Origin of the sequence: Kaistella haifensis DSM 19056, assembly GCF_000735695.2 — a bacterium.
Taxonomy (GTDB): Bacteria; Bacteroidota; Bacteroidia; order Flavobacteriales; family Weeksellaceae; genus Kaistella; species Kaistella haifensis.
In genome coordinates this window covers 1-44,721 of the sequence record NZ_JASZ02000021.1, presented here as the reverse complement: position 1 = coordinate 44,721, position 44,721 = coordinate 1, and the positions used below count along the sequence as shown (strand labels likewise).

General features: G+C 36.2%; 37 protein-coding genes and 1 tRNA gene. 9 read left to right on the top strand and 29 right to left on the bottom strand.

The annotated features are described in order from the left end of the window. From AP75_RS09780 to AP75_RS09745, 8 genes are all read right to left on the bottom strand, one after another. Window positions 1–293 (bottom strand): AAA family ATPase (locus tag AP75_RS09780; RefSeq protein ID WP_158212074.1); only part of this gene is annotated, 293 nt, incomplete at its 3' end. Beyond that, window positions 265–801: a hypothetical protein gene (locus tag AP75_RS09775; protein WP_088264495.1), complete on the bottom strand. Its 537-nt coding sequence runs from the start codon at window positions 799–801 to the stop codon at window positions 265–267. The genes AP75_RS09780 and AP75_RS09775, both read right to left, overlap by 29 nt. Next, complete coding sequence (locus tag AP75_RS09770; RefSeq protein WP_088264493.1) at window positions 794–2,002, bottom strand: AAA family ATPase; 1,209 nt, start codon at window positions 2,000–2,002, stop codon at window positions 794–796. Before AP75_RS09770 ends, AP75_RS09775 begins: the two co-directional genes overlap by 8 nt. Window positions 2,003–2,038: 36 nt before the next feature. Beyond that, on the bottom strand, window positions 2,039–2,848 hold the full coding sequence (gene map / locus AP75_RS09765; RefSeq protein ID WP_031502476.1) for a type I methionyl aminopeptidase: 810 nt from the start codon (window positions 2,846–2,848) through the stop codon (window positions 2,039–2,041). 12 nt (window positions 2,849–2,860) lie between these two features. Beyond that, window positions 2,861–3,292, bottom strand: coding sequence for a BT0820 family HAD-type phosphatase (locus AP75_RS09760; protein WP_031502478.1), 432 nt, complete (start codon window positions 3,290–3,292; stop codon window positions 2,861–2,863). A 94-nt stretch (window positions 3,293–3,386) separates the two neighbouring features. After that, complete coding sequence (locus tag AP75_RS09755; protein WP_088264491.1) at window positions 3,387–4,364, bottom strand: acyl-ACP desaturase; 978 nt, start codon at window positions 4,362–4,364, stop codon at window positions 3,387–3,389. A 237-nt stretch (window positions 4,365–4,601) separates the two neighbouring features. Further along, window positions 4,602–6,938 (bottom strand): translocation and assembly module lipoprotein TamL, encoded by a 2,337-nt coding sequence (gene tamL / locus AP75_RS09750; RefSeq protein ID WP_031502481.1) that lies wholly within the window; start codon window positions 6,936–6,938, stop codon window positions 4,602–4,604. A 15-nt stretch (window positions 6,939–6,953) separates the two neighbouring features. Then, on the bottom strand, window positions 6,954–11,951 hold the full coding sequence (locus AP75_RS09745) for a translocation/assembly module TamB domain-containing protein (protein WP_088264489.1): 4,998 nt from the start codon (window positions 11,949–11,951) through the stop codon (window positions 6,954–6,956). A gap of 200 nt (window positions 11,952–12,151) precedes the next feature. Between AP75_RS09745 and AP75_RS09740 the strand changes: the two genes are divergently transcribed. Beyond that, window positions 12,152–13,720 (top strand): glycoside hydrolase family 10 protein, encoded by a 1,569-nt coding sequence (locus AP75_RS09740; protein ID WP_088264487.1) that lies wholly within the window; start codon window positions 12,152–12,154, stop codon window positions 13,718–13,720. Here the strand turns inward: AP75_RS09740 and AP75_RS09735 are convergent. Further along, window positions 13,717–14,430: a class I SAM-dependent methyltransferase gene (locus AP75_RS09735; protein ID WP_242589797.1), complete on the bottom strand. Its 714-nt coding sequence runs from the start codon at window positions 14,428–14,430 to the stop codon at window positions 13,717–13,719. The genes AP75_RS09740 and AP75_RS09735 overlap by 4 nt on opposite strands. 42 nt (window positions 14,431–14,472) lie before the next feature. On the opposite strand from AP75_RS09735, the gene AP75_RS09730 reads away from it, so the two are divergent. Together AP75_RS09730 and AP75_RS09725 are read left to right on the top strand one after the other, a co-directional pair. Then, complete coding sequence (locus tag AP75_RS09730) at window positions 14,473–14,835, top strand: ISAon1 family transposase N-terminal region protein (protein WP_031504482.1); 363 nt, start codon at window positions 14,473–14,475, stop codon at window positions 14,833–14,835. A 19-nt stretch (window positions 14,836–14,854) separates the two neighbouring features. Next, on the top strand, window positions 14,855–15,799 hold the full coding sequence (locus AP75_RS09725) for an ISAon1 family transposase (protein WP_088264485.1): 945 nt from the start codon (window positions 14,855–14,857) through the stop codon (window positions 15,797–15,799). A gap of 88 nt (window positions 15,800–15,887) precedes the next feature. On the opposite strand, the gene AP75_RS09720 is transcribed toward AP75_RS09725, so the two are convergent. Continuing rightward, a tRNA-Met gene (locus AP75_RS09720) sits at window positions 15,888–15,960 on the bottom strand. Window positions 15,961–16,047: 87 nt separating this feature from the next. Here AP75_RS09720 and AP75_RS09715 point away from each other — a divergent pair. The 4 genes from AP75_RS09715 to AP75_RS09700 all read left to right on the top strand — a co-directional run bounded on the left by AP75_RS09715 (window position 16,048) and on the right by AP75_RS09700 (window position 20,613). After that, a complete protein-coding gene (locus tag AP75_RS09715) occupies window positions 16,048–16,659 on the top strand; it encodes an L-threonylcarbamoyladenylate synthase (RefSeq protein ID WP_031502135.1) in 612 nt (203 codons plus the stop codon). A gap of 50 nt (window positions 16,660–16,709) precedes the next feature. Next, on the top strand, window positions 16,710–17,468 hold the full coding sequence (gene yaaA / locus AP75_RS09710; RefSeq protein ID WP_031502134.1) for a peroxide stress protein YaaA: 759 nt from the start codon (window positions 16,710–16,712) through the stop codon (window positions 17,466–17,468). 35 nt (window positions 17,469–17,503) lie between these two features. Then, complete coding sequence (locus AP75_RS09705) at window positions 17,504–17,908, top strand: acyl-CoA thioesterase (protein ID WP_031502133.1); 405 nt, start codon at window positions 17,504–17,506, stop codon at window positions 17,906–17,908. Window positions 17,909–17,991: 83 nt separating this feature from the next. After that, window positions 17,992–20,613 (top strand): copper-transporting P-type ATPase, encoded by a 2,622-nt coding sequence (locus tag AP75_RS09700; RefSeq protein ID WP_034766696.1) that lies wholly within the window; start codon window positions 17,992–17,994, stop codon window positions 20,611–20,613. A 40-nt stretch (window positions 20,614–20,653) separates the two neighbouring features. Here the strand turns inward: AP75_RS09700 and AP75_RS09695 are convergent, their stop codons facing one another. The 3 genes from AP75_RS09695 to rlmN all read right to left on the bottom strand — a co-directional run bounded on the left by AP75_RS09695 (window position 20,654) and on the right by rlmN (window position 23,778). Beyond that, window positions 20,654–21,631, bottom strand: coding sequence for a polyprenyl synthetase family protein (locus AP75_RS09695; RefSeq protein ID WP_031502131.1), 978 nt, complete (start codon window positions 21,629–21,631; stop codon window positions 20,654–20,656). 91 nt (window positions 21,632–21,722) lie between these two features. Continuing rightward, a complete protein-coding gene (locus AP75_RS09690) occupies window positions 21,723–22,613 on the bottom strand; it encodes a hypothetical protein (protein WP_185116478.1) in 891 nt (296 codons plus the stop codon). A 130-nt stretch (window positions 22,614–22,743) separates the two neighbouring features. Further along, window positions 22,744–23,778: a 23S rRNA (adenine(2503)-C(2))-methyltransferase RlmN gene (gene rlmN, locus AP75_RS09685; protein ID WP_031502072.1), complete on the bottom strand. Its 1,035-nt coding sequence runs from the start codon at window positions 23,776–23,778 to the stop codon at window positions 22,744–22,746. 305 nt (window positions 23,779–24,083) lie between these two features. Here rlmN and AP75_RS09680 point away from each other — a divergent pair, with 305 nt between their 5' ends. Then, the gene (locus AP75_RS09680) at window positions 24,084–27,758 is read left to right on the top strand and encodes a metallophosphoesterase (protein WP_088264483.1); all 3,675 of its coding nucleotides are present in this window, start codon (window positions 24,084–24,086) and stop codon (window positions 27,756–27,758) included. A gap of 1 nt (window position 27,759) precedes the next feature. Here the strand turns inward: AP75_RS09680 and AP75_RS09675 are convergent, their stop codons facing one another. The 4 genes from AP75_RS09675 to AP75_RS09660 all read right to left on the bottom strand — a co-directional run bounded on the left by AP75_RS09675 (window position 27,760) and on the right by AP75_RS09660 (window position 31,017). Further along, window positions 27,760–28,620, bottom strand: coding sequence for a hypothetical protein (locus tag AP75_RS09675; RefSeq protein ID WP_031501678.1), 861 nt, complete (start codon window positions 28,618–28,620; stop codon window positions 27,760–27,762). A 92-nt stretch (window positions 28,621–28,712) separates the two neighbouring features. Then, complete coding sequence (gene queA, locus AP75_RS09670) at window positions 28,713–29,762, bottom strand: tRNA preQ1(34) S-adenosylmethionine ribosyltransferase-isomerase QueA (protein ID WP_031501677.1); 1,050 nt, start codon at window positions 29,760–29,762, stop codon at window positions 28,713–28,715. Between the two features lie 122 nt (window positions 29,763–29,884). After that, on the bottom strand, window positions 29,885–30,517 hold the full coding sequence (locus AP75_RS09665) for a hypothetical protein (RefSeq protein WP_088264481.1): 633 nt from the start codon (window positions 30,515–30,517) through the stop codon (window positions 29,885–29,887). Continuing rightward, the gene (locus AP75_RS09660) at window positions 30,514–31,017 is read right to left on the bottom strand and encodes a DNA-deoxyinosine glycosylase (protein WP_088264479.1); all 504 of its coding nucleotides are present in this window, start codon (window positions 31,015–31,017) and stop codon (window positions 30,514–30,516) included. Before AP75_RS09660 ends, AP75_RS09665 begins: the two co-directional genes overlap by 4 nt. 71 nt (window positions 31,018–31,088) lie before the next feature. Between AP75_RS09660 and AP75_RS09655 the strand changes: the two genes are divergently transcribed. Continuing rightward, complete coding sequence (locus AP75_RS09655) at window positions 31,089–31,637, top strand: hypothetical protein (protein WP_031502063.1); 549 nt, start codon at window positions 31,089–31,091, stop codon at window positions 31,635–31,637. 73 nt (window positions 31,638–31,710) lie between these two features. Here the strand turns inward: AP75_RS09655 and AP75_RS09650 are convergent, their stop codons facing one another. The 12 genes from AP75_RS09650 to pdhA all read right to left on the bottom strand — a co-directional run bounded on the left by AP75_RS09650 (window position 31,711) and on the right by pdhA (window position 44,508). Continuing rightward, complete coding sequence (locus AP75_RS09650; protein WP_031502064.1) at window positions 31,711–33,705, bottom strand: S9 family peptidase; 1,995 nt, start codon at window positions 33,703–33,705, stop codon at window positions 31,711–31,713. Window positions 33,706–33,782: 77 nt separating this feature from the next. Beyond that, the gene (locus tag AP75_RS09645; RefSeq protein ID WP_031502065.1) at window positions 33,783–34,262 is read right to left on the bottom strand and encodes a PH domain-containing protein; all 480 of its coding nucleotides are present in this window, start codon (window positions 34,260–34,262) and stop codon (window positions 33,783–33,785) included. 34 nt (window positions 34,263–34,296) lie between these two features. Continuing rightward, on the bottom strand, window positions 34,297–34,644 hold the full coding sequence (locus AP75_RS09640) for a phage holin family protein (protein WP_031503213.1): 348 nt from the start codon (window positions 34,642–34,644) through the stop codon (window positions 34,297–34,299). Window positions 34,645–34,649: 5 nt separating this feature from the next. Further along, the gene (locus AP75_RS09635) at window positions 34,650–35,114 is read right to left on the bottom strand and encodes a DUF2147 domain-containing protein (RefSeq protein WP_034767205.1); all 465 of its coding nucleotides are present in this window, start codon (window positions 35,112–35,114) and stop codon (window positions 34,650–34,652) included. A gap of 136 nt (window positions 35,115–35,250) precedes the next feature. After that, window positions 35,251–37,992, bottom strand: a complete 2,742-nt coding sequence (locus AP75_RS09630; RefSeq protein ID WP_031503208.1) for a sodium-translocating pyrophosphatase — start codon at window positions 37,990–37,992, stop codon at window positions 35,251–35,253. Between the two features lie 156 nt (window positions 37,993–38,148). Continuing rightward, on the bottom strand, window positions 38,149–38,760 hold the full coding sequence (locus tag AP75_RS09625; RefSeq protein ID WP_031503206.1) for an inorganic pyrophosphatase: 612 nt from the start codon (window positions 38,758–38,760) through the stop codon (window positions 38,149–38,151). A gap of 9 nt (window positions 38,761–38,769) precedes the next feature. Next, window positions 38,770–39,279, bottom strand: coding sequence for a DUF7935 family protein (locus AP75_RS09620; protein ID WP_088264477.1), 510 nt, complete (start codon window positions 39,277–39,279; stop codon window positions 38,770–38,772). A 120-nt stretch (window positions 39,280–39,399) separates the two neighbouring features. After that, window positions 39,400–40,296, bottom strand: a complete 897-nt coding sequence (locus tag AP75_RS09615; RefSeq protein WP_031503203.1) for a hypothetical protein — start codon at window positions 40,294–40,296, stop codon at window positions 39,400–39,402. Beyond that, entirely contained in the window at window positions 40,293–40,970 is a 678-nt protein-coding gene (radC, locus tag AP75_RS09610; protein ID WP_088264475.1) for a RadC family protein, read from the bottom strand. Before radC ends, AP75_RS09615 begins: the two co-directional genes overlap by 4 nt. Before the next feature lie 78 nt (window positions 40,971–41,048). Beyond that, window positions 41,049–41,717 carry an ABC transporter ATP-binding protein gene (locus tag AP75_RS09605; protein WP_031503200.1) on the bottom strand — a complete coding sequence of 223 codons (669 nt, stop codon included), beginning with the start codon at window positions 41,715–41,717 and terminating at the stop codon, window positions 41,049–41,051. Window positions 41,718–41,810: 93 nt separating this feature from the next. Beyond that, on the bottom strand, window positions 41,811–43,436 hold the full coding sequence (locus AP75_RS09600) for a pyruvate dehydrogenase complex dihydrolipoamide acetyltransferase (RefSeq protein WP_088264473.1): 1,626 nt from the start codon (window positions 43,434–43,436) through the stop codon (window positions 41,811–41,813). 67 nt (window positions 43,437–43,503) lie between these two features. Beyond that, window positions 43,504–44,508, bottom strand: coding sequence for a pyruvate dehydrogenase (acetyl-transferring) E1 component subunit alpha (pdhA, locus tag AP75_RS09595; protein WP_031503198.1), 1,005 nt, complete (start codon window positions 44,506–44,508; stop codon window positions 43,504–43,506). Window positions 44,509–44,721: the final 213 nt, after the last annotated feature.

Genomic DNA, 44,721 nt, shown 5'->3' with positions numbered 1-44,721 from the left:
GCTTCTGAAATAGACATTAATATTGGACTAATATCATTTGAAACGTCTATTATTTTTGCTGTTAAATTATCTTTAGACTTCTGTGAAAAATAGAAGTTTGTTTTTTCTTCATATTCATATTTTTCAGAAAACACTTTTAGTGCTTCTATGAAATAAGGACTGTGCGAAGTCAACAAAATAGGCATTTCTAATTTTTTGCTTATTAAAACTAAAATTTCTGCATATAAAACTTGCCAATTTGGGTGTAGATGAATTTCTGGTTCGTCAATAATTAATAATGTTCTTGAATTCAACTGATGATTTTTTAATAAAAGTATCATTGTCAATAAATGAAATCTTATTATAAAATCTATTATAATGTTTTGTCCATTTTAATTGTAAAGCAGAAAACGTATTCAATAATGTAGGTTTATTAATAAATTTTTCTTTATTAAAAACAAAAACATAATTCAATCTTAAATCAGAAACTTCATCTTTGGATATTAAATAAGAATTTTCATTCAAAAAATTATAAAAAGTAACAAAACTTTCAACTGCCTTTAATCTCAATTGACTTGTGAATTTTCTATCTTTAAATCGTGCTTGATTAACATCTTTAAATTCAACAAAATCAATATTTTCACCAAAAATAAAAAGAGTATCACTGGTTTTTAAATCTTTACAAACATCATCATAATTGAAATTTTCTTTAGAAGAAATAATCATAGAGGTTCTTTCATTTTCTTCAAAGCAAAGTTTTGTATAAGTTTCTTTTTTTACTCTTTCTTCAAAAAATTGTTTGATTTCTTCGTGCTTACTCATTTTCGATATCAGATATTTTAAAATGTGCTTCTGAAATAGACATTAATATTGGACTAATATCATTTGAAACGTCTATTATTTTTGCTGTTAAATTATCTTTAGACTTCTGTGAAAAATAGAAGTTTGTTTTTTCTTCATATTCATATTTTTCAGAAAACACTTTTAGTGCTTCTATGAAATAAGGACTGTGCGAAGTCAACAAAATAGGCATTTCTAATTTTTTGCTTATTAAAACTAAAATTTCTGCATATAAAACTTGCCAATTTGGGTGTAGATGAATTTCTGGTTCGTCAATAATTAATAATGTTCTTGAATTCAACTGATGATTTTTTAATAAAAGCTGGATTAAACCAAATCCTTTAATTCCCAATGCAACATTATCAATATTTATTTCTTGACCATTTTTTTCATATAAAACACCTTGAAAAACATCTACTACTATCCTTCCATTTATTATTTCAGATATAATTTTAATTATTTTATTAATTTGATTTTCATCATCTAATATGAAATTTGATTCATTGGCCAAAGCAAATTTTAAATGACTTTTCTTATCTCTGGAAAATCTTTTCTCATAAAGGATGGAATCTTGCAAACTTTTATCAATTAATGATGGAGATTCTATAAAAAAAGAATTATTAAAAAAAATATTTATATTCTTATTAAGTTCAGAATTAAAATTATATTGCAAAGTCGCTGTACCTTCAAGATCCTCAATAAATATACTTGTTATTTTTTCTTCATTAAAAATAGGTTGTATGTCATCATTAAATTCAATTAGAAAATAATCATCAATTTCAAAATTTTTATTTTCAATAGAATTAAATTCAAGATCATTTTGATATTTAATAAACTTACAATATCTAATAAGTTGTTTTTTTTGAGTTCCTACAAAATTTTCGGCTAAACTTTCAATTTTAGAAATCCATTCATAATTAATTCTACTTGTTTGATAAATGGAAATATCAATATCTTTATTATCTCTTAAAATTTTAAGAATATTTTGATATAATCTTCTTATACTATCATTCTTTTCAGATATAAATATATCTTCATCAGGATTTAAACCTCTAATTAAAGAATAGAAAATTTTACCTATTGTACTCTTTCCAGAGTCATTTGGTCCTGCAATTAAAGAAATCCCCTTAATTTCAATAGCAGCATCAGAAATAATTCCAAAATTTTGAACAGAAATTTTCATTAGAAATGTTTTGTTTCGTAAAGTTATAAAAAAAATCTAAAAATCTAATGTAAATGGTGCTTCTTCATCACTCACAATTCCTAATGCATCGTAAATATACTGATAGGTTGAAAGTAAAACAGGTTTTCCATTGATGATGGTCACATCATGTTCGAAATGCGCTGATGGTGAGTTATCGAGTGAAGTCACTGTCCATCCGTCGCTATGAAATTTTACTTTTTCAGTTCCTAGATTAATCATCGGTTCGATGGCGAGTACGATTCCGTCTTTCAACACTTTTCCACTACCTTTTCTACCATAATTGGGAACTTGCGGATCTTCGTGCATTTTTCTACCCAAACCATGTCCTACCAATTCACGAACCACGCCGTAACCGTGTTTTTCACAATATTCTTGAATCGCGTGTGAGATATCTCCTACTCTTTTTCCACGAACGCATTGCTCAATTCCTTTGTATAGAGATTCTTTGGTTACTTTCAGTAATTTTTTGGTTTCTGGAGCCACTTCCCCTACTTCGAAAGAATAAGCGTGATCACCATAAAAACCATTCATATAAACTCCACAATCCACAGAAAGAATGTCTCCTTCAACCAAAGGTTTATCGTTTGGAATTCCGTGTACAACCTCTTCATTGGGAGAAATACACAAATTTTTTGGGAAGCCGTACATTCCTAAAAATGCAGGTTCACCACCATGATCGCGTATAAATTCGCCACCAAGTTTATCCAAATGATTGGTCGTCACACCTGGCTTTATCTCTTTGGCGAGCATGCCTAAAGTTTTGGAAACCAATTGTGCGCTTTCCTTCATAAGTCGCAGTTCGTCGAGTGTTTTTAAAATAATCATAACTAATAATTCTTACCAAAAGAGCCCTTTTTTCTTCTCTTTCTTCATTTTGGAATAAGGTAAAACTTCTTTACCTTCGACTCTGAATTCTATCCTTTCATTGATGATATTATAGATTTCACCCCAACCCGGAAAACCTCCTAAATTACGGTCGTCGATAAATAAATCTGCATCGATTTTTCTGGAAGCGGCATTAGAATCAAAAACTTCCCCTTCAAAACTTGAATTTACGGCATAAAATTCTACACCATTTTTTTTACAAAATTCTACGGCTTCATCTAAAGATTGCCCGTGTCTATACGTCCAAAGAATAAGTCTATACCCTTCAGACTGAAGTTTTTTGAGCGTTTCGAATGCGAAAGTTTTGGGTTTACCAATTCCCGGATATGCATCTTCTACAATAGTTCCGTCGAAATCAATGGCCAATTTTTTATTGCTTTTCATGTGAATAAAATTTCAGATTGCAAAGATACGAAAATAAAAGAGCGATTGAAATACTCAACCGCTGGTGTTAAAAGAAAATTAGCAAAATAAGGGATTAAGATTTCACCCATTTGAATTGATATTGCAAATCGGGAGTAGCAATTCGGTCGGTAATTTTTTGTAATCTTCCTGGAAGTTTCATCAGATATTCCTGTGCTTTTTCGGCTTTTTCGTTAAGTCCGGAGATGTGTTCTATCTTCCAATCATTCAGTAAATCACTTAAAATATTGATATAATCTTGTCCAGTATAGACCATGGCTCTTTGTGCCGCATCCGAAAAATGGTCCCAAAGTTCTCCAGCTTTTTGGCCGGATTCGCGCATCAAATGTGCGGGCATCACGATTTTTTTTCGCATCATATCTTCGAAAGCAAGCATCATTTCGGATGGATCTAATTCGAAAATTCGGGTTACAAAATGTTTGTAAGCTTTTGCGTGTCGTGCTTCGTCCGCAGCAATTACACCACACATTCTAGAAAGTTTGGTGTTCCCAGTTTGTTTGGCTAAGGAACCTACTCGTCGGTGCGAGATATTGGTTGCCGTTTCCTGAAAACTGGTGTAAACAAAGTTTCGGTAAGGATCCATGGAGGTTCCGATATCGAAACCATCCTGAATTAAATATTGTGTGGTAATCTCTACTTCGCGCATATTTACACGACCACAGAGATACAGGTATTTGTTGAGTAAATCACCGTGACGGTTTTCCTCGGCAGTCCAACTTCTAACCCATTGCGACCAGCCGGAACTATTTTCGGGTTCCACCCCATCAATTCCCATAATCCAAGATTCGTAGCTAGGTAGCGCTTCTTCGGTAATACAATCTCCAATTAAAGTTACGAAGAGATCATAATCCATTTCCTGAGCGTAAGTTTGTAGCTCTTCCACATCGTATTTGAAGGTTTCAGCGGAAGGATCCGGAAGGAAATCTGTGGGTTGCCATATTTTTTCAACGGGAGTTAGATAGGAATTGATGAAATCGTTCACTTCTTTGCCCAAATTCCTCATCACTTCCAATCTTACTAATTTATTGTACATCTTTTTTTTACTTTTTATAAAGGACAAATATAACCTAAAAATATTATTTTAAGCATAATATTTAAAAAAACGGAGATTAAATAATTTTTTGGCTTATACGAAAAATGAACACCCTTGTGGTCAAAGAATAAATTGTATAAGAGTTCGGAAATTAAAATTCAGGGCACTTAGAAGGTTTTTTTAGTTCTCCAAAGCAATTTTCTTTAATTACAATCGAATTAATAAAATTTAAACTGATTAAAAAGGATAACCAATCGCAATATTCAAAACTAAATTTTGTCGACGCCAATCTTTATTTCCAAAATCGATTTTATCGAACATCCAACGATCATTTTTCTCGTAGTAAGGTACCCGCAACGGCATTGCCAAATCAAGTCGAAGAAGCAGAATAGAAAAATCCAAACGCAGTCCAACGCCCGCTCCTACGGCCATTTCGCTCAGCCAATCTTTGGAAAATTTCGCTCCTGGGCGCGTTGCATCTTCATTGACCAGCCAAACATTTCCTGCATCTGCAAAAACACCTACATTCAAGAATTTATAAATATTGGCGCGATATTCCAGATTGGTTTCCAACTTAATGTCGCCGGCTTGATCGAAAAACAATTGGCCGGTTTGCGTCCGCGGATCATAACTACCAGGACCTAAAGTTCTCGCCCGAAATGCGCGAATACTATTGCTACCTCCGGAAAAAAATTGTCGGGAAAATGGAACCGTGAGCGAATTTCCGTACGGATACGCAATTCCAGCAATTACTCGCGCGGCAACACTTTGTTTAGTGGAAAGTTGATGGTAAAATCTAAAATCGTTTTCCATTTTGGCATACTGACTGAAAGGCACCCCAAAAATCTGCTTTTCTTTGCCTTCTTTAGCATTAGCTCCTGAGATTAAGCCTGTGAGATTTCCCGCCAAATCAACGTAACCGCGATAGTACATCGTGTTGGTTTTAGGCAACATAGTATTAGTATAGGTGTAAGAATAAGTAGGCCCGTAAATTAATTGCTTCTGAATTGCCTGCTGCAAATATGGTTTGTCCTGAATATAATTTTGGTAAACTTCCGTCACATTTTCAGGTGCTACCAAGGTAACATCTAGCAGTTTCAATTCATGCTCCTTTCGGATATTTTCTTTCCACATATATCCAAACGACGCATTGAAATTGTGCAAAGTGTACCATTTGCTGCGGCTTACATATTCATAACCGATTTCGGCATTGGTACGCGGCACAAATGCGCTTGAGGATTGAAAATTAAAAGGTGTTAACAATCTTGGAACAGACAATTGAACATTCGCGCCCGCTCGATAGATATTGCCTTCCCCCCGTTCGTAAGCGGAAGATCTCCCACCCATCTGCATATCAAAAGAACCGAAAACAGATGCCTTCAATTGTTCCGCACCTCGGAAAATATTTCGATGGGTCCAATTGAGATTGAGTTCTGAACCTGCATAATTTGCCGAATTGGTTTTACCCAAAGCTTCCACTCTTAAAGACTGAAATTCCTTAGGAGTCAGCAAGTAATAGGCATCAAATTTATTTTTTAAACTATCAGAAATTACGAATTCATTTTTTACGAATTTGAAAACTCCAAGACTGATCAATCGGTTCAAAGTCAAATTATGGTCCGCACGATTGTAGATGTCGCCTTTTCTAAAATATAGCGCCCTTTCAAACATGACCGGACGAAATTTTTTCTTGGGATCAACATAATAAAAATCCTTGTAAGCTTCTATGGAATCTATATTTACAGGGATTTTATATACATTTTCTTTCACATCGCGTAAGTTGTAATCGGCATAGACAATTACATTATTGATGCTGAATTGCTTTTTGGCCAATTCTGGCGTTTCTTCTTTCAATTTTACAGCAAGTTCGACCTCCGGCTTGTTGGTGACGGTACTGTCGGCTTGAACAATGATATTATCCGGATGAAAGTAATAAAAACCATTTTCCTTCATCCGATTATCAATTCTCTCACGCTCAGCTTTGATGACATCGAGGTCGAAAGGTTTCCCTTTTTTCAGTAATGTTTGATCTTTTACCAATTGAATTTCACGGTTAATTTTGGTGCTATCTTCCGGGAATTTCACATCGCTGATGAGATATCTTGCGCCGGTTTTCACATCATAAACTACTTTTGCAGTTTTCCCATTGATAATAGTATCGTACTGTGCTTTCGCATTGAAATACCCTTTATTTTCAGAGTAATTTTCAATGATATCTTTGTTAAATTCGCGGTCTACATCGCCCAAAAGAACAGGTTTCTGCCCCACTTTATTTTTCAGCCAGTTGGTAATTCCTTTGTCTTTTTTGGGTTCCGGAGTAATATTGTAAATCCAAACACGTGGACGCAAACCCAAAATCGAAGAATTCGGTTTTGGCGTAAGATTATCCTCCAAACCATCTTTTAATGAGGATTTTTCTTTCTTGGAAATCGTGTCATTAATGATATTAATTTTCGCTCCAGTGTAAAGTTTTTCGTTGGGTTGTAATCTTTCGGTTCCGCATGAAAAAAGAAGTGCTGCGACAGAAAAACCTGTAGCTATTTTAATATTTTTAAACTGAATTGTATTTCCCATAAATTTCATCATCAATTATTTGAATTCAACTGCGCTATTTTTCTGCAATGCTTTTTTGGTTCGTCGGATCTCACGGTTTTGTTTCGCTCTTTGGAAAATATCTTTGAAATCAGTATAATCTAAAGTGATGACAAACCCAACTCCAGTTTCGATAATTTGGCCTTGCAAAGCTACTTGATACTGATTTTTCCGATATGCACGGAGGGTATATCTGCCATCTTTCGATAAAGCGTAATCTGCAGTAATATTACCCGCAATATTGGTCATTTCTTCGTTTTGTCGCGCTTCTCCTTCGATTCCGAAATTGCTTCCAACGGTGATTTTCAAGCGATCATTTAATAGTTTTTTACTTAAATTAACATTCAAATCAGTTCTTGTATTTTTATTTCCCGAAGAATATTCTTCATAACTATCAAAATCGAAGGTCAGATCTACACCAGCTATTAAATCCTGTGCAATATTATTGAGTTGCTGGGACAAGATTTGGCTCACACTCTGCCTCGCCATCGTACCGGCAGAAATTCCGCTTTGACTTTGGAAAGGGTTATCGCCAATGAAACGATTCAAAATCAAGAGTGCAAAAACCTGTTTGTTGAGTTCCGATTCATCGCGACGGAGCTGGGTCAGCTTAGTTTCAACATTATCGATAACTTCCTGATTAACAGCGTTGTTATTTTCGTCCGTTTGAATATCGAAAGAAATCACCGGTTTCAGCAATTCTCCTTTTAAAACCAATAAAGTATTGAAAGGAATCCTCTGTTTATAATAATTCAGCTGATCTTCGGAAAGTTGCTGCTGCACCAAATCAATTGGCGCTGCATTCGTTTTGTAAATCGCAGTAAGATCCAGGTTTGCGGTGGTTGGTTCGCCGGTCCAAGTGATGGTACTACCCTTTTGGATATCGAATTTTCTTTTAATCATGTTAAAAGACATTTCGTACGCTCCACTTTCTACCTGATAAACACCTACCAACGTTGTTTTTCCCGATGGATCCACACCTCCCGTCAATTCAGCTTCACCTTGAAGTTTTACGAAATCTCCGCTGGCTTTATCGATTAATAATGAAATTTTAGCTTCTTTGGTTAAAGAAATATTCACATTCACGTCCATTCCTTTGATGCCGGTTTTCGCATCGATACTGTCGGCTTCTATGGTTTCATTGAGAACAATTTGGTCCTGATCGATAAATTCCACAATACCTTCTCGATCTTTTAACGTAGGCGATGATTGCGGGATCACAAAGGTAAAATCGGTTTTGTCGGTGACTGCTAATTTACCATCTACCTGTGGCAAATCCAAATCTCCGGTAATACCAAGGTCGGCATCAATTGCCAAAATTCCGAACATCATCTTATCGTTATCCGGTTGTGAATCTACGGCCATGAAATCTCTTGCCCTAAGTTTTAAATCAAAAGCGAAATCCTGATAATTTTGGGTTAAAATATCGCCATCAAAGGTCAATGCATTTCCTTGTGAATCCTTCACTTTAAAATCATCAAACACAATTCCTCTCGGTGCAAATCTTATTTCATCATCAAGATGTCTGAAATTGCTTCCCGTTTTCACAATTTCTAATCCAACATCGTTGAATTTCAACTTCCCTAATATTTTAGGACTTTCGGTTTTCCCCGTGATATCGAAATTTCCGGAGAGGTAACCTTCAGTATTTTCAATGGCATTTAGCGTAAAACCTTGAACCGATTTCATTTGCAGTCGATTAATATTCGCTTCTAAATCGAGCAATTGCGATTCTATATTATAATCTCCCGTAATTTGCATATCGTTTTCAAAACCAGTAAGTGCAACATCGGCATACAAAAGTTTTGAAGTTTTAGTGTTCACTTTTGCCGCGATATTTCCGACTGGATTTCCATACATTACCAAATCTGTAACATTTACATCCGAAGTGAAATTGAGGTTTTTATAATCCTTTAACCTTACGTTTCCATCGATTGTTCCTTTTGCCAAAAGAGAATCCTTTTTCAGCATTTCGGTGATGGTTTCTATTTTAAAATTTTTCAAATCCACATTCAACGGGCTATTCGCGGTTTCATTTTCAGAATTAATTGCAAGGCTGCTTTCCCCATTGCTGAGGACAAAATTGCGAGCGAAAATTCCATTATTCCCAAAACGTAGCACATTATCTGGCGCGACATTCCAATTACTGTAATTTAATTTTAAACCATCCGGATTCAAAGAGATTTGTGTTGCATTTTTCAGCGATTGCGCATTTCCGGCAATCAAAAATTGTTCAACATTTTTCTCGTCTTTTGTAGAAACTCGGTATTCAATGACATTGTTTGCAACATTTCCGGTTGCAGCAAATTGATTCAGCGCCAATTTTTCACTTGAAATTTTCTGAGCTTCAAGTTGATATTGCAATGCATCATTTTCATTATAAATTCTAAACGAAGCATTTTCAATTAAATTTTCGCCATATTTTAAATTCGGAATTTGCGCATTAACAGTGATGTTTTGGGAATCTGCGTTGTAATTTCCGTTCATGGTAATCGTTTCAAAACTTTTGAGTTCCGGAACGAATTTTCGGATCAAATTGTCATCTTTCAAAGTAGCTGTAAAATCAAAATATTGATGCGGATCGATTCGCTGTTTTTTCTTGCCCAAATCATAGTAATTGCTCACTGTATTTTGCAACGCGCCGAAAATTTGCGATAGTTTGTATTTTCCGGTCATGGTAAAATCCGCAACATGAGAATTGAAATACAAAGCGTTTGAATTCGCCGTAGTTTCAGCTTTCAGACGCATCTGCTGAATTGGGAAAACTTCTTTAGTATCTGAAATTGCAAACTGATCCAAATTCAAATAACCATTCAAGAAATCAGGATTTAAATTGCTGAATTCACCATCAATGTTTCCTGCCAAAATCAGCGGGTTTTGATAAAAACCTAATTTATAAAGATCGAGTTTGGTGATCGTTCCACCCAATTTTACGCTTGAATTTTTATCATCCAATTTTCCGGAAGCCAATAAATTAAGATTTGCATTAGGATCACGTGAGAGTAGATGAACATTATATCTGCCAGAATTCAATTTCCCGGAAACATCAACATTTTGATAGCGGTACTTTTGATAATCAAATGCTGCCAAATTTCCTTTAAAATCTAAAGTTCCGTTTTTAAAATCAAAGCTTCTTCCTTTTGCACTCAAAGTTCCTCGAACAATCCCTAGGTCTTTATTTTGGATAATTTTTCCGATCTGCAAATTCATTAAATTCGCATTGACAACATACGTTTCAGCATTTTTTTTACGCATATCAACCACTGCATTCAGCGCTACATTTCCCAAAGTTGACACCATTTTCAGTTTCGTATCGACCACTTTTGTTGTTCCGCGGGCAACTCCCGAAATCGCAAAATAAGAAGGCAGAGAAATATTGGAAGGAAGGGTATTTTTCGGCAAAATCTTCAGAATAGTTTTTGCAGAGGAGCCTAAATTTCGAATTTTCAAATCATAAAATAACTTTTCGGGATCGGTTGCATTTCTTACCACGCCAGATAGTGCCAACTTTAAATCACCCAATCCGGAGGCTTGTAGATTGGCAATTTGCATCTCATTCATCGTTCCTTTTATCCTTGCGTCCAAATTGATAATACCATTAGGATAAGTATTGAAAGGTGGTGTATTTCGCAAATCCGGAGCGAAATTTAGCAAATCTGCCAAGCCAATTTTTGAATTATAGATATTTGCTGAAACACTTACTGCACCAGGATTTGCGGATAGTTGTTCTATGGAATTATAATTCAATACGATTTCGTCACGCAATACGGTTCTTGAAGTTTCTAAATAAAGGTTTTTCAGGTAAGCTTGCCTTTCGCCATACACAAAGTCGGTATTGAATTTTCGTATTTCTAAGTTGTTCTTCTCCTTAATTTCAGCTTTTTTTACTGTTCCTGCGAACGTTCCATTCTGCATTTTAAAATCTCTCAAATCAAAATTTATTTGAGAAAAATCGAGATGGTTGAAATCCATTCCCCGCGATTTTTTGGGCATCGCGGTATTGTTGTATGAAACCTTTACATCATCTAAAATAGCTTTACCCAGAAGCAGATCCAGCGATTTTTCGGCAGGTGATGGAAGATCAGAGTCTGTCGCTTCTTTTTGAGCTGCCGAGAACATTTTCGCATCAATATTTGCACCTTTCAAAAGAAATTGATCGACCTCATAACTCTGGTTTTCAATATCGATTTTATTAATTTTTGTGGTAAGTTCATTAAAAAGAATTTTTGCATACGTTTTTGAATTATCGTCGCCATAATCTACATTAAAATTGGTGAATTTTATTCCATTTAATGCTAATTTCATTGGTTTTTTTGCTCGAAGCGAATCCGCCTTTTCATCAACAGTTTCGGCAACTTCTTCCAATAAATCTTGCTTCAATCTTAACTTCAATCCATCCAAAACAATATTTCCCACGGCATACGAATTGCGATCAAGATCGAAGGTTTTCACCCGAGTATCGAAATATTTAAATTTAAGACTAATATCATTCCTGGCTTGATTGTCTATAAAGGAAACATTGATATTCTGCAACTTAATTTTATCTAAAGAAATGACGAATGGCTTGCTCTCGCTTTCCTGAGAATCTTTTCGGGCAAAAGCATCGATAAAATAATCGAAATTAAAAGAACCATCTTTGTTTCTTACAACATTAGCTTTCACCCCGTCCAAATCGATAGAGGTAAGATCGATGGTGTTTTTAAAAATCTTGGGAATGTTTAAACCGACATCAAATTTTTTGGCATACAGCAATGTATCCACGGTTTGGCCTTGCAGATACAGATTTTCCATCACCAAACTATTCGGAAATGTAACATAGAACCGGTCGAGAGAAACTTTGGTTTTGACCTTCTTCTCTAAATATATTACCAACCGATCTTTTAAAAAATTTTGAATTACGGGTAATTGTAAACTCAGAACACCTGCGCATAAAATTGCTACAAATATTCCGAAACCGATGAGAATTTTTTTGAAGTATTTTTTTGTGTTTGCCAAACCTTTTTTTTTACAAAAATATTTAATCTTAAATGAAATATGGTCAACTTTTGCTAAATTAATTGCACCATTTTTAAAATAAAGCTATTTACTAATTTTCAGCCACTTCCAATTAATTATACAAGATAGTTATGATGTAAATAAAATAAAATACCATATTGAAGATTTTACAGTTCTATTAATAATAGTATTTTTGTTTTATGAAACTGCGAAATCTCAAATATCCTTTGATCATTGCATCAGCGATTTTCATTAATTCCTGTTCCACACAGCAACCAGCAAAATCTGTTCCTAAAACTAGAACTGGACCAACTAAACCTATTGCAACTAAACCAAATCCTCCAGTTTCAGATTCGGAGAAAAAAATCACGGTAAATCTGCCGGAAATTAACAGAGAATTTCGTGCAGCATGGATTGCTACGGTTGCGAACATCAACTGGCCGACAAAAAACACCCTTACTACACAGCAACAAAAAGATGAGGCAATACAACTTCTCGATCTGCTAAAGGATGCCAATTTCAATGCTGTTATTTTTCAAGCTAGACCTTCTTCCGATGCCTTATATAAAAGTGATTTGGAACCTTGGTCCTATTTTTTAACAGGACAAACCGGAAAAGCTCCTTCTCCGCTTTACGATCCGCTGGAGTTTTGGATTTCCGAAGCCCATAAAAGAGGAATGGAACTTCATGTGTGGATGAATCCTTATCGGGCACATCATACCACAGGTGGAAGCGTAACATCTTCAAGTATGGCAGCAAAAATGTCCGAAAGTACCTACCGCTTGAAAAACGGAATGTATTGGATGGATCCTTCGGATGAGCGCGTTCAGAACCATGTTTCCGCGGTAATAAAAGATTTAGTAAAAAGATATGATATCGATGCGGTGCATATCGATGATTATTTCTATCCTTATAAAGAATATCATGGTGGAAAAGACTTTCCGGATGACCGAACCTGGAATGCCTACAAAAAAGCAGGAGGAAACCTTTCTAAAGCGGATTGGAGAAGAGCAAACGTGAACAAAATTATAAAAAGACTCCACGATGAAATTCATCAGGAAAAGCCAACCGTAAAATTCGGAATCTCACCGTTCGGAATCTGGAAACCTGGTTTCCCAGCAGGCGTAACCGGTTCTTCACAATATGATGAACTTTATGCTGATGCAAAACTATGGCTCAATGAGGGCTGGTGCGATTATTACTCTCCACAACTATATTGGAAAGAAGGCGGTGCACAAAGTTTTTCCGCATTGCTGAAATGGTGGAAAGATGAAAACATTAAAAACATCCATCTTTGGCCAGGACTGAATACAGTCGCTGTAAAATCAGACAACAAACCGGCGGAAATTATCGGACAAATGAGTACCATCCGCAGAATGATGCCAAAAAATACCGCCGGCGAAATACATTACAGCATCGATGGACTGAAGAAAAATCCGGAAATGTTGAGAGAGATAAAAAAACTTTACAAAGAAGATGCATTGGTTCCGGTAAGCCCTTGGATCAAAGCAACAAAACCTGCAACGCCAAATATTAAGGTTGAAAAATCTTCGGAATCTTACAAAATCAGTTGGAATTCAAAAGAAAAGGTTTTTCGATGGGTTCTTTTCGCTAAGTATGGAGATATCTGGATTACCGATGTACTTAACCCTGATCAGTTAAGTAAAAGTATACCTGCAAACCAATTTGGGAAAAAGCTCAATACTATTGCAATTATAGCGATTGACCGCTTGAGCAACGAAAGCGATTATGCTGCGGAAAAATTCTAAATATTTTTGGTAAGTATTGCCAAATACTGGTTGCTATCGTCTTCGAAAATAATTTTTACGTCGAAACCGTATTCCTCGGCAATTTCCTGCATGGTAAACTGATCGATATAGAGCCAGCCAAACCAATCTGTTAACAGCTCGTGATATTCGTAGCGGCACTTTACTTCTCCGTAATAACGATCGGAAGGCATTTGAAATTCTTCATACATATAATCGATATCGCAGGAATCGAATATGATTTGCCCATTTGGAAGAAGCAGTTCATCTGCTTTTTCGAAGAATTTTCTAAGACCATCAACCGTTGAAGAAATTCCGATTCCGTTCATCAGCAAAAGCAAAGTATCAAATTTTTGTCCGGAGAACTTAAAGAAATCTTCGCAGATTACATTTACCACGCCTCTTTCGTTCATTACCTTGCAAGCATTTTGCGAAATTTCGAGGGCAGTAACAGGAATTCCTTTTCGTTGTAATTCGATCGCATGCGAACCTGCAGCTGCTCCAATATCAAGGGTTTTCCCTCTACAGTTTTCTATGGCAACTTGTTCCAGTTCGGGCATGGTATCCAAATTTCTAAAATAATACGAAACCGGCATTTCTACCTTAGGACCAAATTGATCGTGAACAAAAAGTTGATATCTGTGGGGAGTAAAATAGAAATCGTAAATTGCTTTTCCCGGAAGATCTGGATCAATCTCAAAAGTTGTGTGCAAATTGAAATAAGTTTTCGATTTTTGCAGTAAACTTTAAGAACATTGGATCATTATCTGGAACTGCTGAAACATATTCTGCCTGAATTTTTAATTGAACATTTTGATTTAACGAAGCAAACCACCGAGGGTGAAGTGATGCACCTTTATTTTGAGGAGAAAAATAACCCACCCAAAGAAGTTTCAAATCGAATTTTAACAGCACACGGATTCCATAAGGAGATTACTATTCAAGATTTTCCCCTGCGTGGAAACGCCGTTTACCTGCATATTAAAAGACGCAGATGGCTGGATAAGAACACAAAGCAAATCGTGCAGAGAGACTGGAACTTAGTGGCAGAAGGCACCCGTTTAACCAAGGGGTTTGCCGATTTTTTAAAAGAAATCTGTCGATACCCGACCTCTTGATTGTAAAACCATTGCTGAAATGTACGGTGTGGCGGGTAAAAAATTCCAGCGCCAATACAAAAACAGAATTAGTGATTATAAAACCTGGAAAGAGAAATCCCATGCACAGGAATGGCTCATTTATCCCGAAAACATGTCACAATCCTTGTCGATAGATGAAGTAGCCTTGTCCAGCGGTGAACTTTATACTGTGGTCACGTCTAAAAAAGCGAAAGGTAAAAAAGGCTGCCTGGTTGCCATTATCAAAGAAACCCGCGCAGAAACCGTCATAGAACATTTACTGAAAATCGACCGTAAATTAAGGTTAAGCGTAAAAGAAATCACTCTAGACATGGCCGGTTCCATGAAACTCATTGCCAAGAGATGCTTCTCCAATGCCAAACGGACCATTGACCGATTCCATGTACAGCAACTAGCCTCAGAAGCCCTGCAGGAAATCCGTATCAAACACCGATGGAAAGCTATAGAGCAGGAAAGCGATGGCATCCTGAATGCCAGGAAAAATAAAGAAATCTACCAACCGGAACTGTGTTCAAATGGAGACACCAGAAAACAGCTCCTGGCACGAAGCAGGCATTTGCTGTATAAGAGTTCCTTCCACTGGACCGAATCCCAGAAAGAACGCGCCCAAATCCTATTCAGTGAATATCCGGATATCCACAACGCTTACCAACTAACAGAAGATTTAAGAAACGTCTACCACAAGAAAAACACCAAAGAAATCGCTATGTTAAAATTAGCAAGATGGTATCACCAGGTAGAAGTCTCCGGCTTTAAATCTTTTGCTATCCTGTTAAAAACGTTTACCATCCACTATAACGATATCCTAAACTACTTCAATCATAGAAGTACGAATGCATCCGCAGAATCTTTCAATGCAAAAATTAAAAAATTTAGAAGCAACTTCAGAGGAGTTAGGGATCGGGCGTTTTTTCTATTCAGACTACAAAACATTTTTGCTTAAACACAAGTTTTGGTACTGATCCGAAGATCTTGCATACCTTTGAAATAAATATAAAAAAAAGACTGTTCCAAAGAACAGTCTTGCTTAGTAGCGGGGACACGACTCGAACGTGCGACCTCCGGGTTATGAGCCCGACGAGCTACCTACTGCTCTACCCCGCGTTATTGTGGTGCAAATATACAACTTTTTTGTAATGTTCCAAATTTTTAGCAAAAAAAATTATAAATCAATTTTTCTTAAATTTGTATATGGCAAAAATTCTGAAAATATACCCCGAAAATCCTCAGGAAAACCTTATTGCTGAGGTCATTAAAACTTTGAATGATGGAGGCATTATTATTTATCCATCCGATACTGTCTATGCATTAGGTTGCAATATTTTCGACATCCGAGCGATGGAAAAGCTGGCGCAAATCAAAAAAGTAAAACTTGAAAAAGCACAGTTTTCGATTATTTGCAATGATTTAAGCCATCTTTCCAGTTTCACACGTCCCATTGAAACCTCAGTATTCAGATTTTTGAAAAGTAAAATTCCGGGACCTTTTACATTTATTCTAGATGCCAATAAAAATCTACCTCTCGCGTATAAGGGAAATAAGACGGTGGGAATTCGCGTTCCCGACCACCCTATTCCTCAACGGATCGTAGAAAAACTAGGACATCCAATTGCTTCAACATCGATTAAAGATGATGATGAAGTTATTGAGTATTCCACCAATCCGGAATTAATTGCTGAAAAATACGACCATATTGTAGACATTGTGATTGATAGCGGATACGGCGATAATGTTGCATCCACCATCGTAGATCTTACCAGTGGCGAGCCAGAAATATTAAGACAAGGAAAAGGAGAAATTTGAATGTAAAAAAAGAATTCAACAAAAAAGACTTCAAAGCTAAATTACCATTAATGAAAATCATTACTTCACCTGCGAAGCTCATGAATATTGAAAATTCCACAGAGCTTTTCAAAACTACAACTCCAAAATTTATTGAAGAAGCCGCTTTTATTCAAACCTTTTTGAAAGAGAAAACACCTAAATATTTATCCGAGCTGATGGAAATATCCTCCAAACTCGCTGATGAAAACTGGGAACGAAACCAAAAATGGAAAGCTAAACCCACCGCGAAAGAATCTGCTCCAGCAATGTTTGCCTTTACCGGCGAGGTTTGCCGAGGTTTGGATGCGAAAACTTTAGATAAAAAAGCAATTGATTATCTTCAAAAAAATTATCGAATGCTCTCTGGGCTTTATGGATTGCTGAAACCTTCGGATAAAGTGATGCTTTACCGCCTAGAAATGGGAAGAAATTTCGAATTTGATCATTATAAAAATCTTTATGAATTTTGGCGAGAAAAAGTAACTGATCAACTGAATAGTGAATTGAAAACCAATGATTTAGTTTTGAATTTGGCGAGTTCAGAATACATCAAAGTCATCGACAAAAAGAAACTGAATGCACCGGTTATCGATTTTGATTTTTATGAAATAAAAGATGGAAAACCGAAAACCATCGTGGTTTATACCAAGCATGCAAGAGGTCTCATGGTTCGATATTGCGCTGAAAATCAAGTAAAAACATTAGACGAAGTGAAAGGTTTTAATTTGGAAAGATATCGAATTGACGAAAAACTATCAACCGATAAAAAATTGGTTTTCACGCGATAAACAAAATAAATTTTTAATTATTTTTAAGACGAAAAATGAATTATCATACAAGAAAATGGATCAAACCTGAAGATTTAAACCCCAATCATACGCTTTTCGGAGGTAGATTACTTCAGTGGATTGACGAAGAAGCTGCTCTTTACGCTATTGTTCAGTTGGAAACTCCTCGTTGCGTGACCAAATATATTTCCGAAATCAATTTCATCAGCTCAGCAAGGCAGGGCGACATTATCGAAATAGGAATTGAAGCAACTGATTTTGGAAAAACTTCGATTACTTTAACTTGCGAAGTACGAAACATGATGACTCGGCAAACGATTATTACCATTGATAAATTGATTTTTGTAGGTGTAGATGAAGCTGGGAAACCTACCAAACATGGGAAAACAAAAATTGAATTTATCGCAGATCGGTTGAAAGACCAGGGACATAATTCATGAAAAATTTAATCGCTTTTTTAAAATAAGGTGAAATATATTTTACCTTAAAAAAAACTTGTAACAAACAAAAGAGTATTGAGATTATGGAAAATCATCATCCACATCCCACCGAAAAAATTTCCCCGAGTTCTGTGTACTTTTGCCCGATGGAATGCGAAGGCGAAAAAGTATATTTTACTCCCGGAAAACGCTGTCCGGTTTGCAACATGTTCCTAGTTCCGATCGAAGAAAGGGCTGATTACCAAAATAAACCTGCCACTTTCTCCAAAACAAATCTCCCGGAAAATTTCAAAGAAAAAATCGGTGAATATTTTTGTCCGATGTTCTGCGAACGCGATAAAACCTACAATTCCGACATTGGTTGCCCGGTTTGTCACATGCATTTGGAGGAAATTACCCCGGAATTATTGGCGGGAAGTTCTATACAAGAAAACCATCAACATGCTCATTCAAAACCAGCTCAAAATCAGGAAAATGCAGGAAAATATTACTGTCCTATGTTTTGTGAAGGCGATAAAGTGTATGATTCCAACGTAGGATGCCCTGTTTGCGGAATGGATTTGGTAAAAATTCCCGAAAAAAAGAAATCAAAATATACTTGTCCAATGCATCCCGAAATTGTAAAAGATGAACCGGGAGATTGTCCGATTTGCGGGATGGATTTGGTACAAATTCCGGGAAAATCCGATGAATTTGCAGAAGATAATACTGTAAAAATTTTATCACGAAAATTGTGGATTGCTGTAGCTTTCACCATTCCGGTTTTTATTCTTTCGATGGGTGGAATGTGGATTAAATGGCCGTTTTCGCATCAAGTTCAGGGAATTTTGGAATTGATTTTAACGCTTCCGGTTTTGTTTTATGCAGGTTGGTTTCTCATCGTTCGTGGCTACCGTTCCTTCAAAACTTGGAACCTAAATATGTTTTCGTTGATTGCTTTGGGAGTTGCTGCAGCTTTTCTTTTCAGTATTGTTGCCTTACTTTTTCCTAATATTTTTCCACACGAAATATCGCACGAAGGAAAAGTTCCGCTTTATTTTGAGGCTGTTTCTGTAATTCTTACTTTGGTTATTTTGGGACAATTGATGGAAGCAAAAGCACACCAAAGAACAGGAAAAGCTATAGAAGAACTCATGAATCTGTCTCCCGATGAAGCCAACTTAATGATTAACGGAGAAGAAAAAAGAGTTCCGCTTTCCGATGTAAAAGTTGGAGATATTTTGCGTGTAAAACCAGGGGAAAAAATTCCTGTTGATGGGAAAATTTCAGAAGGAAATTCTACGGTTGATGAAAGTATGATTACCGGAGAACCGATTCCTATAGAAAAAAAACAGAATGATCGTGTAACTTCCGGAACCATCAACGGGAATGGAGTTTTCCTCATGAAAGCTGAAAAAGTGGGCGACGAAACGTTGCTTTCGCAAATCATTAAGATGGTGAACGAAGCCAGCCGAAGCAAAGCGCCGATTCAGAAATTAGTTGATCAAGTATCAAAAATTTTTGTTCCGACCGTTATTGCGATTTCGGTTCTTACTTTTTTTGCGTGGTATATTTTCGGTAATGAAAACAGGTTAATTTATGCATTTGTAAATGCCGTTGCAGTACTTATCGTGGCTTGCCCATGTGCTTTAGGTTTGGCAACGCCGATGAGTTTGATGGTAGGAATTGGAAAAGGTGCGAAAAACGGAATTCTCATTAAAAATGCTGAAGCTTTGGAGCAAATGGAAAAGGTAAATATTTTAATTACCGATAAAACAGGAACATTGACCGAAGGAAAACCTAGTTTGGATGAGATTTTTGTTTCGGAAACTTCCAATAAAAATTTAATTTTAAAATTAGCTGCATCTCTCAATCAAAATTCCGAACATCCTTTATCCAATGCTGTTTTGGTAGAATTTATAAAAGAACATCAGGATTTTGAAAAAGTTGAAAACTTCGAAAATATTGCAGGAAAAGGAATCAAAGGAACGATTCATTCCGAAATTATTTTGCTTGGAAATGAAGCTTTATTGAAACAATTTAATATTACAATTCCGGAAAACATTAAGCAGAAAGTAATTGAGAAACAGAACCTTGCAAAAACCGTTTCGTTTGTGGCTAAAGGAGGAAATGTCTTAGGATTTTTAAGTTTTTCGGACAAAATAAAAGCAACTTCCAAGGAAGCCGTTGATTTTCTTCAAAAAAATAATGTTCAAGTCATCATGATGACTGGTGACAATGAACAGACCGCAAAAGCCGTCGCAACGGAATTAGGCATCAAAAAATATTTTGCAAGCCAACTTCCTCAAGACAAATTAGCAGAAATTAAAAAGCTTCAGGCTGCCGGAAATATTGTTGCGATGACCGGAGATGGAATAAATGATGCGCCTGCTTTGGCACAAGCGAACGTAGGAATTGCAATGGGAACCGGAACCGATGTTGCGATTGAAAGTTCTGAAATCACGCTATTAAAAGGTGATCTTCTGGGTGTTGCAAAAGCGAAAATCCTAAGTGAAAAATTATTAAGAAACATCAAACAAAATCTCTTTTTCGCATTTTTTTATAATACGATTGGGATTCCAGTAGCTGCAGGATTGCTTTATCCGTTTTTCGGAATTTTGCTAAGCCCCATGATTGCAGCGGCAGCGATGAGTTTCAGCTCGGTTTCTGTAATTTTAAATTCGTTACGATTGAATAACGCAGATTTGAAAGTTTCGGAAAAATAAAAATGGTAAATCAACAACAAACAAGAAAACTACATTCAATCTAGAACTTTCTTTCGATTACATAATCCAGCATTAAATGCAGAGATTCTTTCGCTTCGGAATCGGGAAATTCATTCAGAATATCTTTTGCTTTTTGCTGGTAAGCTTTCATTTTTTCAATCGCGTAATCTAAACCCCCGGATTTTTTTACAAAATCGATGAGTTCTTTTACCCTTTTAGAATCGGTATTGTAACGTTTGATTGTAGTGAAATAATATTTTCGATCGGTTTCAGAAGCCGTTTTTAAAGCATGAATTAACGGCAAAGTCATTTTTTGTTCTTTAATATCGATTCCGACAGGTTTTCCGATGATATTTGAAGTAAGATAATCGAATAAATCATCTTTAATCTGAAAAGCCATTCCCGTTAACGTTCCGAACTCGCGCATTTTTACCGCCAAATTTTCGTCGGCTCCATTCGATAAAACTCCTATTTCACAGCATGCAGCGATTAAAGTTGCCGTTTTCTGTCGAATAATTTCGTAGTAAACATCTTCGGTAATATCGAGTTTTCTGGCTTTTTCAAGCTGTAGCAATTCGCCTTCACTCATCTCCCGAATGGTTCTGGAAATAACCGAAAGTAAGTCAAAATCCTGATGATCTGTAGAGAGCAAAACTGCTTTAGACAAAAGATAATCGCCAACCAAAACAGCAATTTTGTTTTTCCATAAAGCATTGATGGAAAAAAAATTCCGCCTTTTGAAACTTTCATCCACCACATCATCGTGCACCAAAGTTGCGGTGTGAATCAGCTCGATCATGGAGGCTCCGCGAAAGGTTTTTTCGTTCACTTCTCCCAATAGTTTTGCACAAAGAAATACAAACATTGGTCGCATTTGCTTGCCTTTGGTGGTTACGATAAACCTTGTGACTTTATCTAAAAGCGCAACATTGCTTTGCATAGATTCATAAAACTTTTGTTCAAAAAGTTTCATTTCACTGTTGATCGGTCTTCGGATTTCTGCTACGATATTCGCCACGAACTATTAAATAAAGAATGTTTGATGAAAATGATGACAAATATAACTAATTTTCCCTCCAAATAAGCCAAAACCAGAGTTGATTTATGACTTAAAACGATTTCATTTTTCCATGAGGAACAAAATACAAAGCAGGTTTTGCTTTTCCTAAGGGAGTAATAAATTCTTCTCCTGAAATAAAAATTCCATTTTCATCGACCTCGATTCCTTCGATTTGACCGATCGATAAAGCACTTCCTAAGTAATATTTCTGAGGTTTTGCATTAAAGAAAAATCCAGGTTCAGTTTCTTTAAAAATGGAAAGAAATACTTCTGTTTTCTTCGTGTATCCTATTAAATAAAGCTTTTTCTGAAAATAAGCTGCATCAGTAACTACAAAATCAGTTTTAAAAGTCTCGACTTTTTGGGCAGGATTATTATTGGAAATTTCAGGGTCTATCATATAATGAGATGTAGATTTTGAAGCCCATTCTTTGGTGAAAACATGAATTTTCCCGTCTAAAAAAATCATCGCTTCGGCGTCGAAATCATTGTTGAGATTTCGGCTCGAGAAATCGGTTTGTTCCGGATAGAAATAAGAAATCACTTGAACAGAATCGGTTGTTTTTTCTTCATTAAAAGAAATTTTATAAATCTTAAGATCTTTTCTTGTTCCTGCATTATTCCCAAAATCGCCGATATACCAATTCGCTGAATCGGCCGCCATTGCTTCCCAATCCTTGTTAATTAGATTGGTTTTAAAGACATTTTCAATGTTCCCTGATGTTTTATTGATCTCGAAAATTTCAGAAGAATTTCCCCCATCATTGAAAGTGAAAAGTTTATTATTGAAAAGAAATAACCCCGAATTTTCCTTTAAAACCTCAGAAAGCTCCGCTACTTTATATTTTTTTATTTTTAAAAAATCTGTTTGCTGTGCATTACCGATTTGAAAAAAAACTAAAAAAACCAGAATCAGAAAATTTGAACTTATAATTTTCATTTTAAAATTAGTCGCTTTATTTTATTGAAATTATACAGAAATTCGATAGTTCATCAACATCAATTCTAATTTCCACGCGCTCAAATTCTCTAATTTATTTTCGTTGCGGAATTTTAATCGTGTCTGAAATTTACTCACCAGATTTATTCGCCAATTGACCACAAGCTGCATCGATATCGCCTCCGCGGCTTCTACGAATCAAAACAGTAATTCCTGCATTTTCTAGCTGGCGAACATAATTTTCATCTGCATCTTTGTTGCATTGGTCGTATTTTCCGTCACCAATTGGGTTATACTGGATTAAATTCACTTTGGATGGAACCTGTTTGCAATATCTTATCAGCGCTTTTATATCTTCATCCTGATCATTAATCCCTTTCCAAACGCAATATTCGAAGGTTACGGTATTTCCTGTTTTTTCGTACCAGTATTTCAAAGAATCCATAATTTCAGTCAATGGAAATTTATCTGAAAAAGGCATTATTTCATTGCGTTTTTCCTCAATGGCAGAGTGCAAAGAAAGCGCTAATTTCACCCGCAAATCCTCATCAGCAAGCATTTTAATCATTTTCGGAATTCCCGATGTTGAAACCGTTATTCTTCGTGGCGACATGCCCATTCCTTCCGGCTCGGTAATTTTTTTGATCGACTCTACTACGTTTTTATAGTTCATCATCGGCTCGCCCATTCCCATAAAAACAATATTGGAAAGCGGTCTGTCGAAATACAATTTACTTTGCCGATCGATCAGCGCTACTTGATCAACAATTTCTGCAACTTCCAGATTTCTCATTCTCTTCAGCCGGGCAGTTGCACAAAACTCACAGTTTAATGAACAACCGACTTGGGAAGAAACACAAGCTGTAGTTCGGGTTTCGGTAGGAATCAGTACCGATTCTACTAAGAGGCCGTCATGCAATTTTACTCCATTTTTAATGGTTCCGTCGGTAGATTTTTGTAATTGATCAACAGAAATCGGATTGATGGTATATTCCTGCGCAATTTTTTCCCGAAGTTCTTTTGAAAGATTCGTCATTTCATCAATAGAATGGAGATTTTTGCTCCATAACCAATCATAAACCTGCTTTGCACGAAAGGGTTTTTCACCCAAAGTCACAAAATAATCTTTGAGCTGATCGAGCGATAAAGTACGGATGTCTTTCAAAGAAAAAATGTTTAATTAAAGAAGTTGCAAAGATACGGTTTTTCCATAAATTTTTTAAGGAAATGGAAAGGCTTAAAGTAAAAGAGAAATCCCACCGTTTTGAGAATTATTTACAATAATCATTACCTTTGCTCCGAATTGAGAAATATGTCCTTTAAACCTGTTTTTAAAAGCCCGTTTGTATTTAATTTTTCATTTGAAAAGTTACTGAACCAAATGCGGGAGAAAGTTTATCTTTGAATTGCTGAATTACAAAACGCTCAGCATTGTCTAGAATGTCCATTCTAATAATTTGATTCAAATTTATGAAATTAAATATTTTCCGTCAGGCTATTTTTTATTTTTCAGGAATGGTCTTGGTTTCTTGTGCTACAGAAAATGCCCAATATGGAAAAAATGTAAGAAATACTCCTGTTGAGAGAATTAAATCCGAAAATATAGCCCATCGTTTCTATCTCATCGGTGATGCCGGTAACGCTGATCAACAAAGTGCCCAAGCGATACTCGAACAGTTCAAAATGCATTTAGATTCCGCGGGAAACAACAGTACGGTTCTCTTTCTTGGCGACAATATTTATCCTAAAGGTTTATCCAAAGAGAAAGGAAAAGATCGAAAATTAGCGATTGAAAAATTGGATGATCAAATAAGTTTGGTGAAAAATTTCAAAGGTAAAACCATCTTTATTCCAGGAAATCACGATTGGTACAGCAAAGGAATCATTGGATTAAAAGAGCAACAAGACTACATCACCGAAAAACTTGATGATCAATCGGCCTTTCTTCCAAAAAATTCCTGCGCCATTGATCGCAAAAAAATTTCTAAAAACATCACCCTTCTCACCATCGATACCGAATGGTTTTTGGCAGACTGGGACAAAAACTTAGGAATTAATGAAAAATGCGACATCAAAACTCGTGAAGATTTTTTCTCAGAATTTGAAAGTGAACTCAATAAAAATCAAAATAAAACGGTAATCGTTGCCCTTCATCATCCACTGATTGACCATGGTTCTCACGGTGGATATTATTCCCTAAAAAAACAAATTTTTCCTCTGGAAGGCAAATTTCCATTGCCAATTTTAGCAACAGGAATTAATCTTGCTCGCGCAACCGGCGGGATCACTCATCAAGATTTGTCGAATGCCAATTATAGAAAACTCACTTCCCGATTAAAAACATTGCTTGCCAATCGCGATAATGTGATCGTAGTTTCCGGGCACGACCATAATTTACAATATATCGAAGAAGGCAAAATCCGTCAGATCATCAGCGGTGCCGGCTCCAAAAACGAACCTGCAGCAACAGTTGGTCCGAACGATTTTTCGTACGGAAAGAACGGATATGCTGTACTCAATATTTCGGAATCCGAAGATGCATCTGTTTCTTTTTTCGGAAGAGAAAATAATCAGGAAAAACTTTTATTTCAGAAACAAGTTTTAGAAAATTCAGAATACAATCCCAACCAATATCCTTCGACATTTCCCGCAGAAACGACTTCTTCTGTTTATCCAAAATCCTTCACCAGAAAAAGCCATCTCTATGAATTTTTGTGGGGAAAAAATTACAGGGAAAATTATTCAACTCCGGTGAAAGTGCCGACCTTGCAAATTGATACGCTTTTTGGTGGTGCTAAACCCGGCAGATCAGGTAGTGGACATCAAACCAATTCTCTGCGTTTAAACACTCCTAAAGGTGAATACGTGATTCGAGCTTTGAAGAGAAGCGGAGTGCGGTTTCTGCAGTCTGTTGCTCTTAAAAATCAATATATAGAAGAAGATTTTGCAGGAGGTTTTGCAGATCAGTTTCTTTTAGACTTTTATACTTCATCGCATCCGTTTACACCTTTAGCTATAGGAGATTTATCGGAAGCTGTTGGCTTGAAACATACTGACCCAACTTTGGTTTATGTTCCTAAACAAAATGGATTGGAAAAATTCAATCAGAATTTCGGCGACGAACTGTATTATCTGGAAGCAAGACCTGCGGAAACCGAAGAAAATCCTATAGAGGTATTGGGAACAGAGGAAGTCATCAAACTTTTGGGAAAAGACGAAAAATATAAAATTGATGAAAAAAATTACATCAGAGCGCGACTTTTCGACATGTTGATTGGCGATTGGGACCGACACCACGACCAATGGAAATGGGAACAAAAACCTGAAGGAAAAGTGATCTATCTATCTCCAATTCCTAAAGATCGCGATCAAGCTTTTGTGCGTTATGACGGTCTTTTGACGAAATTTATTCTCGATTTTCCGGGACTACGTCATATGCAGAGTTTTGATGAAAAAATCAAAAATATAAAATGGTTCAATATGGAGCCCTACCCTTTGGATCTGGCTTTTACTACAGCTTCTACCGAAGAAGATTGGCTTCGCGAAGCAGCATTTATCCAAAATCATCTCAACTCAGAAATTATAGCGTCTGCATTTGAAAAACTGCCAAAAGAAGTGCAAAGCAGCGACATTGATCGTATTAAAAAAAATCTGGAAATCAGAAAAAATGACCTGCAAAAATACGCTTCGGAATATTATAAAATCGTTCAAAAAACCGTATTGCTGACCGGAACAAATAAAAAAGACAAATTTGCCATCACCCGACTTCCACAGAACGAAACCGAAGTGAAAATCTATCGACAGAAAAAAAGTGGTGAAGAACTGGTTTTTGAGAAAAAATATTCCAAAAAACAAACGAAAGAAATTTGGATGTATGGATTGGGCGACGATGATCAATTTGAAGTTAATGGAAACCAAAGTAATCCAATAAAAATTCGTCTTTTAGGTGGATTAAATAATGATGTTTACACAATCAATAAAGGGAACAACGTACATATTTACGATTATAAAAGCAAGAAAAACACCTTCAATACTAAAAATGGCATAATTACCCTTTCCGATAATTATGATCTGAACGAATATCAATATAAAAAGCCAAAATTCAACGTATTTTCCACTAACCTCAATTTAGGTTACAACCCTGATGATGGCGTGATTGTAGGATTAAATACGAGTTGGACAAAAAAAGGTTTTAACCAAAATCCATTTTCATCAAAACATACTTTAAAAACCAATTATTTTACCTTATCAAACGGTTACGAAATCCGCTACGAAGGAATATTCCCAAGAATTGTCGGAAACTGGTTCTATCAAATCAATGCGGGTTACACAGACTCTCACTATATCCGAAATTATTTCGGAAATGGAAATCTCACCACCAATAACCATGATACTTTTGAGGAAAAATATTACCGTGTTCGCGCCGGAGAGTTTTATGCCAAACCATCGATCAATTGGAGAAAAAATGCGAGCTTATTCTCCGCAAAATTAATTTATGAAGGTTTAAAAATCGAAAAAACAGAAAATCGTAGAATTGCGATTCCAAATATTGTAGATGAAAATGTTTTTTCAACCAATTATTTTGCAGGAATAGATGTAGGATTTCGCTTCGAAAATGTAAATAAAAAGGTAAATCCGAGTCTAGGAATGAAGTTTGACAGCAAATTTACCTATCGACAAAACCTTAACAACGGCGACAAAAAACTTCCTACTTTCGAAACCGGTTTAGGATTCACTCATTATCTCACCAAAAATGAAAAACTCACCTTTTCCACTTACGCAAAAGCGAAATGGCTGCTGAGCGATGACTATGAATTTTATCAAATGGCAACTTTAGGCGGAGACGACGATCTTCGAGGTTTCCGATTTGATCGTTTTTATGGAAAAAGTTCTTTCTACCAAACTTCGGATATTCGTTGGTCGATCGGGAATTTCCGAAATGCTTTTGTCCCTTTAAAAATCGGAATTTTCGGTGGTTTTGATTACGGACGGGTTTGGCTTCCGAATGAATTTACCAAAAAATGGCATACTTCTGCAGGTGCAGGAATTTGGCTCAACGCGATCGATATGGTGGGAATTCAGGCTTCCTATTTTCGATCGTCGGACAAAGGGAGATTTGTTGCTGGATTTGGAATGAATTTCTAAATTACAGCTTTAATCGATAAAGAAAAGAATCTCCTTTTTTTGCTGATTCATCAGTAATCAAAATAGTTTCGTTGGTTTCAAAACACAGTCCTTCTTTTTGAGTAAAATTTTCCAATTCAATCATTTTCGATTTTCCTGAAAAGAAATTATCATCTTTAAAATCAGTGAAAATCCATACTTTATCGGAACTCAAAAGTGCAACTTTCTTTTTATCCGGACTTATGGCTGCACTTGTTACAGCGCAATGGTTGAAATTACCACAAGTCACAAACTCAGCTAATTTCTTCGCTGGAAGTTTTGTTTGGGAATTGTTATCCAAGCGGTACAGAGAAGTGGTTCCATCAAATTTTGAACTTCTGTTTTTAGTAAACAAATAAAAATGATTGTTATAAAAGAAAAAAGATTCTACATCAAACACCTTTTCTTTCTTCTTTGGCGGGAAATCTTTTTGTTCAGGATAATAGAACTGGACAATTTCCGAAGCATTCGCTTCACCTTTAATCAAATCAGAGGCATTAATTTTATAAATGGCCAAATTCTGTCTCTCGTTATCATTATTCCCGAAATCCCCGATGTAGAGGTTCCCTTCGTCATCAGAAGAAAGGTCTTCCCAATCATTGTTTTCCACGTTTGAAATCCTGATTTTGCGAATCAGTTCGCCATTTTTATTAAATCCGAAAAGCAAATTTTCATTGCCTTGATCTTCTATGGTCCAAATTAAATTAGATGCTGTGGAAATTTCGCACGCCGATGCTTCTTTGATTTCCTTGGGAAGCGTAGTAACAACTTTGATACGTTGTTGCGCATTTTGTCGGCAGTTGGTCGCGAATAAGATGATGGCGGAAAAAAATAAGGCTTTCATAATTTTTATATGAATATTCAAAATTACTAAAATAAGAATGCACAACCGAAATTGTGCATTCATTAAAAATTCTAATTCTTTTTTGTACTCATTTACAAAATCAGCATTGCGTCACCATAGGTGAAGAATTTGTATTCATTTTTAATGGCTTCTTCGTAAGCGTGCATCACGAAATCTTTCCCTGCAAATGCCGCGACCATCATCAACAAAGTCGATTTTGGCGTGTGGAAATTGGTAATCATTGCATTTGCGACTCCGAATTCGTGTGGTGGGAAGATAAATTTATTGGTCCAACCGTGGTAAGCACCAATTTTTTTGTTGGAAGAAACTGAGGTTTCCAAAGCGCGCATTGTGGTGGTTCCTACTGCGCAAACTCTTCTTTGTTCAGCAACGGCTTTGTTAATAATATCAGCATTTACCTGATCAATAATAGCTTCCTCAGATTCCATTTTGTGTTTGCTCAAATCTTCCACTTCAATCGGGTTGAACGTTCCTAGGCCAACGTGAAGCGTAACTTCAGCGAAATCGATTCCTTTGATTTCGAGTTTTTTCATCAAATGTTTCGAGAAGTGCAAACCGGCAGTCGGAGCTGCTACAGCACCTTCGTGTTTTGCGTAGATGGTTTGGTAACGTTCAGCATCTTCCGGTTCAACTGGTCTTTTGATGTACTTTGGAAGTGGAGTTTCACCCAGTTCCTTTAATTTAGCACGAAATTCTTCGTAAGAACCATCATACAAAAATCTCAAAGTTCTTCCTCTAGAAGTCGTGTTATCGATCACTTCAGCAACCAAAGATTCGTCTTCGGTGAAGAATAATTTATTTCCGATTCTGATTTTTCTTGCAGGATCTACCAACACGTCCCAAACTCTGGTTTCTTTATCGAGTTCTCTTAACAGAAAAACTTCGATTTTTGCGCCGGTTTTTTCTTTGTTTCCGTACAATCTTGCTGGGAAAACTTTAGTATTGTTGAAGATGAAAAGATCGTGCTCATCGAAATAATCGACTACATCTTTGAATAATTTATGCTCAATGGTTTGTGTTTTTCGATCCAAAACCATCAGTTTCGATTCGTCTCTATGCTCAGCGGGATGTTCTGCCAAAAGTTCTTCCGGTAAATGGAAATTGAAATCAGATGTTTTCATTTTTTAAATTACGGTTTAAAAATTAATATCCGAAAACCCAATGATTTCCGGCCTGCAAATATACGACATTGAGGAGGCTTTGTCAAGTTTATTATTAAAACGCAATTTTTTTAAAAATTTCATTATTGCGGAACAGTCAAATCCAGACGTACATTTTTGTACTCAGCTAAACGAAAATCGCAGCTACAAGGCGGATAATTACATGTGTACTTCGCATTTTCAACAATTATATTTTCATCAATGTTAATATTTTTCTCATTTTCGAAAGGATGCATTATTGCAATTCGAAATACTGGAAACAAATTTTTATTGGCTTTTTTAAAGGAAAATTGATATTCTTTACTCGGTTTTTTAGCTTTTCTGGTTTTAAAAATTTTCAAGGTTGCTCCAGTATTGCTTTTGTTACTCCATTCATATCGATAGTGATTCTGAGATATAGGGTGTTTATGTAAACTATTCGTTTTTATATATTTAAAACTAAAAATAATTCCCTTTCCATTTTTAATTTCAGTTACCTCAAACTCGTGTACTTTGTTTTGCTCCTCATCCGTAAGATAGGCATAGAAATTTTCTGAACCTCGTAAAAGTCTTAAATAATAATTGAAATTATCGGTATTAAAATAGTTCACAACTTCATTCTGTACATTCTCATTTTTACCAACCGCAATATATTTGGTAAGAAAATCAAATGAATAAGTCTGTGAATTACCTATTGCAAAAAGCAGTAGAAAAGTAAAAGCATAAATTTTTTTCATAAAAACGATTTTAAGATTTCCCATTCTCTGAGTTTTTTTTCGAAGGAAATCGTGTGAAGTGGACTGGTTGACGGCAAAACGAATATAGGAATTGCACATTCTTTTCCCATTATTTTTTGTAAATTTTTAAATGATTTCTGCCCATTGCAAAAAATAGCTTTAATACTTGGGTAGTTTTGCAGCAATTGCTGAATATCGTTCGCTTCTTCATTTCTAATTTCAGAATCTAGACTTCCTTTTCGTTCGCAAGTATCGATTACATCCCAAAGAGCAATATTATTTATTTTTAAAAATTCTAATTTTTCACCATAATCTGACGTCAAATTTTCATTAAATAAATGAAAAATAATCTTCCAAAATTGGTTTTGAGGATGTGCGTAATATTCTTCCATCTCCAAAGATTTCGCGCCCGGTACAGAACCTAAAATTAAAATTTTGGCATCTTCCGAAACTATTGGATCAAAGGAAGAAATTCGGTTTGGCGACTCTTTAAAATTCATTTGATTTTTTTTGCAACTAAATAATTTTTTGGGATGATTAATGCAGTTTTAAATATATTAAATTTTTAATTATGAAAAAATTATCATTAATTTTTGGAATGATGGTGTTGCTTTTTACGACAAGTTGTAGAGAAATCGCCAATTCAGTACTTGATGCATTACCACCTTTCGATGTTCCATTTACCACCAATGTAACTGTTCCGCTTGCAACTTTGAGTACAACTTCCTACACACGAACGCCGGAAATCCCGATGAATATTGATTTGGATAAATCAATTAAAGAAAACAACCCCAAATTTTCGATCAATAATCTAAAATCTGTAAAGCTCAATTCGTTGAATATGCAATATGTAAGTTCACAATTTGATACAAAGTTGGATGTCATTAAAGACGCAAAAATTTACATCAAAGCACCAAATCTTCCGGAAAAGTTAATTGCAACAGCATTGAACAATACGAATCCAGATACGATTACTTTCACCGTTGCCAACGAAGAACTCTTGGAATATTTTCGAACTTCTCAGAATTCATTGATTTTTGAAATTCAAGGCAGCAGACTTTCGGCAGACCAAATTACTCTGAAAATCAACTCAGGTTTCAATGTGAAAGTTCAATTATAAAAAACACAATTTCTTATATAACAAAAAAGCTTCCGAACAATTTCAGAAGCCTTTTTTTTATTTGAAAGTCCGATTACAGGGTTTCTCTTAACCAATCGAAAAATTCTCTCTGCCATACCAGACCGTTGTGAGCGTTCAAAACCCAGTGATTTTCGTTCGGAAAATACAGGAATTTCGCCTTCAAACCGTGAAGTTTTGCAGCTTGAAATGCTTCCTGACCTTGCTCATAGGGCACTCGATAATCGATTCCGCCCTGGATGATCATCATTGGTTTATTCCATTGATCCACAAAGTTAATTGGATTGAATTCGGTGAAAGCTTTAGGAAGCGGTTTTTCCATTGGACTTCCCACATCCCAATTGGCAAACCATAATTCATCGGTTGTTAGCGCCCAAGATTTCATATCGAACAACCCATCGTGCGCGATGAAGGTTTTAAAACGATTATTGTGAATTCCCGCCAACATGAAAACGCTGTATCCACCGTAGCTCGCTCCTACCGCTCCCATTCTATCGCCATCTACATAAGGTAATGTTTTCGCGTAATCTGCGGCAGCAAGATAATCTCTCATCGGTTGACCGCCCCAATCTTTCGAGATTTCCTCGTTCCATTGTGTTCCCCAACCCGGCATACCTCGGCGGTTTGGTGCGACTACGATATATCCATTAGCAGCCATCAAAGCAAAATTCCATCGGGTGCTGAAAAATTGGGTTAAAGCTGATTGTGGACCACCTTGGCAGTATAAAAGGGTAGGATAATTTTTGTTAGGATCGAAATTTGGTGGATAATGGAACCACACTCCCATTTCTTTTCCGTCGGTGGTTTTCACCATTTTCAACTCAGATTTTCCGGGAGTTAATTTGGCGTAATTATGTTTGTTGATATCTGTAACCTGCTTCATCTCTCCGTTTTTTAAATCAACAGAAAACAAATCCGGATTGTGATTGATATCGGTTCTGGTAACTAATAATGTATTTTTGTTCTGCGCCAAAATTTCATTAACATCAAAATCTCCTTTGGTTATCTGTTGGATTTTTGCGGTTTTCGGATTTAAAGAGAAAAGTTGCTTGGTACCTCTAAACGCTGTGGTATAATAAATCGTCTTAGAATCTGCAGCCCAAAAAACGTCACCTACTACACTTTCGTCCCAATCTTTAGTAAGGTTGGAAACTTTTTGAGATTTCCAATCCATGATTTTGATATCGTTTTTATCCGCTTCATAACCATCTCTTTCCATCGACATCCACAAAAGAGTTTTTCCGTCCGGTGAAAATTTCGGTCCCATATCGTACCCCTTATTGCTTTCTGTAAGATTTTTGGTCATACCTGAACTCAAATCATACACGAAAATATCAGTATTGGTAGATTTTGCATATTCAGTGCCGCTCAATGGTTTAGTAACATATAGCAATTGGCTAGAATCCGGACTCCAAATAAAATCTTCAGCTCCACCAAATGGTCTTTGCGGTGAATCCCACATTTTTCCTTCAAGCAAATCCTTAGCATTTTCTACGTTTTGTGAAACATTTACGACAAAAACATGGTTGTATTTTCCTTCATTAAAATAATCCCAATGACGGTGATTGAGGTCGGTATAAATGTGCGCGGTAGTTTTCGGAACATCCGAATATTTATCCTTTCCCATCACTTTTTCAACCAAAACCTGCTTGCTGAATGCTACTTTTTTTCCATCAGGAGAAATTACAATATTATCAGCATCACCAATGGTGTAGAATTCTATCCATGTTTTTCCGGCATCTTTCGATAGAAAAATTTTATCTCCTTCCTGAGCATAAATTCCGTTTTTATCCCACTGGATCAACGCTTTTTTACCTAAATCCAGATTCGTAGATTCTGCCGTTTCTATGTTAAAAAAATAGTTTTTCTTATTATTCTTTTCGGTTTTTAGGTCGGTTTTCCCGATGGAATAAATTAAGGAAGACTGATCCGGAGAAACTGCGGTAACACTTAATTTATTGAGCGTCCAAAGAATTTCCGGCGTCATAACATTTTGTGCATTCATAAGAAAAGGTGCTGCAATAGCGAGAATGGTGTGTTTTAGCTTCATAAAAATTAATTTAAAAAACTGCAGTAAGAAATTCCAGACTGCAGTTTGACAAATATAAAGAAAATTAAGCCGATAAATTATTGCACAAGCTCAAGTTCTCTAAGGTAATCTTCAGTATTTTCGGGCGAAATCATGTAAGTTTTTCCGGATTTCATTGTGATTTGTATTTTCTTGTCGAGATTCGTGACATACCAAACATCGTTTCCGTTGAAATAACCGAAATAACCAAACAATCCTCCAACGCCAAAGGTTCGGATGTTGAATTTTTTTCCCGTAATGATGTCTAATTCTGCAATTTCTTCTCTTTTAATTTTAAAATTCACAAAATTGTTTTTAATTAAAATATTCTTCTGCGCATCCACAGAAATTTCCGGAATCATCAAATAGGACGAAATTAATGCAATGCAAACTACCGCCACAGGAAATAGTAGAAAAAAAGCTTTTTCGGTAAAAATTTCATAACCGCCAAAACCAATTACAACAAGGCAAATTAAACCAAAAAGAATAGTAAAAATCTTGGTTTGAAGATCCATTTTGGCTGTCGGAAAAGTTTTCATTTTCTCAAAATAAAAGGAAAAATTGAAGTTGAAATTAGTCTTTTGAGGAAGTATAAATCCCGCTGAGCAATGATGTGATTAATGAAAGTGCGATGCTGAAAATAAATGCCCACCAGAATCCATCAACTTGCATCCCATCGATAAAATAATCGGCAATTAAAATTACCAAAGCATTGATTACTAGAGAAAAAAGTCCGAGGGTAAGAATTGTTAATGGTAATCCTAAAATTTTCAGAATTGGAGTAACAATTAAATTTAAAACACCTAAGACGATGGCAAAAACAATTGCCGTAGAAAATCCATCGATGTGAACACCTGATAATACTTTGGTAAGGAAAAAAGCAACTATAGCAGTTACTAAAAGTCTGATAATTAAGTTCATATAAATTATAATTTAGTTAATACATCGTTTGATATTTTCTTAAATGTCATGGATTTTCCGATCCATTTGAATTTCCAAAAACCTCGTACTTTTAAGATTCCATCTTTGGTTAAACTAGCGGAAGAATCCCAATATCTACCGCAGGTGGCATCATAGATTTTTCCATTTTCCCACGAATGATTGTGAGCATTATAGCGCAATCCTTCTAGAATTTCCATTCCGAGTATTTTTCTTTTACGAAGAGCAGGGTTGGGATTTTCCGTATCGTAGCGCATATTCATAGGTTTTCCGCTGCCCAAAGTTTGATCGAACCATAGTACTTTTGCCCGAAATTCATCATTTAATTTATACACTTCTACCGCTACACTTTTATCCGTGGCAAGCCAACTTCCCAAAACTAAATCTGCTTTGGATTGGCCACTCACAGTAAAAAAAATGAGGTTGAATGCTATTAAAAAAAATCTCTCCATTTTCCAAAGCAATATACAAGATTTTTGCCATTTTTTTAAGTTAATTCATGAAATTTTTAAATTTTAATTAAAAAAATACCATAATAGAAAAATCCCAACTCAAAGCGGGGATTTCATCATACGTAATCATATTTTCTTAGAAACTTAGAACTCTTACATCAATTCTTCTGTTTTGAGCTTTGCATTCATCGGTATCATTGGCTTCGCATACCGGGAATTGCGAACCATATCCTTCCACTTCTATTCTGTCGGCAGAAATTCCCATTTCTAGCAATTTCAATTTTGCAGTTTGTGCACGAAGGTTTGATAATTTCAAGTTGCTACTTTCGTTTCCGGTATTGTCGGTATATCCACCTAATTTCACTTTAAGATTAGGATACGCATTCATGATTTCGGCCAAATTATTTAGTTGCGCTTCGGAACCAGGCTTCAAATCTCCGCTTCCACTTTGGAAATAAAGGTTTTCAATGGTGTACCATTGGTTGGGATTTAGAATTTTTTGATCTTCCAATTTCACTCCGTTATACATGGCATATAACTGGCTGTTTTCTCCGATAGCAATGGATTTATTGGTTAATTTAATTTCTTGAATATCACCAGTATCGTACACGAAATCTCCTTCTTCATTCAGGCTACCTTTTACTTCTTGGGCTTCTAATGAAGTTCCTGCGTTCATTCCTTGGACAGCAACAGTTGTAGCGGCCATAGTTCCAGCATTTGCCATCAAAGATTCTAATTTTAATTTTCTGTTTTCCTCGATTTTATCTTTATGTAAAATAGCCAATGTAGGCGCTATTACCAATGAAACAATCGACATTAATTTGATTAAAATATTCATCGAAGGCCCGGAGGTATCTTTGAACGGATCTCCGACTGTATCTCCGGTTACGGACGCTTTGTGAGGATCAGAACCTTTGTAATAAGTTTGTCCATTGATATCAACACCTTTTTCAAAAGATTTTTTTGCATTGTCCCAAGCTCCACCAGCGTTATTCTGGAACATTCCCATCAACACGCCAGAAACAGTAGCTCCTGCTAAAAATCCACCTAAAACTTCAGGCCCAAAAATAAAACCAACAAGAAGTGGGGAAACGATCGCAATTGCTCCCGGAAGTAACATTTTTTTAATGGAAGCATCCGTAGAGATCGCGACACATTTCTCGTACTCAGGGGTGGCTTTTCCTTCAAGAATTCCGGGGATTTCTCTGAATTGTCGTCTCACTTCCTCCACCATGGCCATTGCAGCTTGCCCAACAGCGGTGATGGCTAATGAAGAAAATATAAACGGAATCATTGCTCCAACAAACAATCCAGCTAAAACATCAGCGCGATAAATATCAATTCCATCGATACCCGCAATTCCAACGAAAGCTGCAAATAAAGCCAAAGCCGTTAATGCTGCTGATGCGATTGCAAAACCTTTTCCTGTTGTAGCGGTAGTATTTCCAACAGCATCCAAAATGTCTGTTCTTTCTCGAACTTCCTTCGGTAATTCGCTCATTTCGGCAATACCACCAGCGTTATCAGCGATAGGACCGAAAGCGTCAATTGCTAATTGCATTGCAGTTGTAGCCATCATTCCGGCTGCTGCGATTGCGACTCCATAAAGTCCTGCGCAAAGAAAAGATCCATAAATTCCACCAGCTAAAACCAAAATCGGTAATAAGGTAGATTCCATTCCGACAGATAAACCACCAATAATATTGGTTGCGTGACCAGTTGAAGATTGTTTTACGATACTTTTTACAGGTCTTTTGCCCATTGCGGTATAATATTCGGTAATGATACTCATCAATGTTCCTACAATTAATCCTACTATGATGGCTCCGAAAACACCCATTTTTGTGAATTCATGACCTCTTAAAGTCATTGTTTCCGGCAATAAATAATTAACAAGAAAATAAGAGGAAACCGCTGTAAGTACGATACTTCCCCAATTTCCTAAATTCAAGGCATTTTGCACAGGTGCCGTATCCAATTCTGTTTGATCTGCAATTTTCACAAATAAAGTTCCAATCATTGAAAAAATAATTCCCGTTCCTGCGATAAGCATTGGCAAAAGAATCGGTGCATACCCACCGAATGCATCTTGGGAAAAAGTTTCTCTACCCAAAACCATTGTTGCTAAAACAGTTGCTACATAAGAACCGAACAAATCCGCTCCCATTCCGGCAACATCACCTACGTTGTCGCCCACGTTATCCGCAATTGTAGCTGGATTTCGGGGATCATCTTCCGGAATTCCAGCTTCTACTTTACCTACTAAATCAGCACCCACATCGGCTGCTTTGGTGTAAATACCGCCACCTACTCTTGCAAAAAGCGCAATCGATTCTGCTCCCAATGAAAATCCGGTAAGAATTTCGATGGTTTTTTCCATTTCATGAGAATCAACGGGCGAACCTGGCGCGAAAATTTGCTTAATGATCAGGTATAAAGCACCTAATCCCAAAACCGCCAAACCAGCAACCCCCATTCCCATGACAGAACCACCTGTAAAAGAAACTTTCAAAGCTTTAGATAAAGAGGTTTTCGCGGCTTCGGCAGTTCTAACATTAGCTTTGGTGGCGATTTTCATCCCAATAAAACCTGCTAATGCCGAAAGAATTGCGCCAACAATAAATGCCAATCCTATACTCCAATGGGAATTAGCATTCGATGCGCCCATCACACCAAGCAAAATAGATACAATGACCACAAAATACAGCATGATTTTGTATTCTGCTTTTAAGAAAGCCATTGCACCATCCGCTATGTGACCGCTGATTTCTTTCATCCGATCGTTTCCCGCGTTTTGTTTACTCACCCATGCGCTTTGAACAAAGGTGTAGATTAAGGCCAAAATACCAAAAATAGGTACTAAAATAAATAGATTCATAGATTATTTTTTAATGTTAACAAACTGTTAAATAAAACCTTAAATCTAAAGTACACATTTATTTTCAATTACTTGTAATTTTTTTTCATGATGAAAATCAACAAAAAAAAACAGATGCGAACACCTGTTTTTACTATAACTGAGAAGTATTTTGGATTAACCTCCAAATTTACTTGCATAATCTTTTTGAGAAGCTTTGATCACTTTTTTAGCATGTTCAGCTCCGTAAACTTCCTCGATTCTACATTTTGCCGGCTCATCCGGAAGATTTTTGTAGGTCAAGAAGTAGTGCATCAATCTCTTGATTTCAGCTTGTGGTAATTCTGTAACATCGCGGAAATGCCCAAAAGCGTGATCACCCTTCATCACCGCAACGATTTTATCATCTGCTTCTCCTTTATCAATCATTTTGAAACCTCCGATTGGAATTGCCTCCATCAACATTCCTCCTGCGTGAATATTGTGCGAACTTAGCACACAAATATCAAGTGGATCTAAATCTCCAACAGTAACATCTGTTGCACCACTTTCGATGGCCAATTTCAGCACTTCATCGTGGCAATACGTTCTTGGAATAAATCCGTACAAAGCTGGAATAATATTGGAAAACTGTTGCGGACGGTCAACTTTAAGGTAACCACTTTGTTTATCGATTTCGTATTTGATGGTATCGGAAGGAACGATTTCTACAAAAACGTTCACAACATCTGGCGCTTCTGCACCTGCAGAAATCCCATGCCAAGGATGTGCTTTAAAATTTGGTATCATTTATTTATATTAATTTACTATTAAATTTTCTTTTCTTAATTCTTCTAAACAATTCGCGATGAAATCTTCTTCATTCATATAATTCATCAAAAAAATTGTTTTATAATCGTCCAAAGATAAATTGTTGCCTAGATTTTCATAGGTTTTATGAAGCAAATGCAACATGTTATTTTTGCAATTGACTACATTTTTCCAAGTTTTAGCGGTGATATAAAGCTGTTGTGATGCATTATAATCAAATTCGTCATTAATCGTCTTTTCAATTAGAAAAACAAATTCGTGAGGAGCAAGATTTTTATCAAATTTTGTGACTAAATTCGAGGGTTTTAACCTCTCTAAAAAAAGGGTGAGCCGCTCGTAAGCATGAACCCGCTGTTCGGAATTGCCTTTAATTGTTAATAATTTTATTTCCTGATTTTTGAGTTTAATATAGCTAAAAACAAACTGCCTGATGAAGACCACAAATGGCAATGCTACCAACAGAGCAAAAGCATACGGAAAATAAGGCGAATCGATCATAAACAATAATAAGAGTGCAAAATTACGACTTTTTAGCTATTCTAGAAAAATTACTTTTTAACGATTTTTTTTGGTTAAAAACAAATATGAATGGGAAAATAAATTTATTTAAAAATAAGTTCAACTTAAAAACAATATTTTTTTCACCAACTTTTTCTTTGAATTTTGAATGGCTGAATAAGGCCTTAATTCCGGCCGAAAACCACGAAAAAACTCTTCTACAGAAGGAATTTCGCTCCCTTCAAAATCGAAAATTTTAGTTTCAATATGATTTTTTATTGCGTGATCTATGAGCACCGAAGCTCCGCTCAATTTCACGAAGTTTTTATCATTAAATGTTCCCAAAAGCGTCACCGACTGCGAACTTACATGCAGTGCAATCAAATTAATCATCTTTTTTTGATAGTAAAATGCATAAAGCTGAAGTGTATTTTCATGAAAAAATGCTTCAAAAATCCTTATAAAATCAGCCAAATCACTTTTTTTATTTGCTCCCATCATATTCTTTTCGATAAAGTGTTTGGCTTCATCAAAATGAACATCACCTGAAAGCTGAGATTCCTCCAAAACTTCTGGATCCAATCGTAGTTTTCGTTTTCTTTTCGGAGAATATTTTTTTTGAACGTTCTCATATTGATTAGGAAAAATAAGGAAATTTTTTCTTTGGTTTAAATGCTTCGAAAAACCGTTTTTATCATTAAAAGCATAATACCAAATCCGATATTTTTTCTCAAAATATTTTAAAAACAAATCATTAATTTCGACTGAATCCGATTCTGAAAAAACACCAAGTTGCTGACAAAGTTTAGGATTTACTACAATCTTGATGCCCATTTTTCGGATGTAAGGAACCGGCATTAAGGCCTCGTAGTCTTTATAAACGAGAAGTTCCCATTTTTTTTGTGAGGTAATATCCAAATACTGTTTTTCTGCCGAATATTTATATTGTTCCGATCGCAACAGGCATTCTTCATATTTACCAAAATCTATTTCTTGGTACTTTAATCGTCTTATCATAACAAATTTTCATCAGCAAAACTGAAATAAGAATTTTGTGAAATAATTAAATGATCCAACAGTTGAATATTTAGTAATTTTCCCGCATCGCTGATTTGTTTGGTAATTCGCAAATCCTCTTGGCTGGGCTTCAGATTTCCGGAAGGGTGATTGTGGGCAATGCCAATTGCGGTGGCGAAACATTCCAATGCAGTCTTAAACAAAATCCGGATATCAACAACCGATTGGTTAATTCCTCCAGAAAAAAGTCTCGATTTTCCTAAAACTTTATTGTTTTGGTTTAGAAAAACTACCCAAAATTCCTCCGTTTGCAAATCTGATAAATACGGATGTAAAACCGAATAAAAATCTTTGCTGTCGCTGATTTTCACTCTTTCTGGAACTTCTTGTGAAGCTCTTCTTCGGCCAATTTCTAGTGCAGTGGCTATCGAAATTGCTTTCGCCTCGCCTATTCCTTTAAATTTCATCAAATCCGAAATCGAAAGTAAGGATAAATTATGCCAATTATTTGCTACAGAATTCAGAATTTTTCTACTTAAATCCACTGCGGAATCTTCCCGATTTCCACTTCCCATAATGATTGCCAGCAATTCTGCATCAGAAAGAGAATTTTTACCTTTCAGTAAAAATTTTTCCCGTGGTCGGTCGTCTTCAGCTAGAAACTTTATGGACATGGTGAAGGTTATTTAATGCTGAATATTCAATCTTTTAAAGTTACTAAAAAAAATTAGGAATGGGAATTCCAATTACAATTAAGAAATGATTTGACCATCTTTCATGACAAATTTTCGATCTGTAATGGCCGCTAAACCCGCATTGTGCGTTACGATAACAAATGTTTGGTTGTACTTATCACGAAGATCAAAAAAAAGTTGGTGCAAATCGTCTGCATTTTTGGAATCTAAATTTCCTGTGGGTTCGTCTGCAAAAATAATCTTCGGTGAATTGATTAATGCTCTTGCAACCGCGGCTCTTTGCGCTTCACCACCCGACATTTCGTTGGGTTTATGATGAAGTCGGTGCGCGATATTCAAATCTTCAAACAGTGAGTATGCTTTTTCCAAAGACTCTTTTTCATTTTTCCCGGAAATTCTGGTCGGTAGCAATACGTTTTCTAAAGCCGTAAATTCCGGTAGAAGTTGATGAAATTGAAAGACAAAACCAATATTTTCATTGCGAAATTTAGAAAGTTGCCGGTCATTCATATTAATAAAGGACTTCCCTGCCAAAGCGATTTCTGTATCGAAATTTTTAGGATCCGTGGGAGTATCGAGCGTTCCAAGAATCTGCAGAAGTGTAGATTTTCCGGCGCCGGATTCTCCAACGATAGAAACAACCTCTCCCTCCAAGATATGAATATCGACTCCTTTCAAAACCTCTAAATCTCCGTATGATTTATGAATATTTTTTGCTCTTATCATAACTTCAAAAATAGTGAAAATGATTGTAATATTTAAAGAAAAAAATCCTTCCAAAAATATTTTGAAAGGATTTTGAAATATGTTTTATGAAAACTAGAGCAATAGAGTCAAAGGTTGCTCCAAATAAGTTCTCAAAGTTTGCAAAAATTCTGCTCCCGTAGCGCCATCGACTACTCTGTGGTCACATGCCAATGAAAGTTTCATGGTGTTTCCAACAACGATTTGACCATCTTTCACGATAGGTTTTTCTATAATTGCACCTACGGAAAGAATCGCGGAATTCGGTTGATTGATAATTGAAGTAAAGGTTTCGATACCAAACATTCCAAGGTTGGAAATAGAGAAAGTAGAACCTTCCATTTCATTGGCTTTCAAACCTTTAGACTTCGCTCTACCTGCCAAGTCTTTTACCGCAGCGGAAATCTGATTGTAGTTCATTTGATCTGCATTTTTCAAAACAGGAACCACCAAACCATCTGGAATTGCTACTGCCACACCAATATTGATATTACCGTGGTGAACAATTTTATCAGCATGCCATGTAGAATTCACTTGTGGATGTTTTCTTAATGCCATTGCGGTAGCTTTAATCACCATATCGTTAAATGAAATTTTGGTATCCGGTAGGGAATTAATTTCTTTTCTGGCCTCAATTGCTTTATCCATGTTGATTTCTACAATCAGATAATAATGTGGCGCAGTGAATTTACTTTCAGAAAGTCTTTTTGCGATGATGTTTCTCACCTGAGAATTTGGAGTTTCAGAATCTTCTCCTTGAACAAAATTCATTACTTGCGGAGCTTGTTTTGCCTCGGCTTGAGCCGGTTTCGGTTGATTTGAAGAAGTTGCAGCAGGGCTGAAACCTTCAACATCTTTTTTAACAATTCTTCCGTTTTCACCCGTTCCTTTCAAAGCATGAACATCGATGCCTTTTTCCTCCGCAATTTTCTTGGCTAAAGGAGAAATTGCAATTCTTTCATTTGATGAACTTGCAACCGGCGCAGTTTGTGACTCCGTCAATTTTTCTACTTTCTCTTCAGCAACTGGTTGAGATTCGGATTTTTTTCCACCTCCGGAAAGAATTCCGGAAACATCAGTTCCTGCTGGACCAATAATAGCTAAAACCTCATCTACAGGGCTTGCCCCCCCTTCTTCGGTACCGATATATAAAAGATTTCCGTTGAATTCTGATTCGAAATCTTGAACAGCTTTATCTGTTTCTATTTCTGCTAAAATATCGCCTTCTTTAACGGAATCTCCTACTTTTTTATGCCATTTCGCTACTTTTCCTTCAGTCATTGTATCCGAAAGACGAGGCATGGTAATAATTTCAACACCTGCAGGAACTTTAGCAGCAGTTTGCGCTTCTTCTTTTTCCACAGGTTTTGTAGTTTTCACAGCAGTAATATTATCTTCAGTTTTATTTTCTTCGGGAATTCCTGCAGCTTCATTTCCACCTTTTAAATCTGAAATATCTTCACCTGCCTCACCGATAATAGCCAAGACCGCATCAACGGGAGAAGATCCACCCTCTTCGGTGCCGATGTATAGAAGTGTTCCGTTGAATTCCGATTCGAAATCCTGAACGGCTTTATCGGTTTCAATTTCAGCCAAAATATCTCCTTCTTTTACTGGATCACCAACTTTTTTGTGCCATTTAGCCACTTTACCATCCGTCATTGTATCGGAAAGACGCGGCATTGTAATTACTTCAGCCATATATTTTTCTTATTTAAAATTTAAAAACGATTGCGAGAAAGTCTGTTTTCGTTTTCAAAATAAATGATTAATTATTTTCTAATTTATTAAGGAATGGATAATCTTCTTGCGCGTAAACGTATGCGTACAATTTATCTGCAGTTGGATAAGGAGATTGTTCCATAAATTCTACACATTCTTCAACGAATTCTTTTGATTTTTCGTCAAGAGCACTTAACTCATCTTCGGTCGCCCAATTATTGTCCAGAATTTTTTTCTTCACGATTTCGATAGGATCATCCTTTTTATGCTCAGCTACCTCGTCTTTAGTTCTGTAAGGTTCCGCATCTGACATCGAGTGACCTCTGTATCGGTAAGTTCTTGCCTCGATAAAAGTTGGTCCGTCTCCTCTTCTTGCTCTTTCGATGGCTTCGTATGCCGCTTCAGCTACTTTTTCAGGATCCATCGCATCTACAGGAAAACATGGCATTTCGTAACCAAGTCCTAATTTGTAGATATCTTCGTGGTTAGCAGTTCTTTTTACAGAAGTTCCCATCGCATATTGATTGTTTTCTACAACGAAAACTACAGGAAGTTTCCAGTTCATCGCCATGTTGAAGGTTTCATGAAGAGAACCTTGTCTTGCTGCCCCATCACCGAAGAAACAGATATTCACGCCACCAGTTTCGAAATATTTATCAGCAAAAGCGATTCCTGCTCCCAAAGGAATTTGACCGCCAACAATACCGTGGCCACCATAGAATCTTTTTTCTTTGCTGAAAATGTGCATTGAACCACCCATTCCACCTGAAGTTCCCGTAGCTTTACCGCAAATCTCCGCCATAATCCTTTTCGGATCAACCCCCATCGCCATAGGATGGATGTGGCATCGGTAAGCGGTAATCATGCTGTCTTTTGTAAGATCCATTGCATGTGCAAAACCAGCGGGAATTGCTTCCTGCCCGTTGTACAAATGCAAAAACCCACGGATTTTCTGTTTGAGGTAAAGAGATCGGCATTTGTCTTCAAACCTTCTCCACATCGTCATTTCTTCATACCATTTAAGGTACACATCTTTTGAAAATTCTTTCATATTTAATCGCAATATTTAGCAAAAATAATAAAAATCTTTGTCTTTACTGCTAGCTTATCTTGATAAATATTAAGAGCCTGTTTAAAAATTAAATTAGAAAAATTCGTACGGCGTTTATTTTATAAAATAATCTTATAAAAAACTGATTGTCAGTTGTTTATGTTGTTTATTTTCCGTAACTTGTTGGTTACTAATCAATTAAATTACAGTGAA

Excerpts from the sequence above, each read along its gene's own strand:
- AP75_RS09775 (WP_088264495.1), bottom strand. The coding sequence starts at position 801 with ATGAGTAAGCACGAAGAAATCAAACAATTTTTTGAAGAAAGAGTAAAA.
- AP75_RS09770 (WP_088264493.1), bottom strand. The coding sequence starts at position 2,002 with ATGAAAATTTCTGTTCAAAATTTTGGAATTATTTCTGATGCTGCTATT.
- map (WP_031502476.1), bottom strand. The coding sequence starts at position 2,848 with ATGATTATTTTAAAAACACTCGACGAACTGCGACTTATGAAGGAAAGC.
- AP75_RS09760 (WP_031502478.1), bottom strand. The coding sequence starts at position 3,292 with ATGAAAAGCAATAAAAAATTGGCCATTGATTTCGACGGAACTATTGTA.
- AP75_RS09755 (WP_088264491.1), bottom strand. The coding sequence starts at position 4,364 with ATGTACAATAAATTAGTAAGATTGGAAGTGATGAGGAATTTGGGCAAA.
- tamL (WP_031502481.1), bottom strand. The coding sequence starts at position 6,938 with ATGGGAAATACAATTCAGTTTAAAAATATTAAAATAGCTACAGGTTTT.
- AP75_RS09740 (WP_088264487.1), top strand. The coding sequence starts at position 12,152 with ATGAAACTGCGAAATCTCAAATATCCTTTGATCATTGCATCAGCGATT.
- AP75_RS09725 (WP_088264485.1), top strand. The coding sequence starts at position 14,855 with ATGTACGGTGTGGCGGGTAAAAAATTCCAGCGCCAATACAAAAACAGA.
- AP75_RS09715 (WP_031502135.1), top strand. The coding sequence starts at position 16,048 with ATGGCAAAAATTCTGAAAATATACCCCGAAAATCCTCAGGAAAACCTT.
- yaaA (WP_031502134.1), top strand. The coding sequence starts at position 16,710 with ATGAAAATCATTACTTCACCTGCGAAGCTCATGAATATTGAAAATTCC.
- AP75_RS09705 (WP_031502133.1), top strand. The coding sequence starts at position 17,504 with ATGAATTATCATACAAGAAAATGGATCAAACCTGAAGATTTAAACCCC.
- AP75_RS09700 (WP_034766696.1), top strand. The coding sequence starts at position 17,992 with ATGGAAAATCATCATCCACATCCCACCGAAAAAATTTCCCCGAGTTCT.
- AP75_RS09690 (WP_185116478.1), bottom strand. The coding sequence starts at position 22,613 with ATGAAAATTATAAGTTCAAATTTTCTGATTCTGGTTTTTTTAGTTTTT.
- AP75_RS09680 (WP_088264483.1), top strand. The coding sequence starts at position 24,084 with ATGAAATTAAATATTTTCCGTCAGGCTATTTTTTATTTTTCAGGAATG.
- AP75_RS09675 (WP_031501678.1), bottom strand. The coding sequence starts at position 28,620 with ATGAAAGCCTTATTTTTTTCCGCCATCATCTTATTCGCGACCAACTGC.
- queA (WP_031501677.1), bottom strand. The coding sequence starts at position 29,762 with ATGAAAACATCTGATTTCAATTTCCATTTACCGGAAGAACTTTTGGCA.
- AP75_RS09665 (WP_088264481.1), bottom strand. The coding sequence starts at position 30,517 with ATGAAAAAAATTTATGCTTTTACTTTTCTACTGCTTTTTGCAATAGGT.
- AP75_RS09660 (WP_088264479.1), bottom strand. The coding sequence starts at position 31,017 with ATGAATTTTAAAGAGTCGCCAAACCGAATTTCTTCCTTTGATCCAATA.
- AP75_RS09655 (WP_031502063.1), top strand. The coding sequence starts at position 31,089 with ATGAAAAAATTATCATTAATTTTTGGAATGATGGTGTTGCTTTTTACG.
- AP75_RS09650 (WP_031502064.1), bottom strand. The coding sequence starts at position 33,705 with ATGAAGCTAAAACACACCATTCTCGCTATTGCAGCACCTTTTCTTATG.
- AP75_RS09645 (WP_031502065.1), bottom strand. The coding sequence starts at position 34,262 with ATGAAAACTTTTCCGACAGCCAAAATGGATCTTCAAACCAAGATTTTT.
- AP75_RS09640 (WP_031503213.1), bottom strand. The coding sequence starts at position 34,644 with ATGAACTTAATTATCAGACTTTTAGTAACTGCTATAGTTGCTTTTTTC.
- AP75_RS09635 (WP_034767205.1), bottom strand. The coding sequence starts at position 35,114 with ATGGAGAGATTTTTTTTAATAGCATTCAACCTCATTTTTTTTACTGTG.
- AP75_RS09630 (WP_031503208.1), bottom strand. The coding sequence starts at position 37,992 with ATGAATCTATTTATTTTAGTACCTATTTTTGGTATTTTGGCCTTAATC.
- AP75_RS09625 (WP_031503206.1), bottom strand. The coding sequence starts at position 38,760 with ATGATACCAAATTTTAAAGCACATCCTTGGCATGGGATTTCTGCAGGT.
- AP75_RS09620 (WP_088264477.1), bottom strand. The coding sequence starts at position 39,279 with ATGATCGATTCGCCTTATTTTCCGTATGCTTTTGCTCTGTTGGTAGCA.
- AP75_RS09615 (WP_031503203.1), bottom strand. The coding sequence starts at position 40,296 with ATGATAAGACGATTAAAGTACCAAGAAATAGATTTTGGTAAATATGAA.
- radC (WP_088264475.1), bottom strand. The coding sequence starts at position 40,970 with ATGTCCATAAAGTTTCTAGCTGAAGACGACCGACCACGGGAAAAATTT.
- AP75_RS09605 (WP_031503200.1), bottom strand. The coding sequence starts at position 41,717 with ATGATAAGAGCAAAAAATATTCATAAATCATACGGAGATTTAGAGGTT.
- AP75_RS09600 (WP_088264473.1), bottom strand. The coding sequence starts at position 43,436 with ATGGCTGAAGTAATTACAATGCCGCGTCTTTCCGATACAATGACGGAT.
- pdhA (WP_031503198.1), bottom strand. The coding sequence starts at position 44,508 with ATGAAAGAATTTTCAAAAGATGTGTACCTTAAATGGTATGAAGAAATG.